Here is a 55,743-nt window from a genome sequence, read left to right as displayed (position 1 = left end):
TGAAGGGCGTCCCTGCATCATTGGCGGCGTGACCATTCCATATGAGAAGGGGCTGCTTGGCCATTCTGATGCGGATGTGCTGCTGCATGCCGTTAGCGATGCTATTTTGGGAGCGCTGGGGCTTGGGGATATAGGCAAGCATTTTCCGGATACGGATGAAGCCTTCAAGGATGCGGATAGTCTCAAGCTGCTGGAGCGGGTGTGGGAGCTTGCCGTGAGCAGAGGATATAAGCTTGGCAATATAGACTCCACTATTATTGCCCAAAAGCCCAAAATGCTGCCTTATATTCCGCAAATGACGGAGGTTATAGCGCGGGCGCTGGGAGCGGAGGATTTGTCGCAGGTAAACGTTAAAGCGACAACGACCGAGCAGCTTGGTTTTACAGGACGCGGCGAAGGGATTGCCGCACAATCCGTTGTATGCTTGATCAAGGGAAGAGAGGGATAGTTCATGACATCAGAGGTACGCGTGCGTTATGCGCCTTCGCCAACAGGACACCTGCATATCGGCAATGCCCGGACGGCCTTATTCAATTATTTATTTGCAAGAAACCAGGGCGGCAAGTTTATTATCCGCATTGAAGACACCGATGTGAAGCGCAATGTGGCCGGCGGCGAGGAAAGTCAGCTGACCTATTTGAAATGGCTGGGCATTGATTGGGATGAAAGCGTGGATATTGGCGGCGGCTATGGCCCCTACCGGCAAACGGAACGCCTGGATATTTACAAGGAATATTGGCAGCAGCTGCTGGATCAAGGTTTGGCTTACCGCTGCTATTGCACGGAGCAGGAGCTGGAGCAGGAACGCGAGGAGCAGCAAGCACGCGGCGAAACGCCCCGCTACTCCGGCAGGCATCGCGATTTGACGCCGGAGCAGGAGAAGGCGTTTCAGGAAGAAGGCCGCGTAGCCAGCATTCGTTTCCGCGTGCCTCAAAACCGCACCTACACGTTCAACGACATGGTCAAAGGCGAAATTTCTTTTGATACGTCGGAGATGGGCGATTTTGTTATTGTGAAGAAGGACGGCATCCCTACGTATAACTTTGCCGTAGCGCTGGATGATCATTTGATGAAAATCAGCCATGTGCTTCGGGGCGAGGACCATATTTCCAACACGCCGCGCCAGCTCATGATCTATGAAGCGCTGGGCTGGGAGCCGCCCATATTCGGCCATATGACGCTGATCGTTAGCGAAAGCCGCAAAAAGCTGAGCAAGCGCGACGAATCCATCATCCAGTTTATCGAGCAATACGACAAATTGGGCTATTTGCCGGAAGCGTTGTTCAATTTTATTGCGCTGCTGGGCTGGTCGCCGGAGGGCGAGCAGGAGATATTCAACCGCGAGGAGCTTGTTGCCGCGTTTAATGCCAATCGGTTGAGCAAAAGCCCAGCCCTGTTCGACGCGCAAAAGCTGGCTTGGATGAACAATGAATACATCAAAAAAACCGAAACAAGCGTAATCGTTGATTTGTGCCTGCCGCATTTGCAAAAAGCGGGCCGTATCGGCGAAACGGTAGACGGAGCTACCCGCGAGTGGGTGACGGCGCTTGTTGCGCTTCATCAGGATAAGCTTCGGAGCGCATCTGACATCGTGGCGGTGACTGACCTGTTTTTCCGTCAGGACGTGCAGGATGAAGAGGAAGCGGCTGCCGTTTTGGCGGAGGAGACGGTTCCTGTCGTGCTGGGGGCTTTTCTGAGTCAGCTGGAAGGCAGCGCTGATTTTACCGCGGATGCCATCAAGGATGCCGTCAAGGCGGTTCAGAAGGAAACGGGCTGCAAGGGCAAAGCGCTCTTTATGCCGATCCGCGCTGCTTTGACAGGCCAAACGCATGGCCCTGATCTGAATCAATCGGTAGCTTTGCTTGGCCGCGACAAGGTGCTTTCCCGTCTGCGGAGCAGGCTTGGTCAAAGTGTGTAGGGAAGGCGCATGCCTGTATTGGGTGATGTAGCGGTGCAGGAAAGGCGGCGGGACCTGTGATGCATGATGAAGAATAGCGATGCAGAAAAGGCGAGGGACCTGTAATGCATGATGAAGCATGCCGGTGCAGGTGAGGTGGCGGGACCTTTGATGCATGATGAAGAATAGCGATGCAGGAAAGGCGGCGGGACCTGTAATGCATGATGAAGCATGGTGTTGCAGGGAAGGCAAGGAGGTCTGAATTGCGTGATAAAGCATAGTAGCGCTGTAAGGTGCAGACCTTGCCCCCGGCGTTCAATTAGTATAGAGCGCTGTGGTTTCTGTTGTTGAATCAGTCTGACGTCCTTACATGCCGTTCGAGAACGGCACGATCCATTGTGGACATTGGTGACCGTTAGAACTGCTTTTTGCTAGGAATACAGCTTTTAAAGGACATTTGCGTCCGTAACAGCTCATTTTTGGCCAATAATTGCTGGTTTTTGAGTTCTAGTGGACGGCGATGTCCGTTATTTTCGCCGATGTTGCCTATTTGCACTTTTGACGGTCATTAATGACCGCTAGATCGTCAGAACGACAGATTGTTGTTGATGGCTGCCAGTATCTTAGACTGACGGATTGTTGTCGATGACCAGCAGATTGTCAGGTCGTCAGATTGTTGTTGGTTAGCTCAGGGCGGAGAAACCCAGGCCGTTCTGTCGTCTGGTGAACCGCCATCACTTGACCGCCATCATTTATTCATCCGGCCCAAGAAGCCCTTGCACTTTTTTCGCTTTTCGGTATACTATAGTCTATTAATAAAATAGATGTATCGGCTATGAACAGGAGAAGTACGTTCTGGTATTGGATTTCCAGAGAGGACAACCGTCATGGAATCGGAAGCGGGAGCGTAATGCGCTCGCGGAGCAGCGATGAATGCATGGGGCTGAAAGTTGTCTAATCCGCTTGGACGGAAATATGCACCTGGGAGCTTTGCTCCGAGCCGCTGCTTGTTAAAGGCGCCATGCTGCGCTGCAAGCGCGGGGTAGGCAGCAACGCAGGTCTGCGTTACGGACATGAGATGAACCGTTTCGGCGTTAGCCGGACATGTGTTCAAGCAGAGTGGAACCGCGATTGTAAACGCCTCTGCAGCACCTGTGTGCTGCGGGGGCTTTTTTGATGCTTGAAGAAGCCGCCATACATGCGGTCACGGCCCTAGATAGAGACAACGGCCGCCGAAGGCAAAAAGGGGGAGAGCTTGTGCTGTCAAAGCTTCGATCGGATATTAAAGCCGTATTTGACAATGATCCGGCCGCCAGAAGCACGTTTGAGGTTGTGTTTACTTATTCCGGGCTGCATGCGATCTGGGCGCAACGGGTCGCGCACGCTTTTTACAAAAGGAAGTGGTTTTCGCTGGCCCGCTTTGTGTCCCAATTCAGCCGTTTCATGACCGGAATCGAAATTCACCCTGGCGCCGTTATCGGGAACCGGCTGTTTATCGACCATGGCATGGGCGTCGTTATCGGGGAAACCTGTGAAATCGGAGACGATGTCGTCATTTATCAAGGCGTTACGCTTGGCGGCACGGGCAAGGAAAAGGGCAAACGCCATCCCACCATCGGCAATAATGTGGTGGTTGGTTCAGGGGCCAAGGTTTTAGGCTCTTTCCGTGTGGGAGACAATTGCAATATAGGCTCCAACTCCGTTGTGCTGCGCGAGGTGCCCGACAACTGCACCGTGGTCGGCAATCCCGGCCGCGTCGTGAGGCGCAATGGAGAACGCGTCGGAGACAGGCTGGACCACACCCGGCTTCCGGATCCCGTTATTGAAATGTTCCGCGCGATGCAGAAGGAAATCGACGGGCTGAGGACGCAGGTGGAAGACCTGCGCGGCCCTGGTCATAAAGGAGAATAATAAATATGAGTATATCCATCTACAACACGCTTAGCCGCGCCAAAGTGCCTTTTGAGTCTCAAGAGCCCGGCAAGGTCAAAATGTATGTATGCGGCCCTACGGTTTATGATTATATCCATATCGGTAATGCGCGTCCGGTTATCTTTTTTGATGTGGTACGCCGTTATTTGGAGGATATGGGCTACGAGGTTACGTACGTGACCAATTTTACGGATGTAGATGATAAGCTGATTCGCAAGGCGGAGGAGCTTGGCACAACTGTGCCTGAGGTGGCGGAGCAATTTATTGCGGCGTTTAATGCGGACATCGAGGCGTTGGGCGTTCATAAGGCCAGCCTCAATCCGCGGGTGACGGAGCATATTGAGGATATCGTCAATTTTATCGGGGAGCTTGTGGAAAAAGGGCAGGCTTATGAAAGCGAAGGGGATGTGTACTTCCGGACCTCCTCCTTCCCGGAATACGGCAAGCTTTCACATCAAAATCTCGACGAGCTGCAATTCGGTATTCGTATCGAGGTGGGCGACCGCAAGGAAAATCAGGCTGATTTTGTCCTGTGGAAAGGCGCAAAGCCAGGCGAAATCAATTGGGAAAGCCCATGGGGACCCGGCCGTCCCGGCTGGCATATCGAATGCTCGGCGATGGCTCGCCGTTACCTGGGCGACACGATGGATATTCACGGCGGAGGGCATGATCTGCAATTCCCGCATCATGAATGCGAAATTGCGCAATCGGAATCGCTGACCGGCAAGCCGCTGTCCAACTATTGGCTGCACAACGGGTATATCAACATCGATAATCAGAAAATGTCGAAATCGCTGGGCAACGGAATTAGTGTAAAAGAGCTAGTGAAAACAATCAAGCCGCAGGCTATCCGTTACTTTATGCTGTCCACTCATTACCGCAGCCCGCATAATTTCAGCGACGATGCCATCCAGCAGGCTGAAAACAGCGTAGAGCGCATTGCCAACTGCCATGCCAACCTGCGCCACAGGCTGGAGACGGCGGGAGAAGGAGCGGGCGCAGATGCCGCTTTGCAGGCGCTGCAGACTAGAACAAAGGCGATCCGCGAGCAGTTCGAGGCCAAAATGAACGATGATTTCAATACGCCAGACGCCATTACCGCTTTGTTCGAGCTGGTGACGGAGAGCAATCACTACATGAATCATGTCGAAGCGGGCATCGAAGGCTTTAAGCTGCTGCTGGCGGAAATCGACAGAATGAATAATGTGCTGGGGCTTCTTCCGCTGAATCAAGGCGGCGACTCGCTGGATGAGGAAGTTGAGGGCTTGATTGCGGAGCGCACGGAAGCGCGCAAGAACAAAAATTGGGCTCGCGCCGATGAAATTCGCGACAGGCTGAATGAGCTGAATATCGTCATTGAGGATACGCCGCAAGGCATCCGCTGGCGGCGCAAATGACGGATCGCGAGAATGTAAACCCGCTTGCGTTCCATCTTCCCCATAAGGAAGCCTCACAGATGAATCCGGTTGTGCTAGCGTATATGGGGGATGTCGTTTTTGAGCTGGTTGTCAGGCAATATCTGATTTCACTGCCCAATCAGAAGCCGCATCACCTGCACCGCGAGGCAACCGGCATGGTGTCGGCCAAGGCGCAGCGGAGATTGCTTGAACGTCTTCAGCCGATGCTGACCGAGGAAGAGGCGGATGTGGTTCGGAGGGGGCGTAATTCCAAATCCGGCGCTCCGCCCAAAAATGCCGATGTTGCCGACTACAGGCAAGCGACCGCGCTGGAATGTTTGATTGGTTATTTGTATTATCAGGGCAAGCTGGAGAGAATCGGCGAGCTGTTAAACGCGGCTATCAGAGAACGCAATTAATGCACGAGTTCAAAAAGTGTCGATTTTAGCATCGGAAATATAGGAAGCGGGAAAGCGGGCTTTTTGAACAACCTCTTAAGGAGTGAATAGAATGTCAGAACAATTGAATCAGGAAGAGCTGATCGCGGGCAAGCATCCCGTGCTTGAAGCGCTGCGTTCCGGCCGGAGCATTCATAAGATATGGATCGCCGAAGGCTCGCAGAAAAATGCAGGGGCTATTGTAGCCGAGGCCAAAAAGGCTGGGATCGTTGTTATGACGGTTGACAAGCGCAAGCTTGAAGCGATGGCTGGCGGGGATATTGCCCATCAAGGCGTCATTGCGCAGGCTGCGCCGTTTCCGTATGCGGAGGTCGAGGATTTGCTGGCCATTGCAAAGGAGCGGGGAGAGCAGCCTTTTTTGGTGCTGCTTGACGAAATTGAGGACCCGCATAATCTGGGTTCCATTCTGAGAACAGCGGAGTGCACGGGCGTACATGGCGTCATCATTCCAAAACGCCGTTCGGCGGGATTGACCGCTACGGTACTGAAAACATCGGCTGGAGCGGCGGAGCATGTAGCGGTTGCCCGCGTGACCAATCTGGCGCAAACCATCGATAAGCTGAAGGAAGCGGGAGTGTGGGTTGCCGGAACCGACGTCTCCGCGACGGAGGATGTATACCGGTCCCGCTTTGACATGCCCCTGGCCGTCGTCATCGGCAATGAAAGCAAGGGCATGGGCCGCCTGATCAAGGAGAAATGCGATTTTCTGGTCAAGCTGCCCCTTTTGGGCCGTCTTAATTCCTTGAACGCTTCGGTTGCGGCGGGCGTGCTTATGTATGAGGTTGTCAGGCAGCGCCGGAGCTTGTAGCGATGGCTCGGAAAAACGACGTCCTTCTGGTCGACGGATACAATATTATAGGGGCGTGGCCCGAGCTTGAGCGGCTGAAGGAACAGGACCTGGAGGATGCGCGCGACCGCTTGCTGGACATGCTGGCCGATTATCAGGGCTTTACCGGCATGCAAATCTATGTAATTTTTGACGCGCACCAGGTTTCTGGTCTGGGGTCGACCTACAAGCAGCATAAGCTTATTATTGTTTACACCAGAGAAAAAGAGACGGCTGACGAATGCATCGAGCGCCTGTGCACGGAGCTTATCTCCCGTAGGCGCAATGTGTACGTCGCTACGTCCGATCTGGTGGAGCAGCATGTTGCTTTTGGAAAAGGGGCGCTCCGCGTGTCCGCCCGCGAGCTCTATATCGACATTACCCAAAATGTGAAGGTGATCCGGGATTCCATACGGGAGGGCGTCGATAAGCCCGGCAAGCGTAATACGCTTGACCAAAACATCAGTCTCGATGTGTGGAGCAAGCTGGAGCGGATGCGCAGAGGCGACAAGTAGCAGCAAATTCCGCTTTTGCAAAACTTGCCACAAAGTTACATTTCTTCTAAATAATCGATGCGTTTCAGGCGCTCTATTGGTTGACGGTGTAAGGTTTCATCATGTATACTGGCTCTATGTTTATGCGTGGAAGCAACATCCTCTAATTACCAATTTTTAAGGTTTAACGGTGAAAAATATGAATCTAGCGCGGTGTACGCCTTGCAGGCCGGAGGGATAGTTTGTGAGTATCGACCTCAAAGAGTGGAGTACGCTACAATACGAATGCAGCACAGACGAAGATATCGTTGAAGCGGTCCGTAACGGCGACAGCCTTGCGCTGGAATATCTCATTAACAAATACAAAAACTTTGTCAGAGCGAAGGCGCGCTCCTACTTTCTGATCGGCGCAGACCGGGAAGATATTGTGCAAGAGGGCATGATTGGCCTGTATAAGGCTATTCGCGACTTCAAGGGAGACAAGCTGGCCAGCTTTAAAGCTTTTGCCGAGCTCTGCATCACCAGACAAATCATTACCGCGATCAAGACGGCTACACGCCAGAAGCATATCCCCCTCAACTCTTACGTTTCGCTGGACAAGCCCATCTATGATGAAGATTCCGACCGGACCTTGCTTGACGTCATATGCGGCACCCGCGTATCCGATCCTGAGGAGCTCATCATCAACCAGGAGGAGTTTGTTGGCCTGGAGGACAAGATGTCCCAGATTTTGAGCGATTTGGAGCGAAAGGTTCTGATGCTTTATTTGGATGGACGTTCCTATCAGGAAATCGCGGTGGATCTGAAGCGCCATGTCAAGTCGATCGACAACGCGCTGCAGCGTGTCAAGCGCAAGCTGGAGAAGTATTTGGAAGTGCGGGATTTCGGCGGTATTTAGCTTGGAGCGATCAACGAGCCCTCTTTGCTGTCCGACGTTTTCGGGCAATAAAGAGGGTTCATTGGTTTAGCGGCTATCCGGAACGGCTATACTGGATAATAATTCAGGGAATGCCGGAGCTTAAGAAGACAGAATTTTCGTTGACATGGGATATTGCGTATGATAAAGTTGTTTAGGTAGGCCTTGATTTGAGGTTTTTTTTCGTTATGGGCCGATATTTATGGTTGGAATCAATGAACTTTAACATAGAGTTTCGTGATTCGTATTTTTGAGCAGTTCGGGAGGTGTATTTGGGTGCGGGTAATTATCACGCTTGCTTGTACAAATTGCAAGCAAAGGAACTATGCAACCACCAAGAACAAACGGAATCACCCCGACCGCATCGAGTTGAAGAAGTTTTGCAAGTTCTGTAACGAGCAGACTCCTCATCGCGAGACGCGATAGTCCATTGGAGGTGGAACCGTGGCTTTTTTGGCGAAAGTGAAAAAAGGCTTTGGTACAACGTTTGGTTTTTTTGCCGACAGCTGGGCGGAACTGAAGAAGGTTCGCTGGCCAAGTCGTAAGGAGCTGACGAGCTATTCCATCGTCGTCTTAATGACGGTTGTGGCTGTGACGATTTACTTCTGGCTTCTTGACATCGGAATCTCTGAATTGGTTCAACTAATTGTCTAAGAAGGGTCCAAAGGTGGATTTGTAATGGAAAAAAGATGGTACGTCGTGCACACTTACTCCGGTTACGAGAACAAAGTCAAAACCAATCTGGAGCGCCGAGTTGAATCCATGGGCATGGAAGACAAAATTTTCCGTGTGCTGGTTCCAATGGAAGACGAGCTGGTGGAGAAGGACGGCAAGAAAAAAACCGTTCAACGCAAGGTCTACCCTGGTTACGTTCTGGTGGAAATGGTTCAAACCGACGATTCCTGGTACGTTGTCCGCAATACGCCGGGCGTTACTGGCTTTGTAGGTTCAACTGGTTCAGGCTCCAAGCCGACTCCTTTATTGCCTGATGAAGTGGAACAGATTTTGAAGCACATGGGCATGGAAGAGCCGAAGCCGAAGATCGAGTTTGAATTGAAAGAGACGGTTCGCGTCAAGGTTGGTCCTTTTGCCGATTTTGTTGGTTCGGTGGAAGAGATTTTGTTGGACAAGGCAAAGCTGAAGGTTCATGTCAACATGTTTGGCAGAGAAACTCCGCTTGAACTGGATTACACTCAGGTGGAAAAGGTTTAAGGCAGAGCTTCGCACATAGGCGCAATGCGCCTGTATATCAAGGCAAGGAGGTGTGAATCATGGCAAAAAAGGTCATCAAGATGGTCAAACTGCAAGTTCCTGCAGGTAAAGCGAATCCAGCTCCACCAATCGGTCCGGCACTGGGTCAAGCAGGCGTTAACATCATGGCGTTCTGTAAAGAATTCAACGCTCGTACAGCGGATCAAGCAGGTCTGATTATTCCAGTCGTGATCACGGTATTCGAGGACCGTTCCTTCACTTTTGAAACCAAAACGCCGCCGGCAGCAGTATTGCTCCGCGTAGCAGCTGGTATCGAAAAAGGCTCCGGTGAACCGAACAAAAAGAAAGTAGCTACTGTTAAGCGTGATAAAGTACGCGAAATCGCCGAGACAAAAATGCAAGACCTTAACGCAGCATCCGTGGAAGCGGCAATGCGTATGGTTGAGGGCACAGCTCGCAGCATGGGCGTTACAATCGTTGACTAATCCGGTTTTGTTTTGACAACATTATCGGGTGCAGGCCTTACGGCTCTGCAAGTGGGAGGATCGTCCCAAGGAGGATGCTCCGCTACTACCACATAAGGAGGAACTTACAATGGCAAAACACGGTAAAAAATATGTTGAAGCTGCCAAGCTGATTGACAGCGAAGCAAGCTATGAGTCACTGGAAGCAATCGAGCTTGTTAAAAAAGCATCGACAGCCAAATTCGACGAGTCCGTCGAAGTTGCAGTGCGTCTGGGTGTAGACCCTCGTAAACAAGACCAAGCGGTTCGCGGCGTAGTTGTCCTTCCGCATGGCACAGGTAAAACAAAACGCGTTCTCGTTTTCGCAAAAGGCGAAAAAGTGAAAGAAGCGGAAGCAGCAGGCGCTGACTATGTTGGCGATGCTGACATGATTAACAAAATCCAACAAGGCTGGTTCGAATTCGACGTTTGCGTAGCAACGCCGGACATGATGGCTGAAGTTGGTAAGCTCGGCCGTATCCTGGGCGGTAAAGGCCTTATGCCTAACCCGAAAGCAGGTACTGTAACGTTTGACGTTGCAAAAGCCGTTCAAGAAATCAAAGCAGGTAAAATCGAGTACCGTCTGGATAAAGCGGGTCAAATCCACGCTCCAATCGGTAAAGTTTCGTTCGACTCCGCAAAGCTGGACGAAAACCTGAAAGCTCTGATTGATGCCCTTGTTCGCGCCAAACCGGCTGCAGCAAAAGGCGTTTACCTGAAAAACATCGCCGTTTCCTCCACAATGGGCCCTGGCGCTCGCGTTTCGACTGCTAACTACCGTTAAGTCGAAGGGAAACGACCACTTATATCGAATACGCATACCGTAGACAGTAGGTGCCCATGCCGGGCTTAATTTCCTACCGAGGTGTTATGATAAAATGTTGATGAATACAGCAGGCTTGCCTGCAAAGTCATCTTAACGACATCATGGCCTTCGCAGTTCTGCGAGGGCCTTTCTCATGCATCGAGGAGAGGAAGATCCGACGCATAAACGGGATGTATAATTTACGGGAGGTGTACAATTTGGCTAACGCAAAGATCATCCAAGAGAAACAAGAAGCGGTTGCTGTTGTTGCTTCAAAGCTGACTTCCAGCCCAAGCACTGTAGTTGCTGACTATCGCGGATTGAACGTTGCGCAAGTAACCGAGCTTCGGAAGCAGCTCCGCGAAGCGGGCATTGATTTCCAGGTTCTGAAAAACTCCATCGTTCGTCGCGCTACTGAAGGTACGGAGCTGACGGAGCTTAACGAAATTCTGACAGGTCCTACTGCGGTTGCATTCAGCGGCACTGACGCTGTTGCTCCTGCAAAAATCCTGAACGATTTTGCCAAGAAAAACGATGCTTTGAAACTTAAAGGCGGCGTTGTTGAAGGTAAAGTTGTTAGTATGGAACAAATCAAGGCTCTTGCTGAGCTTCCTTCTCGCGAAGGTTTGCTTTCCATGCTCCTCAGCGTGCTTCAAGCGCCAGTTCGCAACTTCGCGCTTGCAGTTAAAGCAGTTGGAGAAAAACAAGAAGCAGGAGCTTAAGCTTCTACTTTATGGAACACCTGCTGCCTAGCAGCACAATAAATGATTGTAATAAAAATAAAACCAAATTACCGGAGGTATAACCATGTCTAAAGAGCAAATCTTGGAAGCAATCAAAGGTATGACTGTTCTTGAACTGAACGATCTTGTTAAAGCAATCGAAGAAGAATTCGGCGTAACTGCTGCTGCTCCAGTTGCAGTAGTAGCTGGCGGCGGCGCTGCTGAAGCTGCTGCTCAAACTGAATTCGACGTTATCTTGACAAGCGCTGGCGCTTCCAAAATCAACGTTATCAAAGTGGTTCGCGAAATCACTGGTCTTGGCTTGAAAGAAGCTAAAGAACTGGTTGACGGCGCTCCTAAACCAATCAAAGAAAAAGTGGCTGAAGACGAAGCTAATGCAGTTAAAGCTAAGCTTGAAGAAGCTGGCGCTGTAGTAGAAGTTAAGTAATTTCTCTTCCGCAGTGGAACCCCTTGAATCGCATAACTTGCGGTTCAAGGGGTTTCTTTCTTACTATGTGAAACGCATATAATGGAAAAGGGGGTGCGGACAGCATATGAGCAATCATTATTACAGCAAAAAGCCCGAAACTGCTCATAACCGGCAAGCCCATACCTTTGTTTGCCGCGGGCAGGAGCTCAAGCTTATGACGGATGCGGGAGTGTTCTCCAAAACGGGCGTGGATTACGGAAGCCGCGTGCTCATAGAGCATATGGAGCTGAATCCGGAAGGGAACATTCTGGATGTTGGCTGCGGCTATGGACCTATCGGCCTCATGGCGGCCAAGCTGTCGCCTGCAGGGCAAGTCACGCTCATTGATATTAATGAAAGAGCCGTTCAGCTGGCGACAGAAAATGCAAAATCCAACGGTATATCCAACGTCGAGGTGCTGCAAAGCGATTTGTATGAAGCGGTGAAGGGAAAGACATTCGACGTTATTTTGACCAATCCTCCCATCAGAGCCGGTAAAGCGGTAGTCCATCGTATTTTTGAAGAAGGACTGGAGCTGTTGAACGCTGGCGGCGTTATGTGGGTTGTTATTCAGAAGAAGCAAGGCGCGCCTTCTGCGCTGGAAAAACTACAATTGTTGTATGATTCAGTAGAAGAAGTAACGAGAGATAAAGGCTATTGGATTCTTAAGGCAATTAAAGCTTAATGAGGTTGAACAAAAGGTTTACAATTGAAATGGAAATGAATTGACTTGACATTTTGGATGTGGTAATATTATAAAATGTCAGCATAAAATTGCTCGAAATCTCTTTAGTCAACTAAAATGTCAAGTATGAATTTTTAGCGCAGAAATGCATACATTTGTGACATTTGACGTATAATGTTTACATTTTGGGCAAAATTACTTGATATGAGACCAACGCGCACTGCGCTGCGTACGGCAAACTGCTAGAAACATGCTCTTTTTTCGAACTATTCGATAAGGGCTTTTCTTTATTTATCTGTATAGGCGGCTGCCGCTGCCGAAGGGTAACGCAGGATGTATCGATGCTGTAAGACAGACTTGAGGGGTGAGGTTAAGTTGGCAGGACAACTTGTTCAGTATGGTCGGCGGGCGAGGAGAAGCTACGCAAGGATCAGCGAGGTGCTGGAAGTCCCGAACCTGATTGAAATCCAACAAAAATCGTATGAAAAGTTTCTGGAAACCGATTTGATCGAGCTATTCCAGGATATTTCACCGATTTCGGACTTTACGGGCAATCTATCGCTGGAATTTATCGACTATAGCTTAGGCGAGCCGAAATATTCGGTCGATGAGTCGAAGGAACGTGATGTCACGTATGCAGCCCCATTGCGGGTGAAGGTGCGTCTGTTCAATAAGGAAACGGGCGAAGTTAAGGAACAGGAAGTATTCATGGGCGATTTTCCGCTTATGACCGAGACAGGCACGTTTATCATCAACGGCGCAGAACGCGTTATCGTCAGCCAATTGGTTCGCTCCCCCAGTGTGTATTTCAGCACGAAGGTTGACAAGAACGGTAAAAAGACATACACCGCTACGGTTATTCCTAACCGCGGCGCTTGGCTGGAGCTTGAAACAGATGCCAAGGATATCGTCTACGTTCGTATTGACCGGACCCGGAAAATTCCGGTAACGGTGCTTTTGCGTGCACTTGGTTTCGGTACAGACGCTGAAATTCTGGATTTGCTCGGACATGACGAGTATATCCGCAATACGCTGGACAAGGACAGCACGGATTCCACGGAGAAAGCGCTCATTGAAATTTACGAGCGTCTGCGTCCGGGCGAGCCTCCTACCTTGGACAACGCAAAAAGCTTGCTTGTTGCACGCTTTTTCGATCCCAAACGATATGACCTGGCCAATGTAGGCCGTTACAAAATAAACAAAAAGCTCCACATCAAAAACCGCTTGTTCAATCAAAGACTTGCGGAAAACCTTATTGATCCATCCACAGGTGAAATTATCGCCGAGACGGGTCAAATGATCGACCGCCGTTTGCTGGATGAAATTCTTGATAAGCTGGAGAAGGACATTGGTTTCCGTACTTATCATGTTGCGGCTGGAGTGCTTGATGCCGATAGTATACCACTACAGGCTATCAGCGTATTCTCGCCAAACGACGAAGGCAAGGTTATTAAAATCATTTCCAACGGCATAATTGACAAAGCCATTAAGAACATTACGCCTGCGGACATCATTTCGTCGATCAACTATTTCCTGAATTTGCTTCATGGCGTGGGAAGCACGGATGATATCGACCATTTGGGCAACCGTCGTCTGCGCTCTGTCGGCGAGCTGCTGCAGAACCAGTTCCGTATCGGTCTCTCCCGTATGGAGCGCGTTGTGCGCGAACGCATGTCGATTCAGGATGCTAACGCGATTACACCGCAGGCGCTTATCAACATACGCCCGGTTATCGCGTCCATTAAAGAGTTTTTTGGCTCTTCCCAGCTGTCGCAGTTTATGGACCAGACGAACCCGCTTGCAGAGCTGACGCACAAACGCCGTTTGTCCGCGCTTGGACCGGGCGGTCTGACGCGCGAACGCGCAGGCTTTGAAGTACGGGACGTCCATCACTCTCACTACGGCCGTATGTGTCCAATTGAGACGCCGGAAGGACCGAACATCGGTCTGATCAACTCTCTGTCGACTTTTGCCCGCATTAACGAATATGGCTTTATCGAAGCGCCGTATCGTTGGGTAGATCCTAAGACGGGCGTTGTTACGGAGCAAATCTCTTATTTGACAGCTGACGAGGAAGACAACTACGTTATCGCGCAAGCAAACGCTGAGTTGACTCCTGACAATATGTTTGTCGAGAAGCAAACCATCGTTCGTTACAATAAACAGGCTGACAACATCCTGACGATGCCGATTGAACGCGTCGACTACATGGACGTATCGCCTAAACAAGTTGTATCCGTCGCAACGGCGTTGATTCCGTTCCTGGAGAACGATGACTCCAACCGCGCGCTCATGGGCTCCAACATGCAACGGCAGGCGGTGCCGCTTCTGATTCCAAAAGCGCCGTTTGTCGGTACAGGCATGGAGCATAAAGCTGCAAAAGACTCCGGCGTTTGCGTTGTTTCCAAATACGATGGCGTTATCGAGCGTTCCAGCGCCAACGAAATTTGGCTGCGCCGTGTCGAACTTATTGACGGCAAGCCGGTTAACGGAGACCTGGTAAAGCACAAGCTGCATAAGTTTATGCGTTCCAACCAAGGTACTTGCATCAATCAGCGTCCTCTTGTCCGCAAGGGCGACGTTATCAAAAAAGGCGATATTCTCGCCGACGGCCCGTCCACAGAAATGGGCGAGCTGGCGCTTGGACGCAACGTTGTTGTTGCCTTTATGACTTGGGAAGGCTACAACTACGAGGATGCGATCCTGCTTAGCGAAAAGCTGGTTAAAGAGGATGTTTACACATCCATTCATATTGAGGAATACGAGTCTGAAGCCCGTGATACGAAGCTTGGGCCTGAAGAAATTACGCGCGACATTCCGAACGTCGGCGAGGAAGCTCTTCGCAACCTCGACGAACGCGGCATTATCCGCGTAGGCGCTGAGATCGGCGCTGGCGATATCCTTGTTGGCAAGGTTACGCCTAAAGGCGTGACGGAGCTGACGGCGGAAGAACGCCTGCTGCATGCGATCTTCGGTGAAAAAGCACGCGAAGTTCGCGACACGTCGCTGCGCGTTCCTCACGGAACCGACGGCATCGTGGTGGACGTAAAAGTGTTTACCCGCGAAAACGGCGACGAGCTGCCTCCTGGCGTTAACCAACTGGTACGCGCTTATATCGCGCAAAAACGGAAAATCTCCGAAGGCGACAAAATGGCGGGACGTCACGGCAACAAGGGCGTTATCGCCCGTATTATGCCGGAAGAGGATATGCCGTTCCTGCCGGACGGCACACCAGTTGAGGTTGTTCTTAACCCGCTGGGCGTACCTTCCCGGATGAACATCGGTCAAGCGCTGGAGGTTCACCTCGGCATGGCCTGCAAACATCTCGGCATCCACGCGGCTACGCCGGTATTTGACGGCGCGCGCGAGGACGATGTTTTCGATACCATGGAAGAAGCCGGCATGCAGCGGAACGGAAAAACGGTTCTGTACGATGGCCGCACAGGCGAAAGCTTCGAGCGGGAAGTAACGGTTGGCGTCATGTACATGATCAAGCTGGCGCACATGGTTGACGATAAAATTCATGCCCGTTCCACAGGTCCATACTCTCTCGTTACGCAACAGCCTCTTGGCGGTAAAGCCCAGTTCGGCGGACAGCGTTTCGGCGAGATGGAGGTTTGGGCGCTTGAAGCCTACGGCGCAGCTTATACGCTGCAGGAAATTTTGACTGTCAAATCCGATGATGTGGTTGGCCGCGTGAAAACGTACGAATCCATCGTCAAAGGCGAAAATGTGCCAGAACCAGGCGTTCCGGAATCGTTTAAGGTATTGATCAAGGAATTGCAAAGCCTTGGCATGGATGTCAAAATCCTGTCCGCTAACGAGGAAGAAATCGAGATGAAAGAAATCGATGACGAGGACGAAGGTACAGGCGACAAGCTGAACCTCAACCTGGAAGGCTCAGAAGCAAACGTAGAATAATGACAAGACCGCGCAGCGGCGGTTTCGGAAGCGAAACCGCTGTTGTGCCGGTTACAGCCATACATGACGAAGGAGGGTTGCTCCTTGTTGGACGTTAACAACTTCGAGTATATGAAAATTGGTCTGGCTTCGCCGGATAAAATTCGCTCGTGGTCCCGCGGAGAAGTTAAAAAGCCGGAAACCATCAACTACAGGACACTGAAACCGGAGAAGGAAGGTCTCTTCTGCGAAAAGATTTTTGGTCCTACTAAAGACTGGGAATGCCATTGCGGCAAATATAAGCGCGTACGCTATAAAGGCGTCGTTTGTGATCGCTGCGGCGTTGAAGTAACGCGGGCCAAGGTTCGCCGCGAAAGAATGGGTCATATTGAGCTTGCAGCTCCAGTATCCCATATCTGGTATTTCAAAGGGATTCCAAGCCGCATGGGTCTGGCGCTGGATATGTCCCCTCGTTCGCTCGAGGAGATCATTTATTTCGCATCCTATGTCGTAACCGATCCCGGCGAAACTCCCCTGGAGAAAAAACAGCTCCTGTCCGAGAAGGAATACCGCAGCTACCGTGAAAAATACGGTTATGGTTTCCATGCCGGCATGGGTGCCGAAGCGGTTAAAAAACTGCTTCAGGACATCGATGTGGAACGCGAGCTGGAGTCGCTTAAGGAAGAGCTGCGTACCGCTCAAGGCCAACGCCGCAACCGCGCGATCAAACGCCTTGAGGTTATCGAAGCGTTCCGCAATTCCGGCAATGAGCCGGAATGGATGATTCTGGATGTGCTTCCCGTTATTCCGCCGGAGCTTCGTCCAATGGTACAGCTGGACGGCGGCCGTTTTGCAACGTCCGACCTGAACGACCTGTATCGTCGAGTGATTAACCGGAACAATCGTCTGAAGCGTCTTCTGGATCTTGGCGCTCCCGACATCATCGTACAAAACGAAAAACGGATGCTGCAGGAAGCGGTGGACGCTTTGATCGACAACGGTCGTCGCGGCCGTCCTGTTACAGGTCCTGGTAACCGCCCGTTGAAATCCCTTAGCCATATGCTGAAGGGTAAACAAGGCCGTTTCCGTCAGAACCTGCTGGGTAAACGCGTTGACTACTCCGGACGTTCCGTTATCGTTGTAGGCCCTAACCTGAAAATGTTCCAATGCGGTCTTCCTAAGGAGATGGCGCTGGAGCTGTTCAAGCCTTTTGTTATGAAAGAGCTAGTAAACAAAGGTTTGGCTCATAATATCAAAAGCGCAAAACGCAAGGTTGAACGCGTAAGCCCTGAAGTATGGGATGTGCTGGAGGAAGTTATCAAGGAGCATCCAGTGCTTCTGAACCGTGCCCCCACACTTCACAGACTGGGTATTCAGGCATTTGAACCGATTCTGGTTGAAGGCCGCGCGATCAAGTTGCACCCGCTGGTATGTACGGCGTACAATGCCGACTTTGACGGCGACCAAATGGCTGTTCACGTTCCGCTGTCCGCCGAGGCCCAAGCTGAGGCTCGTTTGCTCATGCTGGCATCTGGCAACATCTTGAACCCTAAAGACGGCAAGCCTGTTGTTACGCCTTCTCAGGATATGGTCCTTGGCAGTTACTATCTGACGATGGATAACAAAGAATCCAAAGGCTCCGGCGCTGTTTTTGCATCGGTTAACGAAGCGATTTCCGCTTATCAACGCGGTATTGTTTCCTTGCATGCGAGAATTCTGATTCCTGCCAAAGTACTGAAGAAAAAGAGCTTTACGGAGCAACAGCAGAAATCGCTGCTCGTTACAACAGTCGGCAAAGTTATTTTCAACGAGATTTTCCCGACGGACTTCCCATTCATTAACGAAGCGACCAAGGCTAATCTTCTTCAAGGTACGCCTGATAAATACTTCGTCTATGAAAAAGGCTCCGATTTGGTGAAAATTGCCGAAGAGCTTCCGACTCCGGGCGCAGTAGGCAAGGACTACCTGGCCTTGATTATTGCTGAATGCTTCCGTCAATACCATACAACGCTGACTGCGGTTATTCTGGACCGCGTCAAGCAGCTTGGCTTTACCTACTCCACTAAAGCGGGTATTACGATCGGCGTAGCTGACGTAATCATCCCGAAAGAAAAAGCGGAAATTATGAAAGCCTCCGATGAAAAAGTCGCTACGGTTATGAATCAATACCGTCGCGGTTTGATTACAAACGAGGAACGTTATGACCGCATTATCAGCATCTGGAGCAAGTGTAAGGATGAAATTACTGATGTGCTCATGAAATCCATGGATCGCTATAACAACATCATGTTGATGGTGGATTCCAAAGCACGGGGTAATAAATCCCAAATTACGCAGCTCGGCGGCATGCGCGGTCTGATGGCGAACCCGTCCGGCCGTATCATCGAATTGCCGATCAAATCGAACTTCCGTGAAGGCCTGACGGTTTTGGAATACTTTATTTCCACGCACGGCGCGCGTAAAGGTCTTGCCGATACAGCGCTTCGTACAGCCGACTCCGGTTACCTCACGCGTCGTCTCGTCGACGTTGCGCAAGACGTTATCGTTCGCGAGGACGATTGCGGAACCGATAAAGGCTTTACGGTCAGCAAAATTCAGGACGGCAAAGAGGTCATCGAGGACCTGTATGACCGGATTGAAGGACGTTATGCGTTCGCTACCGTTCGTCATCCCAAAACGGGAGAGGTCATTGTTAACCGCAATGATCTGATCGATGCAGGCAAAGCGGATGAAATTATTAACGCTGGCGTAGAGCGTCTGCAAATTCGTTCCGTGCTTAGCTGCCGCGCACGTCATGGCGTCTGCAAAATTTGCTACGGACGCAACCTGGCAACAGGCAAGCACGTGGAGATCGGTGAAGCGGTCGGCATTATTGCCGCTCAATCCATTGGCGAGCCGGGAACACAGCTCACGATGCGTACGTTCCATACCGGCGGCGTAGCCGGCGACGATATTACGCAAGGTTTGCCGCGTATCCAGGAGTTGTTCGAGGCCCGTAATCCAAAAGGCCAAGCGATCATCTCTGAGCTGGACGGCGTAATCAAGGAAATCCGCGAAGCCAAAGACCGTCGCGAAATCGAGGTTCAAGGCGAAGCGGAATCCAAAGTATATTCCGTAACCTATGGATCGCGTATCCGTGTAGCGGAAGGCCAGCAAATTGAAGCCGGCGACGAGCTGACCGATGGATCCATCGATCCGAAGGATATGCTGCGCATCAAAGGCATCCGTGGCGTTCAAAACTACATTTTGCAGGAAGTTCAGCGCGTTTACCGTAACCAGGGCGTTGAAATCAACGATAAGCACGTTGAGGTTATGATCAAGCAGATGCTTCGCAAAATCCGCATCGTGGATGCAGGCGACACGACTCTGTTGCCGGGCGCATTCGTGGATATCCATGAATACGAAGCTGCCAACCGCGAAGCGATTTTTGCCGACAAGGAGCCTGCGGTTGCCAAGCCGGTATTGCTTGGTATTACCAAAGCATCCCTTGAAACGGACTCCTTCTTGTCCGCAGCATCCTTCCAGGAGACAACTCGTGTCCTGACAGATGCAGCGATCAAGGGCAAGGTCGACAAATTGCTTGGCCTGAAGGAAAACGTCATTATCGGCAAGCTGATTCCTGCGGGAACAGGCATGCATCGTTATCGCAATATCCGTCTGACGGGTCTGGAAGATGAGATTCTGGAAGGCGAAGTTGAAGAAGAAGCAGCGGAAGCTGTTGTTGTTGAATAAATAAAGGTTAGTTGTTAAAAGCACGGCAATTGTTTGCTGCCATTCCTTATGGAACGGTGCGAGCAGTTGCCGTGCTTTTTCGTTTAAATGCTTTTCTTTTTAGTATAAATTTGGACTAAATACATAAATAATGTATAATTCAAAGGGGGAATAATTCGTTTATCTGTGTGCAAGGTATGCTTTGATGAAAGGAGAACGTTTGTTTATGAAGAAATGGTTAGGACGTTTAACTTGGGCCATTTGTATAACTTTGATGTTTGTTTTTTTATTATTGGGTAATTCATTTTTTAAGTTTATGGGCAACGAATCGGTGCAAGTTAAGGAAATAACTTTAATGGAACAAACAGAAGTAAAGAAAGAGGATCCCTCCGAATACACGGGTTACACTACCGAGCATCAGATTTTGGAGGCAGAATCGATATTAAAAAAGGGTAATGTTGAACATGATGGTATATTCAGAGATAAGCAAGGGATCGTATTACAATTCGCAGATGTGGACAACTATAAATGGGCGCTGGACGAATTTTCAGATGTAAAGTTTGTAAAGGTCATTCAGGTAGAGAACAGCCTTCATGACCTCGAAGAGGCAAAATCGTTGGTTTTGAAGGAAGCAGGGATTAAGGAAGTTGGCGATTGGTTGCTAGACGGCGAAAATCGATTGTTAATATTAGCGGATAATGAGGATGACTACATCCGACTATCCCAAACGATTACTAAATTAGGGCTTTCAGAGCTTATTGAAGCAAGCTATATTGCTGAGAGGATCGACCAAAGCTCAGCGGCATAAAAGCCGGAATGTTATTTTAAATTTTAGCGCTTGACATGCGTGTAGTGTAAATGATAATATATCGAAGTGTGCCTAACAGCTAGGCTTATGGTATCGTATTGATTATTTATGAACCGCCTGGATCTGTGGGCTTAAAAATTGGGTGAAATGTCTACCACATAAAGACATGAATAAGGGGAAGGGGGTGGCAACCAAAATGCCAACAATTAACCAGCTCGTTCGCAAAGGACGTCAAGCGAAAGTCGTTAAATCGAAATCGCCAGCCTTGCAAAAAGGCTTTAATGCTCTGAAACGTGAAGCTACTGATATCAGCGCGCCTCAAAAACGCGGTGTCTGCACTCGTGTAGGAACTATGACTCCGAAAAAACCGAACTCCGCGCTTCGTAAATATGCGCGTGTGCGTTTGTCCAACCGTGTTGAGGTTACAGCGTACATCCCAGGTATCGGCCATAACCTGCAAGAGCACAGCGTTGTATTGATCCGCGGCGGTCGTGTTAAAGACCTTCCGGGCGTGCGTTACCATATTGTTCGTGGTGCACTGGATACTGCGGGAGTTAACAACCGTAACCAGGCTCGTTCCAAATACGGCACGAAACGTCCTAAAGTTAAGAAATAAGACCGCGCTCTGAGCGGGCCGGATTAAAGAGCTTCAGAAGTATTGCACCAATGTAATCCACTATTATAAGAAAGGGGGACTTTCTCATGCCACGCAAAGGTCCTGTTACAAAACGCGACGTATTGCCGGATCCGGTGTACCATAGCAAGCTGGTTACTCGTCTGATTAACCGTATTATGGTCGATGGAAAAAGAGGCGTAGCGCAAACTCTGCTGTATGATGCCTTCAAGCTCATTCAAGAGCGTTCGGGAAATGATCCGATGGAAGTGTTTGAAGCAGCAATGAAAAACATTATGCCTGTACTTGAGGTTAAAGCTCGTCGTGTCGGCGGCTCCAACTATCAAGTGCCAATCGAAGTTAAGCCTGAGCGCCGTACGGCACTTGCACTTCGTTGGTTGGTAAACTACTCCCGTAACCGCGGTGAAAAAACCATGGTTGAACGTTTGGCTGCTGAAATTCTTGACGCATCCAACAACACGGGCGCATCCGTTAAAAAGCGTGAAGACACGCACAAAATGGCTGATGCAAACAGAGCGTTTGCTCACTACCGCTGGTAGAATTATAATGATTGAAAGGAGACGATTTTATGACAAGAGAGTTCTCCTTGGAAAATACGCGTAATATCGGGATTATGGCGCATATTGACGCTGGTAAAACCACAACAACTGAACGGATCTTGTTCTTTACGGGCCGTACCCACAAAATCGGCGAGGTGCACGAAGGTGCAGCTACGATGGACTGGATGGAACAGGAACAAGAGCGCGGCATCACTATTACGTCTGCCGCTACAACCGCTCAATGGAAGGGTAACCGCATTAATATTATCGACACCCCAGGTCACGTTGACTTCACAGTTGAAGTTGAACGTTCCCTGCGCGTATTGGACGGGGCCGTTGGGGTTTTCAGTGCGAAAGAAGGCGTTGAGCCTCAGTCCGAAACAGTATGGCGTCAAGCTGACCGCTACGGTGTTCCACGGATCGCTTATGTCAACAAAATGGATATCATCGGTGCAGACTACCTCAATGTTGTTAAAGACATGCGCGAGCGTCTGCAAGCCAATGCAGTAGCTATTCAGCTGCCAATTGGCGCCGAAGCCGATTTCCTTGGCGTAATTGATATCGTTGAGCGCGTTGCTTACACGTACAAAGACGACACAGGCAAAGACCCGATTCAAGGCCCGATTCCTGCAGAATACGCGGATCAGGTTGAAGAGCTTCGCAATGAATTGGTTGAGAAGGTTGCCGAGCTGGATGAAGAGCTGACTATGAAATATCTGGAAGGTGAAGAAATCACCGTTGCAGAATTGAAAGCAGCACTTCGCAAAGGTGTTTGTGAAGTTAAAATCTTCCCGGTTGTAGCAGGCTCCTCGTACCGCAACAAAGGCGTTCAGCTTGTTCTGGATGCTGTTGTTGACTACCTGCCTGCACCAGTTGATGTACCTGCCATTAAAGGTACGCTTGAAGATGGCGAGGAAGCGGTTCGTCCTTCTTCCGACGCTGAGCCATTCTCTGCATTGGCCTTCAAAATCATGACTGACCCTTACGTGGGCAGATTGACGTTCTTCCGTGTATATTCGGGTATCCTGAAATCCGGTTCCTATGTTCTTAATGCAACTAAGAACAAACGTGAGCGGATTGGCCGGATTCTGCAAATGCACGCGAACAGCCGTCAGGAAATTACGGAAGTGTATTCTGGCGATATCGCTGCTGCCGTTGGTCTTAAAGACACAACTACGGGCGACACGCTGTGCGACGAGAAGTCTCCGATTGTTCTTGAATCCATGAACTTCCCAGAGCCAGTTATCCAGATCGCTATCGAGCCTAAGACAAAAGCGGACCAGGACAAATTGGGCGTTGCTATCTCGAAGCTCGCTGAAGAAGATCCTACATTCCGTGCATACACAGACGAAGAAACGAACCAAACGATCATTGCAGGTATGGGTGAGCTTCACCTTGAAATCCTCGTTGACCGTATGTTCCGTGAATTCAAGGTTGAAACCAATGTCGGCAAGCCGCAGGTTGCATACCGTGAAACCTTCCGTCTGGGTGCTAAAGTCGAAGGTAAATTCGTTCGTCAATCCGGCGGTAAAGGCCAGTTTGGTCATTGTTGGGTTGAGTTCGAACCGCAAGAGGCAGGAGCAGGTTTTACATTTGAAAGCAAAGTAGTCGGCGGCGCTATTCCTCGTGAATACATCGCTCCGATTCAAGCAGGTATCGAAGAGTCGATGAAAAACGGCGTTCTTGCCGGTTTCCCGCTCGTTGATATTAAAGCGACTGTTGTCGATGGTTCCTACCATGACGTCGACTCCTCGGAAATGGCGTTTAAAATTGCCGGCTCCCTGGCGCTTAAAGCTGCTAAAGACAAATGTAAGCCAGTCCTTCTTGAGCCAATCATGAAGGTTGAAGTAACTGTTCCTGAAGAATACATGGGCGACGTTATGGGCATGCTGAACTCCCGTCGTGGTCGCATCGAAGGTATGGATTCCCGCGCAGGCGCGCAAATTATCCGTGCTAAGGTGCCTCTCTCCGAGATGTTTGGTTACTCCACGACACTTCGTTCCGGTACTCAAGGACGCGGCGTATTCTCCATGGAGCTTTCCCACTACGAGGAAGTTCCTAAGTCGATCGCTGAAGAGATTATTGCGAAGCACAGAGGCGGAGAGTAATCTCCAGCTAAACATGTCAGCATAACCAATTGCTTTTGGCCCCGCCGGCTGTGCATGCACAACCGGCGTCGGCCCCCACATAAAAATCAAGATATATTGAGGAGGACTCAGTTCAATGGCTAAGGCAAAATTTGAACGTACAAAACCGCATGTTAACATCGGTACAATCGGTCACGTTGACCATGGCAAAACAACTCTTACAGCTGCAATCACTACTGTACTTTCCAAAAGATACGGTGGTTCCGCTATGTCTTTTGACCAAATCGACAAAGCTCCAGAAGAGCGCGAGCGCGGTATTACAATCTCCACTTCCCACGTTGAGTATGAGACTCCTAACCGTCACTATGCTCACGTTGACTGCCCAGGTCACGCCGACTATGTTAAAAACATGATCACTGGCGCGGCTCAAATGGACGGAGCTATCCTGGTTGTATCCGCTTCTGACGGCCCAATGCCGCAAACGCGCGAGCACATCCTTTTGTCCCGTCAAGTAGGCGTTCCTTACATCGTTGTATTCCTGAACAAATGCGATATGGTTGAAGACGAAGAGCTTCTTGAGCTGGTTGAAATGGAAGTTCGCGACCTTCTGTCCGAATACGAGTTCCCAGGCGACGATACTCCTATCGTTCGTGGTGCTGCTCGTGAAGCTCTGGCTAACCCAGATGGCGCTTGGGCTGACAAAATCGTTGAGTTGTTCGAGCACGTTGACTCCTACATCCCAACTCCAGAACGCGACACAGCTAAGCCTTTCCTTATGCCTGTCGAGGACGTATTCACAATCACTGGCCGCGGTACAGTTGCTACAGGCCGTGTAGATCGTGGTACTGTTAAAGTTGGCGACGAAATCGAAATCATCGGTTTGCAAGAAGAAACTCGCAAATCCGTTGTTACGGGCGTAGAAATGTTCCGTAAGCTGATGGACTCCGCTCAAGCGGGCGACAACATTGGCGCATTGCTTCGTGGTGTAGACCGTAAAGATATCGAGCGTGGTCAAGTTTTGGCTAAACCGGCTTCCGTTAAGCCACACACAAACTTCACTGCTCAAATCTACGTTCTGACTAAAGAAGAGGGTGGCCGTCACAAGCCTTTCTTCACTGGCTACCGTCCCCAATTCTATTTCCGTACAACTGACGTAACAGGTATCATCAACCTGCCTGAAGGTACTGAAATGGTTATGCCTGGCGACAACATCACTGTTACAGTTGAACTGATCGCTCCAATCGCTGTTGAAGAAGGCACTCGCTTCTCCATCCGCGAAGGCGGCCGTACAGTTGGCGCTGGCGCTGTTGCAACTATCCAAAAATAATGATTTGCGACATTAGTCGCATAACATGCAAAGCCCTCACTTCGGTGAGGGCTTTTTTGCGTGCAATAAACAATTGTCAAGTTTTCTCGGTAACTTTACATTGACTACAAACATGACATCACCTTAATATAAAACGTATAGTCAGCGGTGGGCTGAGCTCTATTCTGCTGCTTCTTGAATGTAAAGTGCTGAAGCGGCAGTTCGGACAAGCCCGCATATCATAGGTCATTACGTAACCATATATAATGAAAGGGGTTTTTGACATGAAAAAGAAAACGATGCTGGTTATATTACTGGCAGCTGTCATGGTTATTATGGCAGCTTGTGGAGGCGGCAACGGCGGTAAATCCAATGAAGGAGGAGCTGCGGGCGAGGGAGCAGCTAATGGCGGCGCGGCAGGCGGAGATGACAAAGTATATAATATTGCTATTTCGCAAATTGTCGAGCATCCATCGCTAGACTCTACCCGATTGGGATTTATAAAAGCACTTGAGGATGCAGGCTATGTTGAAGGCACAAATCTCAAAATTGATTACAATAATGCTCAAGGCGATCCAAACAACTTTAAACCAATCGCCGAAAAAATTGCGTCCAATAAACCGGATCTTGCACTTGGCATCGCTACACCAAATACGCAAGTGCTCGTAGATGAGGTCAAAGATATTCCAGTATTGTTTGCAGCTGTTACAGATCCGGTTGATTCCGGAATTGTATCCCAGCTTGAAGCTCCTGGCGGAAATGTTACAGGCGCCTCCGACACAAACCCTGATGCGATTGTTCAAACTATGGATTTTATCGCCAAAGAACTTGGTGAGGTTAAAAATGTTGGCCTTATTATTGATGAATCGCAGGATAACGCTGTTTATATGAGCAAAGTGGCGGAAGAGGCGCTTGCAGTCCATAATATTAAGCTCGTCAAAGCGGCTGTAGCCAATGTTTCCGATATTCAGCAGGCGGCACAATCATTGGTTGGCCGGGTTGAGGCTATTTACATTACTTTGGACAATACAGTTGTTCAAGGTGTTGAGAGCATTATTGATGTAGCCAATGCAAACGACATTCCTTTTTTCTCGGCTGACCGGGATTCGGTAGAAAAAGGCGCTTTTGCAACGGTGGGCTTTAAATATTATGATCATGGTTATGAAGTGGGACAAATGGCTGTTGAAATTTTGAAGGGTAAAAATCCAGGTGAAATGAACGTTACAAAGCCGCAAAAGCTGGATTTTATTATGAATTTGAAGGCCGCTGAGGAACAAGGCATTACGGTAACGGATGAAATGAAGGCTTATGTAAAAGATGCGGAAAACAACTTGATCAAATAATGCGTAGCTAATGCTGGATAGCGAGTATAAATGGGGTGAGCCGGACACTGGTCGCCCCATTGTCATGAAGTGGGGAGGCGAGATGATTGCTGGATTCGTTGCGAGGTGCTGTTGAGGCGGGGCTGCTCTATGCATTGATGGCACTGGGCGTATATATTACTTTTCGAATTCTTGATTTTCCCGATTTGACTGTGGATGGGAGCTTTACAACGGGGGCGGCTGTTGGGGCTACTATGACCATAGCGGGAATTCCTCCGTGGTTATCGCTGCTTGGCGCGTTTATATGCGGCGGATTGGCGGGGGTGTGTACCGGCCTGCTTCATACAAAAGGGAAAATTAACGGGCTGCTTTCTGGCATTATTATGATGATTGCTCTCTATTCCATTAATCTTCGTATTTTGGGCAAGCCGAATGTGTCGATTCGGGGCGAAGCTAACATCTTCCAGACGGAATCTTCCCAGTTTTGGATTGGAGGGATTCTTGTTGTTTCTGTCGTTGTCCTTCTGCTGTTGTTTTTCAAAACGGATTTTGGCCTTAGCCTTAGAGGGACCGGAGATAATAATCGTATGATTCGCAGCTTCGGAGCAAATACGGATATGAGCATTATTTTGGGAGTAGGCTTGTCGAATGCCTTGGTTGCGTGCTCTGGAGCATTGGTTGCCTTCTCGCAAAAGAGCGCAAACAATTTGATGGGGATTGGCATGATCGTCATTGGTCTGGCCTCCGTTATTATTGGTGAAGCCATTTTGGGGGCTCGTACCGTCTGGCGGGCGCTAATAGCAGTAGTGCTTGGCGCAATCATTTACCGCATCATCTACGCTCTGGCTTTGCGGGTGCCTGGCTTTGATTCTCAGGATATGAAGCTCATCACGGCGGTTATTATTGTAGGAGCGCTAGTTATTCCGACAATTCGCAGATCACTAAAAGAAAAGTCTGTTGGCAAAAAGCGCACCGAGCAAGTGTTAGCCTCTCTTGGCAACGATAAAGCGGGAGGTGCCCGTTAATGCTAAAAATCGAAAGTGTGTCCAAGCTGTTTAACCCCGGAACCGTTGATGAAAAAATTGCTTTGCTAAATGGAAATCTTCATTTAAAGGCGGGCGACTTTGTAACGGTTATCGGAAGCAACGGCGCAGGCAAATCCACCTTGATGAATATTATTTCCGGCGTAATGAAGCCAGATGCCGGGAAGGTGTGGATAGACGGATATGATGTCAGTCTATTGCCGGAGCATAAACGCAGCAGGTGGATTGGACGGGTTTTTCAAGACCCCATGGCCGGCACCGCTCCAAGAATGACCATTGAAGAAAATTTGGCCATCGCCTACAAGCGCGGAAAAACGCGCGGGCTCGGCTTTGGTGTTAACAGTAAAATCCGGAGTATATTCCGTCAAGAGCTGTCACGCCTTGGCATTGGCTTGGAGAATCGCCTTGGCGCCAAAGTGGGCTTGCTCTCGGGCGGCGAAAGACAAGCGCTCAGTCTTTTGATGGCAACCTTCACCCGGCCGCAAATATTGCTGCTTGACGAGCATACGGCGGCATTAGACCCCGCCAGGGCGGAGCTCGTGACCAGTTTAACGGAAACCATTGTGAGGGAACTGAAGCTGACCACGCTAATGGTTACTCATAACATGGAGCAAGCTATAAGGTTAGGCAATCGTCTGATCATGATGGATAAAGGTAAAGTGATTTTGCAGGTCGATGAAAGCCGCAAGGACCATCTCACTGTAGAACAGCTGCTGGGAGAGTTTGAAGCCATTAGCGGCAAAAAGATGGCGGATGACCGGGTTGTGCTTGGATAAAATCATAAATACTGAGATAAAAGATTAGCGCGCACGTCACAGGCTGAGTTAAGCTGTGAGCGTGCGTGCTTTTATGTTGAGTAATCCAAACTCAATATAATAGAAGAAACCCGCCAGAGAGTGCTGAAGAACTGCATCAAAAAACTTTTAGTTGCAATCGCCCGCCTAATTGTATATAATATTGACTGTTGGTCTGACGTTGCGTTGATGTGAGAGGTTGCCGACACACCCGGCCCCTTTGCCATGGGACCTGTGGCGGGTTATTCTCACGGAGTATGTCCGATTAAAAAATTGGGCGATAGAAGGAGGGACTTATATGGCAAAGCAAAAGATTCGTATCCGCTTGAAAGCATACGATCACAGAATTCTTGATCAATCCGCAGAGAAAATCGTTGAAACTGCAAAACGTTCGGGTGCAGGCGTATCCGGGCCGATTCCGTTGCCAACGGAAAAGCAAATCATCACTATTCTTCGTGCGGTTCACAAGTACAAGGATTCCCGTGAGCAATTCGAAATGCGCACACACAAGCGCTTGATCGATATTGTGAATCCGACGCCGCAAACCGTTGACGCGCTGATGCGCCTTGACTTGCCGTCTGGTGTGGATATCGAAATCAAGCTGTAAAGTTATACACAGGTAAACATGTGAAAGTCGATCATAGAGAGGAAACGAGGTGTCAACATGAAAGGTATCTTAGGGAAAAAGCTTGGAATGACGCAAGTATTTACGCCTGAAGGCAACGTTATTCCGGTAACGGTTATCGAAGCTGGCCCTTGCGTGGTTCTCCAGAAGAAAGATGTGGAGACTGACGGCTACGAGGCAGTACAGCTCGGTTACTCCGATAAGAAAGAAAAAAGAGCGACTAAACCAGAGATCGGCCACGCTAAAAAAGCAGGCGCGACTCCTAAGCGCTACGTTCGCGAAATTCGCGGTATCAACCTTGGTGAGTTTGAAGTTGGCCAGGAAGTTAAAGCTGACTTGTTCGCGGAGGGCGAATTTGTTGACGTAACAGGTATTTCCAAAGGTAAAGGCTTTGCCGGCGTAATCAAACGTTGGGGACAAAGCACGGGACCAATGTCCCACGGTTCCCGCTATCACCGCGGACCGGGTTCCATGGGTTCCATCCAGGCTAACCGCGTGCCTAAGGGCAAACGCCTGCCAGGACATATGGGTCATGAAACCATTACGATTCAAAAGCTTGAAGTTATTCGCGTAGACGCTGAGCGTAACGTGATTCTGGTTAAAGGCTCCGTGCCTGGACCTAAAAACGGTTTTGTGAAAGTGAAAGAAACCGTTAAGAAATAAATGGTGAGAAAGAAAGGAGGAACACGAAATGCCAAAAGTAACAGTATTTAATGTGAGCGGTTCGCAAGTTGGCGAATTGGAACTGGCGGATAGCGTATTCGGTATTCAGCCTAACACTCACGTTATGCATAGCGCAGTCATTCTGCAGCAAGCTGCAGAGCGTCAAGGAACGCACAAAACGAAAGGTCGCTCCGAAGTACGCGGCGGCGGTCGCAAGCCTTGGAAACAAAAAGGCACTGGCCGCGCTCGTCAAGGCAGCATTCGCTCCCCGCAATGGGTTGGCGGCGGTACTGTATTTGGTCCAACGCCACGCTCGTACGGCTTCAAGCTTCCTAAGAAGGTTCGCCGTCTTGCAATCAAATCGGCTCTTTCTTCTAAAGTAATTGCCGAAAACATCATCGTTTTGGATCAACTGACATTTGCAGCTCCAAAAACGAAAGAGTTCAAAAGCATTCTGAACAACCTGAAAGCTGATCGTAAAGCTTTGGTTGTTACAGCCAACTACGAGGATAATGTAGCATTGTCCGCACGCAACATCCCTGGCGTGAAGTTCGTCGCTGCTGACGGCATCAATGTTCGCGATGTGCTTGTGTATGACAAGCTTATCATTACCAAAGAAGCGGTTGAGAAAGTACAGGAGGTGTTTGCGTAATGAAAAACCCTCGCGATATTATCAAGCGCCCGGTTATTACTGAACGTACGAGCGATTTCATGGCTGTTAAACGTTATGTGTTTGAAGTTGATCTTCGTTCGAACAAAACCGAAATCAAACAAGCTGTAGAACAAATTTTTGGCGTGAAAGTAACTAGCGTTAACACAATGCGCGTTGCAGGCAAGCCAAAACGCTATGGCAAACATAGCGGCTACAGACCTGACTGGAAAAAAGCAATCGTTCAACTGAGCGATGACAGCAAAGAACTTGAGTTCTTTGAAACGTCTGTTTAGAAAAGGAGGGAAACCAAGTGCCAATCAAAAAGTATAAACCGACCTCTCCTGCGCGTCGTCATATGTCCGTTTCGACATTTGAAGAAATTACGACAAGCACACCGGAGAAATCGTTGCTGGCTCCTTTGTTCAAAAAAGCAGGCCGCAACAACCAAGGTAAAATTACAGTTCGTCACCATGGCGGCGGACATAAACGCAAATATCGTATCATTGACTTCAAACGCACCAAGGACGGTATTGTCGGCAACGTGGCAACGATCGAATACGATCCTAACCGTACGTCCAACATCGCTCTTATCCACTATGTGGACGGCGCTAAAGCTTACATTATCGCACCGCAAGGCCTTAAAGTCGGCGATCAAGTTGTTTCCGGACCTGAAGCGGATATCAAAATCGGCAACGCATTGCCGCTCAAAAATATCCCTGTTGGTACGGTTATCCACAACATTGAGCTGAAGCCAGGCAAAGGCGGCCAATTGGTTCGCGCAGCCGGTACGGAAGCTCAATTGCTGGGTAAAGAAGAAAATTATGTTTCGGTTCGCCTGAGCTCTGGCGAAGTTCGTCGCATTCTGAACACTTGCCGTGCTACAATCGGTTCCGTTGGCAACCAAGATCACGAACTCGTGAAAATTGGTAAAGCCGGCCGTTCCCGTTGGCTTGGCAAACGTCCTGAAGTTCGCGGCGTAGTTATGAACCCGAACGATCACCCACACGGTGGTGGTGAAGGCCGCGCTCCTATCGGACGCAAGTCGCCTCTGTCCCCTTGGGGCAAACCGACTCTCGGTTTCAAAACACGCAAGAAGAAAAAAGCATCGAGCCAATACATTATTCGTCGCCGCACGAAATAAAGTCAGCTTGATTAAGTCCGCGTGAGCATGTCTCGCGCCAGCGCTTACGTGAAGGGAGGAACACACATGGGTCGCAGTTTGAAAAAAGGTCCTTTTATCGACGGTTATCTGTTGAAAAAGGTTGAGGATCTGAACGAAACCAACAAAAAGGTTGTTATTAAAACATGGTCCCGCCGTTCGACGATTTTCCCGCAATTCATCGGTCACACTTTCGCGGTTTATGATGGTCGCAAGCACGTGCCGGTTTATGTGACTGAGGACATGGTTGGACACAAGCTTGGCGAGTTCGCGCCTACGCGTACTTACAAAGGCCATGCCAGCGATGACAAAAAAACGGGCAGACGTTAAGACTTGCCCTTCATCATTTGCAATGAACGAGAGGAGGTTCTCACATGCCAGAAGCTAAAGCGCACGCTAATTTCGTACGCATCGCGCCTCGTAAAGCACAGCTCGTAGCGGACTTGATTCGCGGCAAGCAAGTGGGCGAAGCGATCGCGATTCTGCGTCACACGCCAAAAGCTGCTTCCCCGATTATCGAGAAGCTGCTGAACTCTGCGATTGCCAATGCCGAGCATAACTATCAGTTGGACGTCAACAAGCTGGTCGTTACTCAGGTGTTTGCTAACCAGGGGCCAACTATGAAACGTTTCCGCCCTCGCGCGATGGGTCGCGCAAGCCGGATTAACAAAAGAACCAGCCACATCACCTTGGTGGTATCTGAAAAATAAGGAGGGATAACGTGTGGGTCAAAAGGTAAATCCAGTCGGCCTTCGTGTCGGGATTATCCGTGATTGGGAATCCAAATGGTACGCTGGCAAAGACTTCGGCGATCTTCTTCTGGAAGACGTGAAAATCCGTGAATACCTGAAGAACAAGCTGAAAGATGCAGCTGTTTCCCATATTGAAATCGAGCGTGCCGCTAACCGCGTAAACGTAACGATTCAAACTGCTAAACCAGGCATGGTTATCGGCAAAGGCGGTTCCGAAGTGGAAAACCTTCGTACGGAACTGGGCAAAATCACTAAAGGCAAAAAGGTTCACATCAATATCTCTGAAATCAAACAAGCCGATCTGGACGCTATCTTGGTAGCAGAAAGCATCGCACAACAATTGGAGCGTCGTGTATCGTTCCGTCGCGCACTGAAACAAGCCATTCAACGTTCTATGCGCGCTGGCGCCAAAGGGATTAAAACCGCTGTTAGCGGACGTCTTGGCGGTGCGGAAATCGCACGTTCAGAAGGTTATAGCGAAGGAACGGTTCCGCTTCATACATTGCGTGCCGACATCGACTATGGCACTGCTGAGGCTCATACAACTTACGGCCGTATCGGCGTAAAAGTATGGATCTACCGTGGCGAAGTCCTTCCGACGAAGAAGAAAGCTCCCCAGGAAGGAGGCAACTAATCATGTTGGTACCAAAACGTGTAAAACACCGCAAACAACAACGCGGTAACATGAAAGGTCGCGCGAAAGGCGGCACTACTGTTGCTTTCGGCGAATACGGTCTTCAAGCTCTTGAACCGTCTTGGATTACGAACCGTCAAATCGAAGCGGCTCGTATCGCGATGACTCGTTACATCAAACGGGGCGGTAAAGTTTGGATCAAAATTTTCCCTGACAAACCAATCACTCAAAAGCCTCTTGAAGTGCGGATGGGTAGCGGTAAAGGTAACGTTGAAAAATGGGTTGCCGTTGTTAAGCCGGGCAAAATCATGTTCGAGCTGGCTGGCGTACCTGAAGAAGTAGCGCGCGAAGCCATGCGTCTTGCGGCTCACAAACTGCCTGTCAAGACAAAGTTCGTGAAACGCGAAGAAGTGGGTGGTGAAGCAAATGAAGGCTAGTGAATTTCGCAACCTAACCTCTGCTGAGATTGAACAACAAGTTGCTGGTTTTAAAGAAGAGCTGTTCAACCTTCGTTTCCAATTGGCTACTGGCCAACTGGACAACCCGACTCGGATTCGTGACGTGCGTAAGGAAATAGCTCGTGCTAAAACCGTTTTGCGTGAAAGAGAACTCGGTATCGGCAGCTAATCGGTATCCTTGCATAAAGTACGATCACGGATGAAGGAAGGAGGAAGAACATGAGCGAACGCAATGCCCGCAAAGTTCAAATCGGCAAAGTCGTAAGCGACAAAATGGATAAAACAATCGTGGTGGCTGTAGAAACTTACAAAAAACACGATTTGTACCATAAACGCATTAAGTACACTAAAAAGTACAAAGCGCATGATGAAAACAACCAAGCCAAAATCGGCGACACCGTAAAAATCATGGAGACTCGTCCACTATCCAAAGACAAGCGCTTCAGACTGGTTGAAGTCGTAGAAGTTGCTGTTGTTCTCTAATGAGCGTATGAGTGAGCGAAGCATTTTTTTGCTGAAAGGAGGACGCTAAAATGATCCAACCATTTACACGTTTGAAAGTTGCCGACAACTCCGGCGCTAGGGAATTGATGTGTATCCGCGTATTGGGCGGTACTGGCCGTCGCGTTGGTCACATCGGCGATCTGATCGTTTGTTCCGTCAAACAAGCAACACCAGGCGGCGTTGTCAAAAAGGGTGATGTTGTTAAGGCCGTTATCGTTCGTACAAAACGTTCGGTTCGTCGTAAAGACGGTTCTTACATCGCATTTGACGAAAATGCAGCGGTAATCGTGAAGGAAGACAAGAGCCCGCGCGGCACTCGTATCTTTGGACCAGTTGCTCGCGAACTTCGCGACAAGGACTTCATGAAAATCGTATCGCTTGCACCTGAAGTAATCTAATTGATGCAGGACAGATAAATGCCTTAAAGCTTAGCGAGCAGGAGGTGTAACAAATGCCAAGGCTTAAAAAAGTATTGGAATCCCATAATAACAAACTGCATGTGAAGAAGGATGACAATGTCATCGTCATCACAGGTAAAGATAAAGGTAAAAAAGGCCGTGTCATCGCAGCTTATCCGCGCGAAAACCGCGTTCTTGTAGAAGGCGTTAATATGGTGAAGAAGCATAGCCGTCCTTCCCAAGCCAATCCGCAAGGCGGTATCATCGAGCAAGAAGCTCCGATCCATGTGTCCAACGTCATGCATATTGATCCAAAAAGCGGTAAAGTAACACGTATTGGATACAAAGTGCTGGACAACGGCAAAAAAGTCCGGATTGCTAAGCGCTCCGGAGTAGAGATTGACTAATCGTTTAGGTAAGAAAGGAGGTCCATGATCAATGACAGCAAGAATGAAAGGTCGTTTTCTTAACGAAATCACTCCTGCGTTGATGCAGAAGTTCAACTATACTTCGGTTATGCAAGTACCGAAAATTGAGAAAGTCGTAATCAACATGGGTGTTGGCGAAGCAGTTTCCAACTCCAAAATTTTGGATGTTGCTGTTGAGGAGCTTCGTATCATCTCCGGTCAAAAACCGGTTGTCACTCGTGCTAAGAAATCCATCGCCGGCTTCAAGCTTCGCGAGAATATGCCGATTGGGGTTAAAGTGACACTGCGCGGCGAGCGTATGTATCACTTCCTTGACAAATTGTTCAATATCTCGTTGCCACGCGTTCGTGACTTCCGCGGTGTATCGACCAAAGCATTTGATGGACGTGGAAACTACACGCTTGGTCTTAAAGAACAGCTGATTTTCCCGGAAATCGAATACGATAAAGTTGATAAAGTGCGCGGTATGGACATCGTCATCGTCACGACGGCAAAAACGGACGAAGAATCTCGTGAACTGCTGACCCAATTGGGCATGCCGTTTGCGAAGTAATCCACTTTTAGGAGGTGTAATACCCAGTGGCAAAAACTTCGATGAAAGTGAAGCAACAACGCACACCGAAATTCAAAGTGCGCGCATATACGCGCTGTGAGCGTTGCGGCCGTCCGCACTCTGTTCTGCAAAAGTTTAAAATTTGCCGGATTTGTTTCCGCGAATTAGCATACAAGGGCCAGATTCCTGGCGTTAAAAAAGCAAGCTGGTAATCAGCTTAAGTTCGGGAAGGAGGTTCACATAAATGGTTATGTCTGATCCGATTGCAGATATGCTGACACGTATTCGCAACGCGAATGTCGTTCGTCACGAAACAGTGGAATTGCCAGCTTCGAAAGTGAAGAAGCAAATTGCTGAAATCCTGAAGCGCGAGGGCTTTATCCGCGACGCTGAATATATCGAGGACAACAAACAAGGGATTATCCGTATTTTCTTGAAATACGGCCCTAACCAAGAGCGCGTTATCACTGGTCTGAAACGTATCTCGAAGCCAGGCCTGCGCGTTTACACGCAAGCAACTGAAATTCCGCGCGTTTTGGGCGGACTGGGAATCGCGATTATTTCCACGTCCAAAGGCGTTATGACAGACAAAGAAGCTCGTCAAGTTAAATCCGGCGGCGAAGTTGTCTGCTACGTTTGGTAATTAATAAGTCAGAAAGACAGGAGGTGTAACAATGTCCCGTATTGGTCGTAAACCAATCGTTGTCCCTGCTGGCGTTAACGTTAGCCTGGATGACTCCGTTATTACTGTTAAAGGACCAAAAGGCACGCTTTCCCGCGAGCTTCATAAAGACATGAAGATCAACATAAGCGAAGCCGAGATTCTGATCGAGCGTCCTTCCGACAATAAATTGCACCGCTCTTTGCATGGTACTACGCGCAGCCTCGTTGCGAACATGGTGACAGGTGTTACCGAAGGATTTACTAGAAACCTGGAATTGGTTGGCGTTGGTTACCGTGCTAGCAAATCCGGTGATAAAGTAGTTCTGAACGTTGGTTACTCTCACCCGGTTGAGATTGCTCCAGAAGCTAACATGGAATTCGATGTGCCAGTAAACACTAAAATTACTGTTCGCGGCATTGACAAAGAACGTGTTGGCGCTGTTGCTGCTCAAATCCGCGCTGTTCGCGAGCCAGAGCCTTATAAAGGCAAAGGCATCAAGTACGAAGGCGAGCGTATCATCCGCAAGGAAGGTAAAGCCGGTAAGAAGAAATAAGCTAAACATCAATGAAGCCGCTCGGAGAAATCCGGCCGCGTTTCGTGCAATAGCTTCCTAAGGTTTAAAGAAAGGAGTGAATCGGCATGATTACAAAAGGCGACAAAAACAAGGCCCGTCTGAAAAGACACCTTCGTGTTCGTAAAAAAATTAACGGTTCGGCAGCACGTCCACGTCTGTCTGTATTCCGTTCCTCCAAGCATATCTATGCTCAGCTGATTGACGATGTGGCAGGCGTAACGCTGGCTTCCGCGTCCACTAAGGACAAAGAACTGGCTGCTTCCATCGGAAACGGCGGCAACATTGAGGCTGCAAGCAAAGTTGGCGAGCTGATCGCTAATCGCGCTAAAGCTAAAGGAGTAACTGACGTCGTGTTTGACCGCGGCGGATATTTGTACCATGGCAGAATTCAGGCGCTGGCAACAGCAGCTCGCGAAGCAGGCCTGAACTTCTAATCACTCAATAAGGAGGTAAAATCACTTGCGTGTAGATCCTAATACGTTAGAACTAACTGAAAAAGTTGTTCATATCAATCGTGTTGCTAAAGTTGTTAAAGGCGGACGCCGCTTCAGCTTCAGCGCACTTGTGGTCGTCGGCGACGGCAAAGGATACGTTGGCGCAGGCATTGGTAAAGCAGGCGAAGTGCCGGACGCGATTCGCAAAGGCATTGAAGATGCTAAGAAAAACCTGATCCACGTGCCGCTTGTAGGAACAACGATTCCTCACCTTGTTTTGGGTCACTTCGGCGCTGGCGAAGTTCTTCTGAAGCCTGCTTCAGAGGGTACTGGCGTTATCGCTGGTGGTCCTGTTCGCGCGGTTCTTGAACTGGCGGGCGTAGGCGACATTTTAACGAAATCTCTTGGTTCTTCGAATTCACTGAATATGGTGAATGCAACGCTGGAAGGTCTTTCCCGTTTGAAACGTGCGGAAGACGTAGCCAAGCTGCGCGGCAAAACCGTCGAAGAGCTCTTGGGCTAAGGAGGGACAAAAGATGGCAAAATTGCAAATCACCCTCGTTCGCAGTTTGATTGGCCGCAACGAGAAACAACGCGCAACAGTTGAAGCGCTTGGTCTCCGCAAAATTCGTCAATCGGTCGTTCAAAACGACAGCCCTGCGATTCGCGGCATGGTTAATGCCGTTAATCATTTGGTTAAAGTCGAGGAAGTTTAAATAAAACGCTAGCAGCGTTGTTTTTTATGAAATAAACAAGGAGGTGCACACATGAAATTGCACGAGTTAGCACCAGCACCGGGCTCTACTGAAGCGCCTAAGCGTAAAGGTCGCGGTATTGGTTCCGGTAACGGCAAAACGGCTGGCAAAGGTCACAAAGGTCAAAACGCACGCTCCGGCGGCGGTGTTCGCCCAGGCTTTGAGGGTGGACAAAACCCGTTGTACCGTCGTGTTCCGAAACGCGGCTTTAACAACCCTTTCCGTACCGAATATGCGATCGTCAACATTGAGACACTGAACAGCTTTGAAGCAGGTACTGAAGTTACTCCAGCTCTTCTGCTCGAGCAAGGGATCATCAAAAATCCTTTGGCCGGCATTAAAGTGTTGGGTAACGGCGAACTAAAAGTAGGACTCACTGTCAAAGCGAATAAGTTCTCTCAATCTGCGGTAGAGAAAATCCAGGCTGCCGGCGGTAAAACCGAGGTGATCTAATTGTTCAAAACCTTGTCCAACATTTGGAAAGTGGCGGATCTGAGAACAAGGATCTTGTTTACCCTTTTCATTCTATTCATTTATCGTATCGGATCATTTATTCCGGTACCGGGCGTTGACAAAGAAATTCTCAAGAACAATAATGCTTTGGGTGCGGATTTGTTTGGTTTGTTGAACACCTTCTCCGGCGGCGCTTTGTTCCAGTTCTCCATCTTTGCAATCGGGATTACTCCTTACATCACAGCTTCCATTATCGTGCAGCTGTTGTCTATGGACGTTATTCCTAAGTTTGCGGAGTGGGCGAAGGAAGGCGAAAACGGCAAGCGTAAGCTGGCTCAAATTACCCGCTATGGTACGGTTATTCTTGGTCTGGTGCAAGGTTTTGCAACAGCCATCGGCTTTAACCGTTTGTACTCGCTGGAAATGATTCCAAACGCAACATTTGCTGATTATGTCGTGATTGCCATTATTTTGACCGCCGGTACATCATTCCTGATGTGGCTTGGCGAGCAAATTACGGAACGCGGCATCGGCAACGGCATCTCAATTCTGATCTTTGCTGCGATTGTGGCTGGTATTCCTGGCCATATCATGACGATTTACGAGCAAGAGTTCGTAGATGCAGCTGATCAATTGTTCCTGAATCTTGCCAAGGTGCTGCTGATTTTGATTGCAATTATTGCAATTATCGTTGGCGTCATCTTCATCCAGCAAGGTATTCGCAAAATTCCGGTTCAATACGCTAAACGCGTGGTTGGACGGAAAATGTACGGCGGACAATCGACGCATATTCCAATGAAGGTTAACGGCGCAGGCGTTATTCCCGTAATCTTCGCGGTATCCCTGATCATGTTCCCGGTCACCATTGCGAACTTCTGGCAAGGGCAAACTTGGGCGAATTGGATTATCAATAACATGAACTACACACAGCCGCTTGGCATGGTGCTGTATGTTATTCTGATTATCTTCTTCACCTTCTTCTACACATTTGTACAGATTAATCCGGTACAAATGGCGGATCAGATGAAGAAAAATGGCGGGTACATTCCCGGCATTCGTCCAGGCAAGCCAACATCCGCTTACTTGACTCGCGTTATGACGCGTATCACGCTGACGGGTGCGATCTTCCTGGCGGCAATCTCCATCCTTCCGGTATTCTTCGGTGCTTTGGCCGGTCTGCCGCAATCTGTACAGCTTGGCGGAACTTCGCTCTTGATCGTTGTCGGCGTTGCGCTTGACACGATGAAGCAAATCGAAAGCCAGTTGATCAAACGCCATTACAAAGGGTTTATCAATAAATAACAATGGGTTCGAAAGCGGGCTGCCGCACCCAAGACAGCTTGATGTCGCGGTGCCCGAACGGACCTATTGTGTTTAAAGCGAGGAACAGGGTAATGAACATTTTATTCATGGGCCCTCCGGGAGCCGGCAAGGGTACACAAGCTGAACGGATCGTGGAACAATTCGGCATTCCCCATATCTCTACCGGCGATGCATTTCGTCTTGCTATGAAGGAAGGCACACCGCTTGGCGTAAAAGCCAAGGAATATGTGGATCAAGGCCTGCTTGTTCCGGATGAAATTACAAACGGCATCGTCAAAGAACGTCTGGCGCTGGATGACTGCAAGAAGGGTTTTCTTCTGGACGGTTTTCCCCGTACATTGCAGCAAGCCGAAGCGCTTGACGTAATGCTTGCGGAGCTGGGACGAGGCATTGACCATGTCGTCAATCTGAAGGTTGACCGCAGCTTGCTGCTTGCCCGTCTGACGGGCAGACGCATCTGCAAAACTTGCGGAACGACTTACCATGTTTTGTTCAACCCTCCTAAAGTCGAAGGCATCTGCGACAAGGATGGAGGAGAGCTGTACCAACGCTCTGACGATACGGAAGAGAAGGTTGGCACGCGTCTGGATGAATATTCATCGAAGACGGCTCCCCTGCTGGACTACTACAGCGGTAAAGGACTGTTGCGTGAAGTAGACGGCGAGAAGGATATTGATGTCGTTACTTCCGAAATTGCCGCCCGCTTGAAAGGTACGTTGTAATGATTATTTGCAAATCCGAATCGGAACTGCGATTAATGAGAGAAGCCGGACGTATTGTGGCAGAAACTCATCGGTTGATGGCAGATGCAGTGAAACCGGGCATTACGACCGGCGAGCTGGACGCTATTGCCGAGAAGTTTATTAGAAGCCAAGGTGCTCTTCCTTCCTTTAAAGGTTACAACGGTTTTCCATCCAGCGTATGCGCATCGGTCAATGACGAGTTGGTGCATGGTTTCCCCGGGTCGCGCAAGTTGAACGAAGGCGATATTATCAGTATTGATATCGGCGCCCAGTACGAAGGCTATCATGGCGATTCTGCCTGGACCTACGCGGTCGGGAAAGTATCGGATGAAGTGCAGCGGCTGCTGGACGTAACGGAGGAGTCGCTTTATGCGGGTCTTGCGCTTGTTAAGCCAGATATCCGGCTGTATAGTATATCGCACGCCATCCAAAAGGTAATCGAAGCAGCAGGCTTTTCAGTAGTACGGGAATACGTAGGGCACGGAATCGGCGCGGATCTTCACGAAGAGCCGCAAATACCGAACTATGGCATCCCGGACAGAGGGCCGCGGCTAAAGCCGGGTATGGTGCTTGCTATCGAGCCAATGGTTAATATCGGAGAACGGTATGTCCGGACGCTTGAGGACAATTGGACAGTCGTAACACAAGACGGCTCATGGTGCGCTCACTTCGAGCATACAGTAGCCGTAACCGAAGACGGCTTTGAAATATTGACCATTCTGCCGCAGCAAACGGAAGGCTAGAGCGATGGATGCTCGTCCCCAGATTGGTCAGTTCGTCAAAGTGCTTAGAGGCAAGGATGAAGACAGCTATGCAGTCATTATCGACATCATCGACGAACGCTTCGTCCTGATCGTGGATGGCGACAAGCGGCGTTTCGACTCGCCAAAAAGGAAAAACGTTCTTCATCTTCAGTTACAGCCTGCCATTAGTCAAGAAGTAACAAGCAGCTTGCAAGAAACGGGCAGGGTGACCAACGCCAAGTTGCGTTATGTGATTCAGAAGTTTGCGCATGCGAAAGGAGAATGACGGTTGGCTAAGGAAGACGTCATTGAGGTCGAAGGTACGGTTATTGAGCCGTTGCCAAATGCCATGTTCAAGGTGGAGCTGGAGAACGGTCATCAAATTCTCGCCCATGTCTCCGGCAAGCTCAGAATGCACTTTATTCGCATTTTGACAGGAGATAAAGTGGTTATACAGTTATCGCCTTACGATTTATCGAGAGGGCGCATCACCTATCGGAAGTAGTCCGCTAAATTAGCGGTCGGCTTTGCGAAAGATTCGGGAGGTATTCACAATGAAGGTTAGACCTTCGGTTAAGCCCATTTGCGAAAAGTGCAAGGTTATTCGTCGCAAAGGTAACGTTATGGTGATTTGTGAAAATCCGAAACACAAACAAAAACAAGGATAAAAGGAGGGACATATAGCCCATGGCACGTATAGCTGGTGTAGATATTCCGCGCGATAAGCGCGTTGAAATCGCCCTGACGTATATTTTCGGTATCGGCAAAACGACTTCTCAAAAGCTGCTGGCCGCAACAGAGGTCAACCCTGACACTCGCGTTCGCGACCTGACAGAAGATGAGCTGGCTCGTCTGCGCGAAGCCATCGACAAAACGGTTAAAGTGGAAGGCGACCTGCGTCGCGAAATTTCCCTTAACATCAAACGTCTAACTGAGATCGGCTGCTACCGTGGCTTGCGTCACCGTCGCGGACTTCCAGTTCGTGGTCAACGTACGAAAACAAACGCACGCACACGTAAAGGTCCTCGTCGGACTGTAGCAAATAAGAAGAAATAAGAAGGGAGGATAATGGACAATGGCTAAACCTAAAAAAGTCGTTCGCACGAAACGTCGCGACCGGAAAAACATTGACACTGGCGTGGCTCACATCCGTTCGACATTCAATAACACGATTGTTACAATTACGGATCCACACGGTAATGCAATCTCCTGGGCAAGCTCCGGCAACCTTGGTTTCAAGGGATCCCGTAAAAGCACACCTTTCGCAGCTCAAATGGCTGCTGAATCTGCTGCAAAAGCAGCGATGGAGCATGGCATGAGAACAGTCGAAGTTATGGTTAAAGGACCTGGCGCCGGCCGTGAAGCAGCAATTCGTTCGCTTCAGGCAGCTGGATTGGAAGTTAACCTCATTAAGGATGTAACCCCAGTTCCGCATAATGGATGCCGTCCGCCGAAGCGTCGTCGCGTATAACCCGATCTGCGGTGGTATCAAATATCTGCAACTTGTGAATAATGGTTGTGAAGGTTTGGCATACTACGAGATTTGGCATAATGTAGGTACAGGTAACGGAGCGACGTTTGAAGGAGGGTACTATTAGTGATTGAGATCGAAAAGCCGAAAATCGAAACCGTAGAGCTGAATGATGCGGGAACCTACGGACGTTTCGTAGTCGAGCCGCTGGAACGCGGATACGGCACGACGCTTGGAAATTCGCTTCGCCGGATTCTGCTGTCGTCCTTGCCCGGAGCGGCTGTAACATCGGTGCAAATCGATGGCGTGCTGCACGAGTTTTCGACGGTTCCCGGAGTGATTGAAGACGTAACGGAAATCATTCTGAACCTGAAAGGCCTGTCGTTGAAAATCCACTCCGATGAAGAAAAGGTGCTGGAAATTGATGCGGAAGGCGAAGGAAACATCACAGCGGGCGATATTCGAGCTGATAGCGATGTCGAGATTTTAAGCCCTGATCTTCACATTGCAACCTTGGCCTCCGGAGCGCGTCTTCATATGAGGATTTTTGCTAATCGCGGGCGCGGTTATGTGCAAGCGGACCGGAACAAGAGCGATGATCAACCGATTGGCGTCATCCCCGTCGATTCCATTTACACGCCCATCACTCGTGTTAATTACAGCGTAGAGAACACACGCGTCGGTCAAGTTACCAACTATGACAAGCTGACGCTTGAGGTATGGACGGATGGAAGTATTCGCCCTGAAGAGGCAGTTAGCCTCGGCGCTAAAATATTGACCGAGCACCTGGACTTGTTCGTTGGATTAACGGATGAAGCCAAAGATGCCGAAATCATGGTTGAAAAAGAAGAAGATAAAAAAGAGAAAGTTCTGGAGATGACTATCGAGGAACTGGATCTGTCTGTGCGTTCATACAACTGCTTGAAGCGTGCTGGCATCAATACCGTGCAAGAGCTGATCACGAAATCCGAAGAGGACATGATGAAGGTCCGCAACCTGGGACGCAAGTCGCTTGAGGAAGTTCAAGAGAAGCTTGAAGAGCTGGGCCTTGGCCTGCGCATGGAAGAGTAGTTAACAGCCAAGCAGACCACACAGCAAGGGAGGGGAAAACATAATGGCATATCAAAAATTGGGTCGTGACGCAAGCGCTCGTAAAGCCTTGTTCCGCGATCTCGTAACGGATCTGTTCCTGTACGAGCGTATTCAAACAACTGAGGCTAAAGCCAAAGAAGTTCGTTCGATCGCTGAGAAACTGATCACAAAAGCGAAAAAAGGTGATCTTCACGCTCGTCGTCAAGTCGCTGCATACGTGCGCCGCGAAACGGTTGACGGTGAAAAAGACGCTATCCAAAAGCTGTTCTCCGAACTGGCTACTCGTTATTCGGAGCGTGCTGGCGGTTACACGCGCATCCTTAAGCTGGGTCCACGTCGCGGTGATTCCGCGCCTATGGTTTACCTGGAACTGGTTGACCGCGGTTAATAATTGATAGAAAGGTGGACCTAAGCGGCCACCTTTTTTTACCGTATAAAACCAACCTCTATACGCGGTCGCTCATTTTCAAAAGGCCCCGATAGAGGTTTTTTTTATTAGTTGCAGGGGGAAAACATGCGAAATATTTGTGCTAAGGTCAGCTATGATGGAACCCATTTTAATGGCTTTCAGTCTCAGCCTTATGGTAGAACCGTTCAAGTTGAAATTGAGAAAGCGATTCAGCATTTAACGGGCGAATCCATTATTATAACAGCTTCCGGGCGAACAGATGCAGGGGTTCATGCCATGGGACAGGTGTTTAACTTTCATACCGATTCGTCTATTCCGACTGAACGATGGGCGATTGCGCTGAATACCAGGCTGCCCAGAGATATCGTTATTTTGGAGGTTTGGGATGTACCGGATGGCTTTCACGCCAGACGCTCCGCCAAGCGGAAAACGTACCGGTATTCCATCGATAGTGGCAAGTTTCCAGATGTCTTTCAAAGGGCTTATCGTTTCCATCATCCTACGCCGTTAAATATCGACGACATGAAAGAAGGGCTTCGTTATATTATAGGACGGCATGATTTTACGTCGTATACGTCTATCCGTTCAACCAAGCCCCATCATATACGCACGATATATGAAGCGGAGCTTGAGCAAGAGGGACAGGCCATTCATATGACGATCACAGGCAATGGCTTCTTGTATAATATGGTGCGCGTCATTATGGGGACTTTGCTGCAAATTGGAGAAGGCAAGCGGAAGCCTGAAGAGATGGGAGCTATATTAGAGGGCCGCTCAAGGGCGCTGGCTGGACCAACTGCCATGCCGCATGGACTGATGCTAGTCGAGGTTGAATACGGGGAGTATGGCGAACCTCTGCCGCCGGACTTGCCGGAGGACGAAGCTGATTGCGATGAGCAGGATGATGAATAAAAGCGCCGTTTAGAGCAAAACGGCGCTTTTTTTCTATGATATGCCACTTAATTGTTTATTCAAGAGTAATATTACCAGAGCCGGTTGCAACCTTAAGCTTGATATTTCCAGCACCAATAACGGCATCAAGGTAATCATGATCGCTGCTTTCTTTATTGTAGGTAAACCCATTCTTTTTAATTTTGGCAATACCAGAGCCTGCCTTGAATTCTACAGCAAGGGATTCAGGATTTTCATCCAGCGCAATTAAAACACGGCCGCTGGAGGCTTTAAGGGAGGTGTCATAAAACAGATTTTCGGCTTCTAGCGTAATATTGCCCGACGATGTTTTGCCGTCAACCTTTGCACGTCCGTCAATCAACCTGACATTGCCGGAGCTGCTCTCGAATGTCAAGGACTCCGCTGTATATCTTTCCACCTCAAGCTTGCCGCTGCCAAGCTTTAATTCAATGGAATCGCCGATTACATCGCCCAATTTCATGTTTCCGCTGCTCGCCTTTGCTTTAAGCTCCTTTGTACGAGAATCGTGAATGCTTACGTTACCGGACCCGCTATCCAGTTTAAGCTTGCCAAGCTCAAGATTACTTAAAGTTAGGTTGCCGCTTCCGCTGTCGATTACAAGCTGTTCGGCATGAAATTCGGCAATGTCAATGTTTCCGCTGCCGACATCAATTGTAACGTTGTCCCAGACAGTCTCCGGCAATTCAATCCGCAAGCCTTCACTCATCCAGTTTACGCCAAAAGACCAGCCTTTTTGGTCAATCTCTATGATCAGCTTGTCGCCTGAGCGAAGCATCTCAAGATTGATTTTTTTGGCAATGTTGGGGGTTGCCTTTCCTTTTAAGGTTGCAACGGCCTGAGTACTGTCGCCTTTTACTACAGTAACATTTGTGCTGCCGGAATCAATGACGATATCTTTAATGTTGTCGACCTCGCTGCTTCTTTCCAGGTTCACTTCCTCCAGAAGACGGTCCGCGATGTTATCAAGCTTCGCAAGCACATTGTCATTTCCTCTGTCCAGGTATACATATACAACTCCTGCTACTCCGATAATGACAAGCAGCAACCCGATAAACGTTTTGAATTTCATTTTTCTTCTCTCCTTAGCTACTTAACTTCCCTTACTTGCCTGGCAAGGTCGTACGGATCTTATGACCTCATTTTACCAACATAGGGGAACGGATTGAAACGGTCCCTTGACTTAACCGGATACTGGACTTAGGGCTAGGGCGATGGAGTAATAAAAATAGCATAAAAACAAAGCAGCAGGAGTAAATAAGGCCTTGCACATGGGCACAATTTATAGTAATATATAACTTGTGCTTTCTTAGTGGCTCTCCCACAGCCCCGACTAGGAATGGCCGCAACAGCAATAACAAACATGACAATTGAACCAACGTTTACGTTGTTATAAAAAGATCAATGCAAGAGATTGAAGGAGGATCATCCATGGGTAACACCTATATGGCCAAGCCAAATGAAGTTGAACGCAAATGGTTTGTCATTGATGCGGAAGGCAAAACGCTCGGACGTCTTGCAAGCGAAGCTGCAAGCCTGATCCGCGGCAAGCACAAACCGCAATTCACACCGCACATCGACACGGGCGATTTCGTTGTCGTAATCAATGCTGAGAAGATCGTTCTGACAGGCAACAAGCTTGCTGACAAGAACTACTACCGTCACTCCATGTATACAGGTGGTTTGAAGGTTACTCCGGCGCATGAAATGTTGAAAAAACACCCTGAGCGCGTAGTTGAATTCGCTGTTCACGGCATGCTGCCTAAAAACCGTCTTGGTAACAAAATGAAGCTTAAATTGAAAGTCTACGCAGGTGCGGAACATCCACATCAAGCACAAAACCCTGAAGTTTACGAGCTTCGCGGGTAATAAAGAGGAGGACACGTTTCATGGCTCAAGTGCAATACTATGGAACCGGTCGTCGTAAACACTCTGTTGCACGTGTACGTCTCGTGCCAGGTGAAGGACGAATCATTGTTAACAAACGCGATCTGAATGAATATTTCGGATTGGAAACTCTCAAGCTTATCGTTAAACAACCGCTTAACCTTACAGATACATTGTCCAAATACGATGTATTGGTAATCGCGAACGGCGGAGGCATCTCCGGTCAAGCCGGCGCTATCCGTCACGGTATTTCCCGCGCTCTGCTGAAAGCAGACCCTGAATTCCGTCCTGCCCTGAAACGCGCAGGTTTCTTGACTCGCGATCCGCGTATGAAAGAGCGTAAGAAATACGGCTTGAAAGCCGCTCGTCGCGCTCCACAGTTCTCGAAACGTTAATATTCCTTGTGTTACAAGGAAGTCTAACCCTTGGTCAGCAATGGCCAAGGGTTTTTATTATGTCCTAAACATTGTTTGGGGCATTTTTATTGAGAGTGATTCTCGACTTGTTTTCAAAATGGTGAAAAGTTTTCGTTGATCTGACGGGGTGAAGCGCGTATAATGATTAATACAGACTAATCCACTAGGAATTATAACGGAGGTTGCACACTATGAATCTTTTTGAGAAGGAAGCATTGATTGCGCAAAAAGCGGTTGAACTGGAAACAGCTTCTCCCGAAGAAATAATTGCTTTTGCGGTAGAGACATTCCCCAATATTACCTTTGCTTGCAGCTTCGGCGCGGAGGATGTTGTGCTTGTTGATATGCTGCAAAAGATCAGTCCTAAAACCGATATTTTTTATCTCGATACTGATTTCCACTTTAAAGAAACCTATGAGACGCGCGACAAGCTTGCGGAGCGTTATCCCGGCATCCCTTTTGTAGAGGTTAAGCCGGAAATTACGCCCGAGGAACAGGCAGCGCAATATGGCGAAGAGCTATGGAAAAGCGACGCTAACCAATGCTGCAACATTCGCAAGGTACAGCCATTGACTAAAATATTGTCCAAATATGAAGCCTGGATTACCGGTATTCGCCGTGATCAGGCGCCAACCCGTGCCAATTCCAAAAAAATCGAATATGACGTCAAGTTTGGTCTGGTGAAGTTTAATCCCATCGCGGGATGGAGCAACGATGATGTCTGGAACTATATTCGGGAAAATAATGTAGTCTATAATCCGCTGCATGACAACCATTATCCAAGCATAGGCTGCGAGCATTGCACCAGACAGGTTATGCCGGGCGAGGACCCAAGGGCGGGCCGTTGGTCAGGCCAAGAAAAAACGGAATGCGGATTGCACAAATAACAGGAGGCTTCTAACCATTATGAGTCAAATATTACCTCATGGCGGCACACTGGTTAACCGGATTGCCGAAGGCGCAAAGCGTGAAGAGCTGCTTAATGTAGCAAAGGGTTTACCTGCAATCGTCATTAATGCATGGACGGTTTCGGATCTTGATTTGATTGGCGTAGGTGCCTTTTCTCCGCTCACTGGTTTTCTAAACGAAGAGGACTATCATTCCGTTGTAAACAACATGAGATTGTCGAACGGGACGGTATGGAGCATTCCGATTACGCTTTCGGTTGACGCTGCAAAGGCGGCTGAGTTGAAGTCAGGCGGACGGGCGTCGCTGGTAGGCGAAGATGGAGTGACTTACGGTATTCTGGACGTACAAAGCATCTACAATGTGGATCAAAAGCACGAAGCTGTTAATGTGTTTAAAACGGACGATTTGGAGCATCCTGGCGTTAAAAAGCTGCTGGAGCGCTCCTCCACTTATGTTGGCGGGGATATTACCGTATTAAATCGTCCTCAGCCGGAGAAATTCCAGGAGTTTTATTTTGATCCGGCAGAAACGCGCCGTCTCTTTGCGGAAAAGGGCTGGAAGAGCGTAGTTGGCTTCCAGACGCGGAACCCTGTTCACCGGGCGCATGAATACATTCAAAAAACAGCCATGGAAATCGTTGATGCATTGTTCCTGAACCCGCTGGTCGGGGAAACAAAGTCCGATGATGTGCCTGCAAATGTACGGATGAAAAGCTATCTGGCGCTGCTGGAGAACTACTACCCTGCCAATCGTGTCTTTCTGGGCGTATTCCCTGCAGCGATGCGGTATGCCGGTCCGCGGGAAGCGATTTTTCATGCGCTTGTTCGTAAAAACTATGGCTGTACGCATTTTATTGTAGGACGCGATCATGCCGGCGTTGGCGATTATTACGGCACATATGAGGCACAGGATTTGCTCAAGAGCATCCCTGCTGAAGATTTGGGTATTACTCCGCTTTATTTTGAACATAGCTTTTTCTGTAAGTCCTGCGGCAATATGGCTACAACCAAAACATGCCCGCATGATAAGGAGCATCATCTGACGTTGTCCGGCACAAAAGTCCGGGCGCTGCTGCGGGACGGCATATGCCCTCCTCCGGAATTTTCGCGTCCTGAGGTTGCTAAAATTTTGATCGAAGGCATGTCGGAGCAGCCAGTCGGCTAAATATGGCTAAGTACGGCTACGGCGAAATCCTGCCAGGTACAATAAAGCGTGTTCCGCGATAAGGATTGAATAAACGAAACAAGCAGCCAACACATAATTAACCACCTCGTCCCATATAATTAGGAGAAAGTGCGGAGGGCATGTCTTCCCTTGAAAAACGCACTTTGACGGATACTCCTATTGTGGAAAACGAGGTGGTTTTTTGTTATGACAAAAAAGGCAAGGCCGGCAAAAACGGCCGGATCAAATAATAGGGGCATCGGCCCGGTTTCGGCTTCGGGTCTAACGTTTGGAAAGCTGCGAAGAGAAGCGCGTTCTCCATTAAGGCGCATCGTTGTTTGGATGACGCCAAAGGGCTGGACACGCATTATTATTGGCATGATGATTGTGTTTATTCTTGTTCTGGTGCTGAGACAGTCACAGCAGTCAGCAGGCCAGGCCTGGTCTTATTGGAGCATGCCGCTGTCGGGCATCACAATAGCGATTGATGCTGGACATGGAGGAGCTGACGGCGGGGCTGTCAGCAAATCGGGCATTATCGAAAAAGATTTGAATCTGGCGATTGCCTTGTATTTGAAGGATTATTTGCAGCAGGGCGGTGCGATGGTGGTCATGACCCGGGAGGGCGATTATGATTTGGCCTCTGGCGATGCCCATGCTTACAGCAAGAGAAAAACGGAAGACCTGAAACGCAGGGCAAATGTGATTCAAACCAGTGGCGCCTCGTTATTTGTCAGCATTCATATGAACAGCATTCCGTCCGACAAATGGTCGGGCGCTCAAACGTTTTATCATGCCTCGCGGCATCCAGGCAACCGGGAGCTCGCTGCCTTTATTCAGGAGGAGATTCGGCGCAATCTGGAAAATACGGATCGGGTAGCGGCAGTGAAAAATGATGTCTATCTGATGAAGACTGTGGATAAGATGCCGACGGCATTGGTTGAAGTCGGATTTTTGTCCAATCCGTCCGAAGCGGCGAGACTGGCGGATGCCAACTACCAGCGTAAGGTAGCGGCCTCGATTTATCAGGGAATCCTTCGTTATTTGGCTGGAGAAAAGCTGAGCGGAGGGACGGAAGAACGGCTTCAGCTGTATAATGGGGAAAGCTGACAACGTGTGCTATAATAGATGGTGAAAACGCAGTCATCCACAACATGGACGCATCGCCGTTTTTGAACAAAGGAAGCAAAAGCAGCAAAGAAAATGCAGGCTGCGTGAACAATCGCATAAAAGCTCTGGCGAGGATGGGTATTCCATCAGAGCCAGCAGCTTATGAGCTTAAATTGGAAAAGGTGGGACGCGGCAATATGTTGACACGGGAAGCGGCAGTAGAAGCCATTCAATCGGTAATGGCTGCAGGATATAGCGCGGAAGGAATCACCTTCCGCGACATTATGGTCAGGAACCGTCAAGTATCGCTGACGGTTCTTGACGCAGGCGCGGCTGCGCAGCCCGCGCTTGAGGCCGCGCTTCGCGCGGCCCTGGCGCCGCTCGGCGTCGAAACCGTGCATTGCCGGTTTCGGGACGAGGCTGCGCCAGCCGGCGGCGCAACGCAGTCGCCGCCGGCTTCCGCGGCGCAGCCCGCAGGCGCCGCAGAGACCGGCCCCGTTCAAGGCCACGGGGCCGACCTGGAGAGCCCGCTGCTGTCATCCGCCAGCGGGACAACCTTTATCGCCGTCGCCAGCGGAAAAGGCGGCGTAGGCAAGTCCACGGTGACCGTTAACCTGGCGGTCGCCCTGGCCCGCAAGGGCAAACGCGTCGGCATTATCGACGCGGATATTTATGGCTTCAGCGTGCCCGACATGATGGGCATCGAGGAAACGCCGGAAATCGTGAACGAACGAATTATCCCGATCGAGCGGTTTGGCGTTAAAGTCATATCTATGGGCTTTTTTGTCGAAGACAACAGCCCGATTGTATGGCGCGGCCCCATGTTAGGCAAAATGATCCGCAACTTCTTCCAGGAAATCGCTTGGGGCGAGCTGGACTACATGCTGCTGGACCTGCCTCCCGGAACGGGCGATGTTGCGCTGGACGTCCATCAGATCATACCGCATAGCAAAGAAATTATCGTAACGACTCCCCATGCCACGGCAGCATTTGTTGCGGCAAGAGCAGGGGCTATGGCCATCAAGACGGAGCATGAAATTCTCGGCGTCGTCGAAAACATGTCCTATTACGTCTCCAAATCAGGGGACAAGGAATATGTGTTCGGCAGAGGCGGAGGCGGCAGGCTGGCGGAAACGCTGCATTGCAATTTGCTCGCGCAAATCCCGCTGGGAGCGCCGGATAACCATATTTCCGAGCCTGATTTTTCCCCATCCGTCTACAAAGAGGATAGCGAAACCGGGCAGCTATATATGGAGCTTGCAGAAAATGTATTGCGCCGCTGCCAGGAGCCGTTAACCAAGTAAAAAGAGACAGGAATTCCGTTTTCTCGTTGTTTTTTCGTCCCATACAAAAAGAACCTTCAGATCCACTTTCAGTGATATGCCTCTCATCATGGCAGATGTAGAATTTTGTTTTTCTACGGTCTACTTGACAGGAAGCAATCCAAAAAAGTGGTTTGAAGGTTCTTTTGTGCTTAAGCCGTTTTCGCTGCTTTTAATTGATCAAGAAAAATCTGTGGATACCTGACAGCGTTTAAGCCTGCCAGGCTGAGCTCGATTGTTACGGTTATTGACCATTTTAGCTTTGTTGATCCTGGCTTTGCTGGTCGTCCTGACTTTGCTGATCATCTTGGCTTTGCTGGTCCTCACCGCCCGATTTTTGCACCTTTTCATCGGGTTTGGTTTGCAGCTCTTCCTTAACAGCGGCCTTCATCAGATCCAGCACTTCCAGGCGGAATAAAGGATTTTGCATCGATTCCTGCATCAGCGACATCACTTCTTTGCGGTATTGCGCGCTTTTGAGCACTTCCAGAATGAGCTTTTCCATTTCAGGCGTCTTCATTGTTTTGACTAATTCGGCCTGGTACTGAGGGTCCTTCATCAGCTCTTTATGAATCGTTTTGTTTTCCTTATTGACCGACTTGGCGAATTCTCCGGCAAAGCGGGTATCCGTCATCAGCTTTTTGATTACTTTATCATAATCCGGAGAGCTAATGACATCCTTGACCGCAATCCGCACTTCCTCTTGATCTGAAACCGACAACAGCTTGGAGGATTGCGCGCTATAGCCAGACATTTGCTGTGTTGATTCCTGCAGCGCCTTCTGGGCGTCCTCCGTCTTCAGGATGTCAATCACCATGGATTTCATATCCTTGTAGCTGGGTCCCTGAGCTGCCCCGGATGATTCGGAGCCGCAGCTTGTCAGAATCAACAGCAATGCCAATAGTGACGGCCATAAAGTCCATTTTTTGGTCATAATATGGCTCCCTTCCGTGTCCATGCGCTTACTTCATGTATTGGTGCGACGATCATCCTTATTATGCGCAGCGCGCAATGATTTATCAGAAGGAGGCATAGCTTTTTGCTGTGATCATGGTAAAATAAAGCCAAAACGTTCGGGGGGACATAGAAGTGACACTTCGTAAATGGTTTTTTCTATTTTGGAGCACAATGGCGGTTGGCGCTTTGGTCTGTATCGTCTGCGGCTCCATTATGCTGTTAACTGATCAGGAATTCGGTTTTCTTGGCTTTGAAGCCACCGGCTTTAATGCTTTGATGATGGGTATTTCGGGATTGATGATTGGCGCGTTTAGCCAAATGTGCTTTTTTGCTTATTTGACGCTGAACTACATTGCCCTGAGCGTATTTAGGAGGAAGTATTTGTGGAACGCCTTGCAGGGCTACACCACCTTTTTTGCCGTATTTGGCTTGGGCTATGTCCTGTATGAGGACCGGACCAACGGCTGGTTTTTTTGGGTTTTGCCGCTTCTGCTGCTGGCAGCGTCGCTGCTGTTTACCTGGTTAAAGGTCAAGCAGACAAATCAGAGCGCTTTTATCCCAACGATGTTTCTGCTGTTTGTTGTGACCTTTATTGAATCGTGGCCGGCTCTGCAAGGGGAAACCAATATACCCGCTATTGTGTTTATGATGGTTCCTTTGTTCCTCTGCAATGCCTACCAAAATATGATGATGCACCGTCTGCTCAAAAAGGAAACGGCCGATTCCGCAGCAATTCCTGCAAAATCAGCCGTTTAGTCAGTCTTTTATTATGAGGCGGATGCGGTGAGATCCCCTTGAAGAGGTTCCGGTTTGACTTGTACGGTTTTGCCGGAGGTGTCGCTTTGAGAAATAAGCTGGGATACGTTAACGAAATCGTATCCATTGCCCCTCAGCTGGTCGATAATAACGGGGAGAGCCTCATGGGTTTGCAGGACCGTATCGCTGGCATGGAGCAAAATGATATCGCCGGGATGGCTACGCGTTACAACGCGGTTAATGATTTTGTCTGTTCCGATATTCATCCAGTCCAACGAATCGGTATCCCATTGAATGACTTTATATTTCAACTCCTCCGCTATGCGCAGCACTCTTTTGTCGAAGTCGCCGTTAGGCATTCGGATGAGATTGGGCTCTTGGCCTGTAATGCCGCTTAAAATGGTATGCGCGGTAGAGATTTGCTTGCGTATTTCCTCATCCGTCATTTTTGTGTAAAAATCGTGCTTGTGGCCATGGCTTCCGATTTCGAAGCCGGCCTCCTTGATTTTATTCACAAGTTCGGGATGGGATTGACTCCATGGAGCGGAAAGAAAGAACGTCGCTTGTGTAACCTTTTTCTCCTTCAGCACTTCAAGGATAGGTTCAATACGCTTGTCTCCCCAGCTAATGTCAAAGGTCAAGGCGACAACCTTTTTATCGGTGGGCACGCTATAAATGGCAGCGGGCTGTTGCGGAGCAAACACCGTGATATTATCACGTTCGGCGTAAATGATTCCAATGGAGAAAATAAGAGCAATGGCGATAAAAAAATACTTTTTGAGCTTTTTTCCATTCAGAACATAAAACACATTCATGGGAAAGCCTCTCCTCTCTTCAAGCTCGCCTTGTACAGATGGCGGGGGCTTTTTGCAATAGTAGTACAATCTATGCTCGTACACCGGAGATATGACTCATTTCAAGCGATCGGAGGAAAGCATAAGTGCTGAAGTTTGGAAAGTTCGCCAGTCATCTCAAGGAGATGCGCGGTTATATTGGTGTTGCCTTTGTTCTCTTTTTGGCGGCAATATTTATCGGTTCAAGCAATCCGGCGTTTACGAATTTTCTGGATTCGCAGATGGAAGGGCTGAAAAATCTCGTACAAACAATAGATAGCACCGCAAACCCGGCAATTACCATGATGATTATTATTTTTTTGAATAATGCCATCAAATGTATTTTCGTCATGTACCTAGGCGTGTTTTTTGGCATCATTCCGATTGCGTTTCTGATTATTAACGGGATGCTTATCGGTTACCTGCTGGATGTGATTTCGCGAAATCCCGAAATGCCGTCCGTGCTGGAGATGGTGCTAAAAGGGCTGCTGCCTCATGGCATCATTGAAATTCCCGCTATCATTATTGCCTGCGCGTATGGGATGAAGTTTGGAAGCCTTGCCTGGAGGGGGACAGGCAGTTTTCTGTTTCAGCGGAGCAGGCTGCTGGGGATAGGGGCGGAATTTGGTTTTTTTGCGGAAAGAACGGTTGCGATGATGATCGCGCTGATCGTTTCATTGCTTATAGCCTCAATTATTGAAAGTACAGTTACGGTGTGGCTCATTTCGTTGTAATAATATTTCCAATATTTGAGCATAACAGTAAAGCGGTGACCTGACACCTTGGTGCAGGCGCTGCTTTTCACTTTTGTAGACCATGAGACTGCAGGCACGCCCAAGGGGCGTAACTTAAAACTCTCACAGGGCATTTATCACCGCTTTTTTGCTTCCTGGTGCATACCTTTTTTCCGTCTTACTTCCGGTAAGCCAGCGAAAAAGCGATTTGCCGGAAACGAAAAGTGGCAATGCCTTCTCCATGCGGAGCTTTAAGACATATCCTAGTCTTCATCTTTCAAAGGAGGCCGCTTACGTTATGCTCGGGATTTTGTTCAACGACAAGGAGTGCAAGGAGCTTGATTATGTATTGCGCAAGGAACTTGACGAGATGTTGCTCGACCTGAATGATTCAAGATTGGATGGGGACATTAAAAGCGCAATCACACGCAGGTACAAAATCGTTTTTCGGATGTATGCGCGAATTGCTTCGCCAAAGGAGCTTTCCCGTTATGCGCTAAAGGCAAAAACATATCAATAAACAGCCATCCATGAAGAAGCATTTGAACAGCCTTTGATGAAGCTTCTGAGGGTGAGAAATCGCGGCACCAGCGGGTTTTGGCCATTTCACTATGGGTGCAGCTAAAAGCCGATTTGTTGATATTGCGATGAAAAATAAAAAAAATGAAAATAGGGGTTGCATTCATCTGGACCCCTGTGTTATATTATTTAAGTCGCCGCTGAGACATGCGGTGTACACGGAACAAAACGAAACAAAAGCTTGTTCTTTGAAAACTGA

The 55,743-nt window shown here is 49.1% G+C and carries 70 protein-coding genes and 1 other annotated feature (1 of these 71 only partly in view); of the genes, 67 read left to right on the top strand and 3 right to left on the bottom strand.

Annotation, left to right across the window (positions count from 1 at the left end):
• The 58 genes from ispF to truA all read left to right on the top strand — a co-directional run.
• Positions 1-448: the 3' portion of a 2-C-methyl-D-erythritol 2,4-cyclodiphosphate synthase gene (gene ispF / locus A7K91_RS02710; RefSeq protein ID WP_068679414.1), read on the top strand. Its footprint begins 41 nt before the window's first position; 448 of the gene's 489 nt are visible here — the last part of the coding sequence; its start codon lies off the left edge, out of view; the stop codon is at positions 446-448.
• Between the two features lie 3 nt (positions 449-451).
• The gene (gene gltX, locus A7K91_RS02705) at positions 452-1,918 is read left to right on the top strand and encodes a glutamate--tRNA ligase (RefSeq protein WP_068679412.1); all 1,467 of its coding nucleotides are present in this window, start codon (positions 452-454) and stop codon (positions 1,916-1,918) included.
• A gap of 1,236 nt (positions 1,919-3,154) precedes the next feature.
• On the top strand, positions 3,155-3,808 hold the full coding sequence (cysE, locus tag A7K91_RS02700; protein ID WP_068679473.1) for a serine O-acetyltransferase: 654 nt from the start codon (positions 3,155-3,157) through the stop codon (positions 3,806-3,808).
• A 5-nt stretch (positions 3,809-3,813) separates the two neighbouring features.
• A complete protein-coding gene (cysS, locus tag A7K91_RS02695; RefSeq protein ID WP_068679410.1) occupies positions 3,814-5,226 on the top strand; it encodes a cysteine--tRNA ligase in 1,413 nt (470 codons plus the stop codon).
• Positions 5,223-5,645, top strand: a complete 423-nt coding sequence (locus A7K91_RS02690; protein ID WP_068679408.1) for a Mini-ribonuclease 3 — start codon at positions 5,223-5,225, stop codon at positions 5,643-5,645. The genes cysS and A7K91_RS02690 overlap by 4 nt, the downstream gene beginning before the upstream one ends.
• Positions 5,646-5,736: 91 nt before the next feature.
• Complete coding sequence (rlmB, locus tag A7K91_RS02685) at positions 5,737-6,492, top strand: 23S rRNA (guanosine(2251)-2'-O)-methyltransferase RlmB (protein ID WP_068679406.1); 756 nt, start codon at positions 5,737-5,739, stop codon at positions 6,490-6,492.
• A gap of 2 nt (positions 6,493-6,494) precedes the next feature.
• Complete coding sequence (locus A7K91_RS02680) at positions 6,495-7,025, top strand: NYN domain-containing protein (RefSeq protein ID WP_068679404.1); 531 nt, start codon at positions 6,495-6,497, stop codon at positions 7,023-7,025.
• Positions 7,026-7,248: 223 nt separating this feature from the next.
• Complete coding sequence (gene sigH, locus A7K91_RS02675) at positions 7,249-7,902, top strand: RNA polymerase sporulation sigma factor SigH (RefSeq protein ID WP_068679402.1); 654 nt, start codon at positions 7,249-7,251, stop codon at positions 7,900-7,902.
• A gap of 294 nt (positions 7,903-8,196) precedes the next feature.
• Positions 8,197-8,346: a 50S ribosomal protein L33 gene (rpmG, locus tag A7K91_RS25930; protein WP_082967189.1), complete on the top strand. Its 150-nt coding sequence runs from the start codon at positions 8,197-8,199 to the stop codon at positions 8,344-8,346.
• Positions 8,347-8,364: 18 nt separating this feature from the next.
• On the top strand, positions 8,365-8,574 hold the full coding sequence (secE, locus tag A7K91_RS02670) for a preprotein translocase subunit SecE (protein ID WP_068679400.1): 210 nt from the start codon (positions 8,365-8,367) through the stop codon (positions 8,572-8,574).
• A 24-nt stretch (positions 8,575-8,598) separates the two neighbouring features.
• The gene (nusG, locus tag A7K91_RS02665; protein WP_068679398.1) at positions 8,599-9,132 is read left to right on the top strand and encodes a transcription termination/antitermination protein NusG; all 534 of its coding nucleotides are present in this window, start codon (positions 8,599-8,601) and stop codon (positions 9,130-9,132) included.
• 59 nt (positions 9,133-9,191) lie between these two features.
• Positions 9,192-9,617 (top strand): 50S ribosomal protein L11, encoded by a 426-nt coding sequence (rplK, locus tag A7K91_RS02660; protein ID WP_068679396.1) that lies wholly within the window; start codon positions 9,192-9,194, stop codon positions 9,615-9,617.
• Between the two features lie 109 nt (positions 9,618-9,726).
• The gene (gene rplA, locus A7K91_RS02655; protein ID WP_068679394.1) at positions 9,727-10,419 is read left to right on the top strand and encodes a 50S ribosomal protein L1; all 693 of its coding nucleotides are present in this window, start codon (positions 9,727-9,729) and stop codon (positions 10,417-10,419) included.
• A gap of 19 nt (positions 10,420-10,438) precedes the next feature.
• Positions 10,439-10,603 (top strand) — a sequence feature (ribosomal protein L10 leader region).
• Between the two features lie 55 nt (positions 10,604-10,658).
• Complete coding sequence (gene rplJ / locus A7K91_RS02650) at positions 10,659-11,162, top strand: 50S ribosomal protein L10 (RefSeq protein WP_068679392.1); 504 nt, start codon at positions 10,659-10,661, stop codon at positions 11,160-11,162.
• 85 nt (positions 11,163-11,247) lie between these two features.
• Positions 11,248-11,610: a 50S ribosomal protein L7/L12 gene (gene rplL, locus A7K91_RS02645; RefSeq protein ID WP_068679391.1), complete on the top strand. Its 363-nt coding sequence runs from the start codon at positions 11,248-11,250 to the stop codon at positions 11,608-11,610.
• Positions 11,611-11,716: 106 nt separating this feature from the next.
• Complete coding sequence (locus A7K91_RS02640; RefSeq protein WP_068679389.1) at positions 11,717-12,316, top strand: class I SAM-dependent methyltransferase; 600 nt, start codon at positions 11,717-11,719, stop codon at positions 12,314-12,316.
• A 375-nt stretch (positions 12,317-12,691) separates the two neighbouring features.
• A complete protein-coding gene (gene rpoB / locus A7K91_RS02635) occupies positions 12,692-16,237 on the top strand; it encodes a DNA-directed RNA polymerase subunit beta (RefSeq protein WP_068679387.1) in 3,546 nt (1,181 codons plus the stop codon).
• 84 nt (positions 16,238-16,321) lie between these two features.
• The gene (rpoC, locus tag A7K91_RS02630) at positions 16,322-19,948 is read left to right on the top strand and encodes a DNA-directed RNA polymerase subunit beta' (protein WP_068679385.1); all 3,627 of its coding nucleotides are present in this window, start codon (positions 16,322-16,324) and stop codon (positions 19,946-19,948) included.
• A 205-nt stretch (positions 19,949-20,153) separates the two neighbouring features.
• A complete protein-coding gene (locus A7K91_RS02625) occupies positions 20,154-20,735 on the top strand; it encodes a hypothetical protein (RefSeq protein WP_068679383.1) in 582 nt (193 codons plus the stop codon).
• Between the two features lie 196 nt (positions 20,736-20,931).
• On the top strand, positions 20,932-21,351 hold the full coding sequence (gene rpsL / locus A7K91_RS02620; protein WP_068679382.1) for a 30S ribosomal protein S12: 420 nt from the start codon (positions 20,932-20,934) through the stop codon (positions 21,349-21,351).
• 86 nt (positions 21,352-21,437) lie between these two features.
• Complete coding sequence (rpsG, locus tag A7K91_RS02615; RefSeq protein ID WP_068679380.1) at positions 21,438-21,908, top strand: 30S ribosomal protein S7; 471 nt, start codon at positions 21,438-21,440, stop codon at positions 21,906-21,908.
• 29 nt (positions 21,909-21,937) lie between these two features.
• Entirely contained in the window at positions 21,938-24,016 is a 2,079-nt protein-coding gene (fusA, locus tag A7K91_RS02610) for an elongation factor G (RefSeq protein ID WP_068679378.1), read from the top strand.
• A gap of 115 nt (positions 24,017-24,131) precedes the next feature.
• The gene (tuf, locus tag A7K91_RS02605; protein WP_068679376.1) at positions 24,132-25,322 is read left to right on the top strand and encodes an elongation factor Tu; all 1,191 of its coding nucleotides are present in this window, start codon (positions 24,132-24,134) and stop codon (positions 25,320-25,322) included.
• Between the two features lie 263 nt (positions 25,323-25,585).
• A complete protein-coding gene (locus A7K91_RS02600) occupies positions 25,586-26,644 on the top strand; it encodes an ABC transporter substrate-binding protein (protein ID WP_068679374.1) in 1,059 nt (352 codons plus the stop codon).
• 86 nt (positions 26,645-26,730) lie between these two features.
• Positions 26,731-27,648, top strand: coding sequence for an ABC transporter permease (locus tag A7K91_RS02595; RefSeq protein WP_068679372.1), 918 nt, complete (start codon positions 26,731-26,733; stop codon positions 27,646-27,648).
• Complete coding sequence (locus A7K91_RS02590; RefSeq protein ID WP_068679370.1) at positions 27,648-28,442, top strand: ABC transporter ATP-binding protein; 795 nt, start codon at positions 27,648-27,650, stop codon at positions 28,440-28,442. Before A7K91_RS02595 ends, A7K91_RS02590 begins: the two co-directional genes overlap by 1 nt.
• 316 nt (positions 28,443-28,758) lie before the next feature.
• Positions 28,759-29,067: a 30S ribosomal protein S10 gene (gene rpsJ, locus A7K91_RS02585; RefSeq protein WP_005544556.1), complete on the top strand. Its 309-nt coding sequence runs from the start codon at positions 28,759-28,761 to the stop codon at positions 29,065-29,067.
• A gap of 57 nt (positions 29,068-29,124) precedes the next feature.
• The gene (gene rplC, locus A7K91_RS02580) at positions 29,125-29,748 is read left to right on the top strand and encodes a 50S ribosomal protein L3 (RefSeq protein WP_068679368.1); all 624 of its coding nucleotides are present in this window, start codon (positions 29,125-29,127) and stop codon (positions 29,746-29,748) included.
• A gap of 28 nt (positions 29,749-29,776) precedes the next feature.
• Complete coding sequence (gene rplD / locus A7K91_RS02575; RefSeq protein ID WP_068679366.1) at positions 29,777-30,400, top strand: 50S ribosomal protein L4; 624 nt, start codon at positions 29,777-29,779, stop codon at positions 30,398-30,400.
• Positions 30,400-30,693, top strand: coding sequence for a 50S ribosomal protein L23 (gene rplW / locus A7K91_RS02570; RefSeq protein ID WP_068679364.1), 294 nt, complete (start codon positions 30,400-30,402; stop codon positions 30,691-30,693). Before rplD ends, rplW begins: the two co-directional genes overlap by 1 nt.
• Positions 30,694-30,710: 17 nt before the next feature.
• Positions 30,711-31,541, top strand: a complete 831-nt coding sequence (gene rplB, locus A7K91_RS02565; protein ID WP_068679363.1) for a 50S ribosomal protein L2 — start codon at positions 30,711-30,713, stop codon at positions 31,539-31,541.
• Positions 31,542-31,607: 66 nt separating this feature from the next.
• Positions 31,608-31,889: a 30S ribosomal protein S19 gene (gene rpsS, locus A7K91_RS02560; RefSeq protein ID WP_068679361.1), complete on the top strand. Its 282-nt coding sequence runs from the start codon at positions 31,608-31,610 to the stop codon at positions 31,887-31,889.
• A gap of 44 nt (positions 31,890-31,933) precedes the next feature.
• Positions 31,934-32,269: a 50S ribosomal protein L22 gene (rplV, locus tag A7K91_RS02555; protein WP_068679359.1), complete on the top strand. Its 336-nt coding sequence runs from the start codon at positions 31,934-31,936 to the stop codon at positions 32,267-32,269.
• A gap of 13 nt (positions 32,270-32,282) precedes the next feature.
• On the top strand, positions 32,283-32,945 hold the full coding sequence (rpsC, locus tag A7K91_RS02550; protein ID WP_068679357.1) for a 30S ribosomal protein S3: 663 nt from the start codon (positions 32,283-32,285) through the stop codon (positions 32,943-32,945).
• Positions 32,946-32,947: 2 nt separating this feature from the next.
• Positions 32,948-33,382, top strand: a complete 435-nt coding sequence (rplP, locus tag A7K91_RS02545; protein WP_068679355.1) for a 50S ribosomal protein L16 — start codon at positions 32,948-32,950, stop codon at positions 33,380-33,382.
• Positions 33,372-33,572: a 50S ribosomal protein L29 gene (gene rpmC, locus A7K91_RS02540; RefSeq protein WP_068679353.1), complete on the top strand. Its 201-nt coding sequence runs from the start codon at positions 33,372-33,374 to the stop codon at positions 33,570-33,572. The genes rplP and rpmC overlap by 11 nt, the downstream gene beginning before the upstream one ends.
• A gap of 50 nt (positions 33,573-33,622) precedes the next feature.
• Positions 33,623-33,886, top strand: coding sequence for a 30S ribosomal protein S17 (rpsQ, locus tag A7K91_RS02535; protein ID WP_068679351.1), 264 nt, complete (start codon positions 33,623-33,625; stop codon positions 33,884-33,886).
• A 50-nt stretch (positions 33,887-33,936) separates the two neighbouring features.
• Positions 33,937-34,305 (top strand): 50S ribosomal protein L14, encoded by a 369-nt coding sequence (rplN, locus tag A7K91_RS02530; protein WP_068679349.1) that lies wholly within the window; start codon positions 33,937-33,939, stop codon positions 34,303-34,305.
• A 53-nt stretch (positions 34,306-34,358) separates the two neighbouring features.
• The gene (gene rplX / locus A7K91_RS02525; protein WP_082967188.1) at positions 34,359-34,712 is read left to right on the top strand and encodes a 50S ribosomal protein L24; all 354 of its coding nucleotides are present in this window, start codon (positions 34,359-34,361) and stop codon (positions 34,710-34,712) included.
• Positions 34,713-34,743: 31 nt separating this feature from the next.
• Positions 34,744-35,286 carry a 50S ribosomal protein L5 gene (gene rplE, locus A7K91_RS02520; protein WP_068679347.1) on the top strand — a complete coding sequence of 181 codons (543 nt, stop codon included), beginning with the start codon at positions 34,744-34,746 and terminating at the stop codon, positions 35,284-35,286.
• Positions 35,287-35,312: 26 nt separating this feature from the next.
• Positions 35,313-35,498, top strand: a complete 186-nt coding sequence (locus A7K91_RS02515) for a type Z 30S ribosomal protein S14 (protein WP_013312154.1) — start codon at positions 35,313-35,315, stop codon at positions 35,496-35,498.
• 32 nt (positions 35,499-35,530) lie between these two features.
• Entirely contained in the window at positions 35,531-35,929 is a 399-nt protein-coding gene (gene rpsH, locus A7K91_RS02510; protein WP_068679345.1) for a 30S ribosomal protein S8, read from the top strand.
• A gap of 31 nt (positions 35,930-35,960) precedes the next feature.
• On the top strand, positions 35,961-36,503 hold the full coding sequence (gene rplF, locus A7K91_RS02505; RefSeq protein WP_068679343.1) for a 50S ribosomal protein L6: 543 nt from the start codon (positions 35,961-35,963) through the stop codon (positions 36,501-36,503).
• An 86-nt stretch (positions 36,504-36,589) separates the two neighbouring features.
• Positions 36,590-36,958 carry a 50S ribosomal protein L18 gene (gene rplR / locus A7K91_RS02500; RefSeq protein ID WP_068679341.1) on the top strand — a complete coding sequence of 123 codons (369 nt, stop codon included), beginning with the start codon at positions 36,590-36,592 and terminating at the stop codon, positions 36,956-36,958.
• A 25-nt stretch (positions 36,959-36,983) separates the two neighbouring features.
• On the top strand, positions 36,984-37,481 hold the full coding sequence (rpsE, locus tag A7K91_RS02495) for a 30S ribosomal protein S5 (protein ID WP_068679339.1): 498 nt from the start codon (positions 36,984-36,986) through the stop codon (positions 37,479-37,481).
• 13 nt (positions 37,482-37,494) lie between these two features.
• Complete coding sequence (gene rpmD / locus A7K91_RS02490; protein WP_068679337.1) at positions 37,495-37,674, top strand: 50S ribosomal protein L30; 180 nt, start codon at positions 37,495-37,497, stop codon at positions 37,672-37,674.
• A 51-nt stretch (positions 37,675-37,725) separates the two neighbouring features.
• Entirely contained in the window at positions 37,726-38,166 is a 441-nt protein-coding gene (gene rplO, locus A7K91_RS02485) for a 50S ribosomal protein L15 (protein WP_068679335.1), read from the top strand.
• Positions 38,167-39,468, top strand: coding sequence for a preprotein translocase subunit SecY (secY, locus tag A7K91_RS02480; protein ID WP_068679332.1), 1,302 nt, complete (start codon positions 38,167-38,169; stop codon positions 39,466-39,468).
• Between the two features lie 92 nt (positions 39,469-39,560).
• Positions 39,561-40,211 carry an adenylate kinase gene (locus A7K91_RS02475; RefSeq protein WP_068679330.1) on the top strand — a complete coding sequence of 217 codons (651 nt, stop codon included), beginning with the start codon at positions 39,561-39,563 and terminating at the stop codon, positions 40,209-40,211.
• Positions 40,211-40,975 (top strand): type I methionyl aminopeptidase, encoded by a 765-nt coding sequence (gene map / locus A7K91_RS02470; RefSeq protein WP_068679328.1) that lies wholly within the window; start codon positions 40,211-40,213, stop codon positions 40,973-40,975. The genes A7K91_RS02475 and map overlap by 1 nt, the downstream gene beginning before the upstream one ends.
• A gap of 4 nt (positions 40,976-40,979) precedes the next feature.
• Positions 40,980-41,261: a KOW domain-containing RNA-binding protein gene (locus tag A7K91_RS02465; RefSeq protein WP_068679326.1), complete on the top strand. Its 282-nt coding sequence runs from the start codon at positions 40,980-40,982 to the stop codon at positions 41,259-41,261.
• 3 nt (positions 41,262-41,264) lie between these two features.
• Positions 41,265-41,480, top strand: a complete 216-nt coding sequence (gene infA / locus A7K91_RS02460; protein WP_015847200.1) for a translation initiation factor IF-1 — start codon at positions 41,265-41,267, stop codon at positions 41,478-41,480.
• A gap of 49 nt (positions 41,481-41,529) precedes the next feature.
• Complete coding sequence (gene rpmJ, locus A7K91_RS02455; protein ID WP_003333770.1) at positions 41,530-41,643, top strand: 50S ribosomal protein L36; 114 nt, start codon at positions 41,530-41,532, stop codon at positions 41,641-41,643.
• 19 nt (positions 41,644-41,662) lie between these two features.
• Positions 41,663-42,031 carry a 30S ribosomal protein S13 gene (rpsM, locus tag A7K91_RS02450; protein WP_068679324.1) on the top strand — a complete coding sequence of 123 codons (369 nt, stop codon included), beginning with the start codon at positions 41,663-41,665 and terminating at the stop codon, positions 42,029-42,031.
• Between the two features lie 19 nt (positions 42,032-42,050).
• A complete protein-coding gene (gene rpsK / locus A7K91_RS02445; RefSeq protein ID WP_028609630.1) occupies positions 42,051-42,446 on the top strand; it encodes a 30S ribosomal protein S11 in 396 nt (131 codons plus the stop codon).
• A 126-nt stretch (positions 42,447-42,572) separates the two neighbouring features.
• Entirely contained in the window at positions 42,573-43,517 is a 945-nt protein-coding gene (locus A7K91_RS02440) for a DNA-directed RNA polymerase subunit alpha (RefSeq protein ID WP_068679322.1), read from the top strand.
• 43 nt (positions 43,518-43,560) lie between these two features.
• Positions 43,561-43,926 carry a 50S ribosomal protein L17 gene (gene rplQ, locus A7K91_RS02435; RefSeq protein ID WP_068679320.1) on the top strand — a complete coding sequence of 122 codons (366 nt, stop codon included), beginning with the start codon at positions 43,561-43,563 and terminating at the stop codon, positions 43,924-43,926.
• A gap of 126 nt (positions 43,927-44,052) precedes the next feature.
• Positions 44,053-44,859: a tRNA pseudouridine(38-40) synthase TruA gene (gene truA / locus A7K91_RS02430; RefSeq protein ID WP_082967187.1), complete on the top strand. Its 807-nt coding sequence runs from the start codon at positions 44,053-44,055 to the stop codon at positions 44,857-44,859.
• A 55-nt stretch (positions 44,860-44,914) separates the two neighbouring features.
• Here truA and A7K91_RS02425 read toward each other — a convergent pair whose 3' ends face one another.
• A complete protein-coding gene (locus tag A7K91_RS02425) occupies positions 44,915-45,949 on the bottom strand; it encodes a DUF4097 family beta strand repeat-containing protein (RefSeq protein ID WP_068679318.1) in 1,035 nt (344 codons plus the stop codon).
• Between the two features lie 359 nt (positions 45,950-46,308).
• On the opposite strand from A7K91_RS02425, the gene rplM reads away from it, so the two are divergent.
• From rplM to A7K91_RS02395, 6 genes are all read left to right on the top strand, one after another.
• Positions 46,309-46,746, top strand: coding sequence for a 50S ribosomal protein L13 (gene rplM / locus A7K91_RS02420; protein ID WP_068679316.1), 438 nt, complete (start codon positions 46,309-46,311; stop codon positions 46,744-46,746).
• Between the two features lie 20 nt (positions 46,747-46,766).
• Complete coding sequence (gene rpsI, locus A7K91_RS02415) at positions 46,767-47,159, top strand: 30S ribosomal protein S9 (RefSeq protein ID WP_068679314.1); 393 nt, start codon at positions 46,767-46,769, stop codon at positions 47,157-47,159.
• A gap of 212 nt (positions 47,160-47,371) precedes the next feature.
• On the top strand, positions 47,372-48,067 hold the full coding sequence (locus A7K91_RS02410; RefSeq protein WP_068679312.1) for a phosphoadenylyl-sulfate reductase: 696 nt from the start codon (positions 47,372-47,374) through the stop codon (positions 48,065-48,067).
• 19 nt (positions 48,068-48,086) lie between these two features.
• On the top strand, positions 48,087-49,253 hold the full coding sequence (sat, locus tag A7K91_RS02405; RefSeq protein WP_068679310.1) for a sulfate adenylyltransferase: 1,167 nt from the start codon (positions 48,087-48,089) through the stop codon (positions 49,251-49,253).
• A gap of 207 nt (positions 49,254-49,460) precedes the next feature.
• Positions 49,461-50,363, top strand: a complete 903-nt coding sequence (cwlD, locus tag A7K91_RS02400) for an N-acetylmuramoyl-L-alanine amidase CwlD (protein WP_082967186.1) — start codon at positions 49,461-49,463, stop codon at positions 50,361-50,363.
• A gap of 197 nt (positions 50,364-50,560) precedes the next feature.
• Complete coding sequence (locus tag A7K91_RS02395; protein WP_068679469.1) at positions 50,561-51,667, top strand: Mrp/NBP35 family ATP-binding protein; 1,107 nt, start codon at positions 50,561-50,563, stop codon at positions 51,665-51,667.
• A gap of 274 nt (positions 51,668-51,941) precedes the next feature.
• Here the strand turns inward: A7K91_RS02395 and gerD are convergent, their stop codons facing one another.
• Positions 51,942-52,619 (bottom strand): spore germination lipoprotein GerD, encoded by a 678-nt coding sequence (gene gerD, locus A7K91_RS02390; RefSeq protein WP_068679305.1) that lies wholly within the window; start codon positions 52,617-52,619, stop codon positions 51,942-51,944.
• 155 nt (positions 52,620-52,774) lie between these two features.
• Between gerD and A7K91_RS02385 the strand changes: the two genes are divergently transcribed.
• Positions 52,775-53,398 (top strand): KinB-signaling pathway activation protein, encoded by a 624-nt coding sequence (locus tag A7K91_RS02385; RefSeq protein WP_068679303.1) that lies wholly within the window; start codon positions 52,775-52,777, stop codon positions 53,396-53,398.
• 11 nt (positions 53,399-53,409) lie between these two features.
• On the opposite strand, the gene pdaB is transcribed toward A7K91_RS02385, so the two are convergent.
• Positions 53,410-54,213 carry a polysaccharide deacetylase family sporulation protein PdaB gene (pdaB, locus tag A7K91_RS02380; protein ID WP_068679301.1) on the bottom strand — a complete coding sequence of 268 codons (804 nt, stop codon included), beginning with the start codon at positions 54,211-54,213 and terminating at the stop codon, positions 53,410-53,412.
• A 125-nt stretch (positions 54,214-54,338) separates the two neighbouring features.
• On the opposite strand from pdaB, the gene A7K91_RS02375 reads away from it, so the two are divergent.
• Both A7K91_RS02375 and A7K91_RS02370 read left to right on the top strand, forming a co-directional pair.
• Positions 54,339-54,965 carry a stage II sporulation protein M gene (locus tag A7K91_RS02375; RefSeq protein WP_245697180.1) on the top strand — a complete coding sequence of 209 codons (627 nt, stop codon included), beginning with the start codon at positions 54,339-54,341 and terminating at the stop codon, positions 54,963-54,965.
• Between the two features lie 298 nt (positions 54,966-55,263).
• Entirely contained in the window at positions 55,264-55,485 is a 222-nt protein-coding gene (locus A7K91_RS02370; protein ID WP_068679298.1) for a hypothetical protein, read from the top strand.
• Positions 55,486-55,743 lie beyond the last annotated feature (258 nt).

Source organism: Paenibacillus oryzae, assembly GCF_001675045.1.
GTDB classification, from domain to species: Bacteria; Bacillota; Bacilli; order Paenibacillales; family Paenibacillaceae; genus Pristimantibacillus; species Pristimantibacillus oryzae.
Note: the sequence above shows the minus strand (reverse complement) of the source record. Positions and strands in the feature narration are given on the sequence as shown.

Excerpts from the sequence above, each read along its gene's own strand:
- sat (WP_068679310.1), top strand. The coding sequence starts at position 48,087 with ATGAGTCAAATATTACCTCATGGCGGCACACTGGTTAACCGGATTGCC.
- rpmD (WP_068679337.1), top strand. The coding sequence starts at position 37,495 with ATGGCAAAATTGCAAATCACCCTCGTTCGCAGTTTGATTGGCCGCAAC.
- rpsI (WP_068679314.1), top strand. The coding sequence starts at position 46,767 with ATGGCTCAAGTGCAATACTATGGAACCGGTCGTCGTAAACACTCTGTT.
- rplA (WP_068679394.1), top strand. The coding sequence starts at position 9,727 with ATGGCAAAACACGGTAAAAAATATGTTGAAGCTGCCAAGCTGATTGAC.
- rpsJ (WP_005544556.1), top strand. The coding sequence starts at position 28,759 with ATGGCAAAGCAAAAGATTCGTATCCGCTTGAAAGCATACGATCACAGA.
- rpsK (WP_028609630.1), top strand. The coding sequence starts at position 42,051 with ATGGCTAAACCTAAAAAAGTCGTTCGCACGAAACGTCGCGACCGGAAA.
- A7K91_RS02590 (WP_068679370.1), top strand. The coding sequence starts at position 27,648 with ATGCTAAAAATCGAAAGTGTGTCCAAGCTGTTTAACCCCGGAACCGTT.
- rplD (WP_068679366.1), top strand. The coding sequence starts at position 29,777 with ATGCCAAAAGTAACAGTATTTAATGTGAGCGGTTCGCAAGTTGGCGAA.
- rpsQ (WP_068679351.1), top strand. The coding sequence starts at position 33,623 with ATGAGCGAACGCAATGCCCGCAAAGTTCAAATCGGCAAAGTCGTAAGC.
- pdaB (WP_068679301.1), bottom strand. The coding sequence starts at position 54,213 with ATGAATGTGTTTTATGTTCTGAATGGAAAAAAGCTCAAAAAGTATTTT.
- cysS (WP_068679410.1), top strand. The coding sequence starts at position 3,814 with ATGAGTATATCCATCTACAACACGCTTAGCCGCGCCAAAGTGCCTTTT.
- cwlD (WP_082967186.1), top strand. The coding sequence starts at position 49,461 with ATGACAAAAAAGGCAAGGCCGGCAAAAACGGCCGGATCAAATAATAGG.
- rplC (WP_068679368.1), top strand. The coding sequence starts at position 29,125 with ATGAAAGGTATCTTAGGGAAAAAGCTTGGAATGACGCAAGTATTTACG.
- rplL (WP_068679391.1), top strand. The coding sequence starts at position 11,248 with ATGTCTAAAGAGCAAATCTTGGAAGCAATCAAAGGTATGACTGTTCTT.
- A7K91_RS02410 (WP_068679312.1), top strand. The coding sequence starts at position 47,372 with ATGAATCTTTTTGAGAAGGAAGCATTGATTGCGCAAAAAGCGGTTGAA.
- A7K91_RS02680 (WP_068679404.1), top strand. The coding sequence starts at position 6,495 with ATGGCTCGGAAAAACGACGTCCTTCTGGTCGACGGATACAATATTATA.
- A7K91_RS02465 (WP_068679326.1), top strand. The coding sequence starts at position 40,980 with ATGGATGCTCGTCCCCAGATTGGTCAGTTCGTCAAAGTGCTTAGAGGC.
- rplE (WP_068679347.1), top strand. The coding sequence starts at position 34,744 with ATGACAGCAAGAATGAAAGGTCGTTTTCTTAACGAAATCACTCCTGCG.
- rplX (WP_082967188.1), top strand. The coding sequence starts at position 34,359 with ATGCCAAGGCTTAAAAAAGTATTGGAATCCCATAATAACAAACTGCAT.
- tuf (WP_068679376.1), top strand. The coding sequence starts at position 24,132 with ATGGCTAAGGCAAAATTTGAACGTACAAAACCGCATGTTAACATCGGT.
- truA (WP_082967187.1), top strand. The coding sequence starts at position 44,053 with ATGCGAAATATTTGTGCTAAGGTCAGCTATGATGGAACCCATTTTAAT.
- rpsL (WP_068679382.1), top strand. The coding sequence starts at position 20,932 with ATGCCAACAATTAACCAGCTCGTTCGCAAAGGACGTCAAGCGAAAGTC.
- A7K91_RS02600 (WP_068679374.1), top strand. The coding sequence starts at position 25,586 with ATGAAAAAGAAAACGATGCTGGTTATATTACTGGCAGCTGTCATGGTT.
- rplW (WP_068679364.1), top strand. The coding sequence starts at position 30,400 with ATGAAAAACCCTCGCGATATTATCAAGCGCCCGGTTATTACTGAACGT.
- A7K91_RS02370 (WP_068679298.1), top strand. The coding sequence starts at position 55,264 with ATGCTCGGGATTTTGTTCAACGACAAGGAGTGCAAGGAGCTTGATTAT.
- map (WP_068679328.1), top strand. The coding sequence starts at position 40,211 with ATGATTATTTGCAAATCCGAATCGGAACTGCGATTAATGAGAGAAGCC.
- rlmB (WP_068679406.1), top strand. The coding sequence starts at position 5,737 with ATGTCAGAACAATTGAATCAGGAAGAGCTGATCGCGGGCAAGCATCCC.
- A7K91_RS02395 (WP_068679469.1), top strand. The coding sequence starts at position 50,561 with ATGTTGACACGGGAAGCGGCAGTAGAAGCCATTCAATCGGTAATGGCT.
- gltX (WP_068679412.1), top strand. The coding sequence starts at position 452 with ATGACATCAGAGGTACGCGTGCGTTATGCGCCTTCGCCAACAGGACAC.
- rplV (WP_068679359.1), top strand. The coding sequence starts at position 31,934 with ATGCCAGAAGCTAAAGCGCACGCTAATTTCGTACGCATCGCGCCTCGT.
- rpsH (WP_068679345.1), top strand. The coding sequence starts at position 35,531 with ATGGTTATGTCTGATCCGATTGCAGATATGCTGACACGTATTCGCAAC.
- rplF (WP_068679343.1), top strand. The coding sequence starts at position 35,961 with ATGTCCCGTATTGGTCGTAAACCAATCGTTGTCCCTGCTGGCGTTAAC.
- fusA (WP_068679378.1), top strand. The coding sequence starts at position 21,938 with ATGACAAGAGAGTTCTCCTTGGAAAATACGCGTAATATCGGGATTATG.
- rpmC (WP_068679353.1), top strand. The coding sequence starts at position 33,372 with ATGAAGGCTAGTGAATTTCGCAACCTAACCTCTGCTGAGATTGAACAA.
- rpsM (WP_068679324.1), top strand. The coding sequence starts at position 41,663 with ATGGCACGTATAGCTGGTGTAGATATTCCGCGCGATAAGCGCGTTGAA.
- rplQ (WP_068679320.1), top strand. The coding sequence starts at position 43,561 with ATGGCATATCAAAAATTGGGTCGTGACGCAAGCGCTCGTAAAGCCTTG.
- A7K91_RS02475 (WP_068679330.1), top strand. The coding sequence starts at position 39,561 with ATGAACATTTTATTCATGGGCCCTCCGGGAGCCGGCAAGGGTACACAA.
- A7K91_RS02690 (WP_068679408.1), top strand. The coding sequence starts at position 5,223 with ATGACGGATCGCGAGAATGTAAACCCGCTTGCGTTCCATCTTCCCCAT.
- rplO (WP_068679335.1), top strand. The coding sequence starts at position 37,726 with ATGAAATTGCACGAGTTAGCACCAGCACCGGGCTCTACTGAAGCGCCT.
- rpsG (WP_068679380.1), top strand. The coding sequence starts at position 21,438 with ATGCCACGCAAAGGTCCTGTTACAAAACGCGACGTATTGCCGGATCCG.
- rplN (WP_068679349.1), top strand. The coding sequence starts at position 33,937 with ATGATCCAACCATTTACACGTTTGAAAGTTGCCGACAACTCCGGCGCT.
- A7K91_RS02640 (WP_068679389.1), top strand. The coding sequence starts at position 11,717 with ATGAGCAATCATTATTACAGCAAAAAGCCCGAAACTGCTCATAACCGG.
- rplP (WP_068679355.1), top strand. The coding sequence starts at position 32,948 with ATGTTGGTACCAAAACGTGTAAAACACCGCAAACAACAACGCGGTAAC.
- gerD (WP_068679305.1), bottom strand. The coding sequence starts at position 52,619 with ATGACCAAAAAATGGACTTTATGGCCGTCACTATTGGCATTGCTGTTG.
- A7K91_RS02625 (WP_068679383.1), top strand. The coding sequence starts at position 20,154 with ATGAAGAAATGGTTAGGACGTTTAACTTGGGCCATTTGTATAACTTTG.
- rplM (WP_068679316.1), top strand. The coding sequence starts at position 46,309 with ATGGGTAACACCTATATGGCCAAGCCAAATGAAGTTGAACGCAAATGG.
- rplR (WP_068679341.1), top strand. The coding sequence starts at position 36,590 with ATGATTACAAAAGGCGACAAAAACAAGGCCCGTCTGAAAAGACACCTT.
- rpsS (WP_068679361.1), top strand. The coding sequence starts at position 31,608 with ATGGGTCGCAGTTTGAAAAAAGGTCCTTTTATCGACGGTTATCTGTTG.
- rpmJ (WP_003333770.1), top strand. The coding sequence starts at position 41,530 with ATGAAGGTTAGACCTTCGGTTAAGCCCATTTGCGAAAAGTGCAAGGTT.
- A7K91_RS02425 (WP_068679318.1), bottom strand. The coding sequence starts at position 45,949 with ATGAAATTCAAAACGTTTATCGGGTTGCTGCTTGTCATTATCGGAGTA.
- rplK (WP_068679396.1), top strand. The coding sequence starts at position 9,192 with ATGGCAAAAAAGGTCATCAAGATGGTCAAACTGCAAGTTCCTGCAGGT.
- nusG (WP_068679398.1), top strand. The coding sequence starts at position 8,599 with ATGGAAAAAAGATGGTACGTCGTGCACACTTACTCCGGTTACGAGAAC.